The organism is Pseudomonas frederiksbergensis (genome assembly GCF_003732275.1).
Classification (GTDB): Bacteria; Pseudomonadota; Gammaproteobacteria; order Pseudomonadales; family Pseudomonadaceae; genus Aquipseudomonas; species Aquipseudomonas frederiksbergensis_H.
The window spans coordinates 1-57,671 of sequence record NZ_MOBM01000038.1 but is presented as its reverse complement, the minus strand read 5'-3'; the positions used below and the strand labels follow the sequence as shown (position 1 = coordinate 57,671).

General features: G+C 58.0%; 47 protein-coding genes and 8 pseudogenes (1 of these 55 running past the window's edge). 26 read left to right on the top strand and 29 right to left on the bottom strand.

The window, feature by feature from the left end:
• The 6 genes from phaR to BK662_RS19540 all read right to left on the bottom strand — a co-directional run.
• A protein-coding gene (gene phaR / locus BK662_RS19565) for a polyhydroxyalkanoate synthesis repressor PhaR (RefSeq protein WP_123359415.1) crosses the window boundary here: on the bottom strand, positions 1-81 show its beginning. It extends 468 nt beyond the left edge of the window; the window shows 81 of its 549 coding nt (coding positions 1-81); its start codon is at positions 79-81; its stop codon lies beyond the left edge, outside the window.
• Between the two features lie 204 nt (positions 82-285).
• Positions 286-1,554, bottom strand: coding sequence for an OprD family porin (locus BK662_RS19560; RefSeq protein ID WP_123359414.1), 1,269 nt, complete (start codon positions 1,552-1,554; stop codon positions 286-288).
• 127 nt (positions 1,555-1,681) lie between these two features.
• Positions 1,682-3,454, bottom strand: coding sequence for an acyl-CoA dehydrogenase C-terminal domain-containing protein (locus tag BK662_RS19555; protein ID WP_123359413.1), 1,773 nt, complete (start codon positions 3,452-3,454; stop codon positions 1,682-1,684).
• Between the two features lie 64 nt (positions 3,455-3,518).
• Entirely contained in the window at positions 3,519-5,189 is a 1,671-nt protein-coding gene (locus BK662_RS19550) for a cation acetate symporter (RefSeq protein ID WP_123359412.1), read from the bottom strand.
• Entirely contained in the window at positions 5,189-5,515 is a 327-nt protein-coding gene (locus tag BK662_RS19545) for a DUF485 domain-containing protein (RefSeq protein ID WP_123359411.1), read from the bottom strand. Before BK662_RS19545 ends, BK662_RS19550 begins: the two co-directional genes overlap by 1 nt.
• Before the next feature lie 122 nt (positions 5,516-5,637).
• Positions 5,638-7,260 (bottom strand): acyl-CoA synthetase, encoded by a 1,623-nt coding sequence (locus BK662_RS19540; RefSeq protein ID WP_123359410.1) that lies wholly within the window; start codon positions 7,258-7,260, stop codon positions 5,638-5,640.
• Positions 7,261-7,489: 229 nt separating this feature from the next.
• Between BK662_RS19540 and BK662_RS19535 the strand changes: the two genes are divergently transcribed.
• The 3 genes from BK662_RS19535 to BK662_RS19525 all read left to right on the top strand — a co-directional run bounded on the left by BK662_RS19535 (position 7,490) and on the right by BK662_RS19525 (position 11,790).
• Positions 7,490-9,766, top strand: a complete 2,277-nt coding sequence (locus tag BK662_RS19535; RefSeq protein WP_123359409.1) for a PAS domain-containing sensor histidine kinase — start codon at positions 7,490-7,492, stop codon at positions 9,764-9,766.
• A 4-nt stretch (positions 9,767-9,770) separates the two neighbouring features.
• On the top strand, positions 9,771-10,406 hold the full coding sequence (locus BK662_RS19530) for a response regulator transcription factor (protein ID WP_123359408.1): 636 nt from the start codon (positions 9,771-9,773) through the stop codon (positions 10,404-10,406).
• Positions 10,407-10,605: 199 nt separating this feature from the next.
• Positions 10,606-11,790, top strand: coding sequence for a patatin-like phospholipase family protein (locus tag BK662_RS19525; RefSeq protein ID WP_185047166.1), 1,185 nt, complete (start codon positions 10,606-10,608; stop codon positions 11,788-11,790).
• Positions 11,791-11,799: 9 nt separating this feature from the next.
• On the opposite strand, the gene BK662_RS19520 is transcribed toward BK662_RS19525, so the two are convergent.
• A complete protein-coding gene (locus tag BK662_RS19520; RefSeq protein WP_123359406.1) occupies positions 11,800-12,453 on the bottom strand; it encodes an MliC family protein in 654 nt (217 codons plus the stop codon).
• Between the two features lie 236 nt (positions 12,454-12,689).
• Here BK662_RS19520 and BK662_RS19515 point away from each other — a divergent pair, with 236 nt between their 5' ends.
• The 10 genes from BK662_RS19515 (at position 12,690) to BK662_RS19465 (ending at position 24,205) form a co-directional block, all read left to right on the top strand.
• A complete protein-coding gene (locus BK662_RS19515; RefSeq protein ID WP_123359405.1) occupies positions 12,690-13,145 on the top strand; it encodes a YMGG-like glycine zipper-containing protein in 456 nt (151 codons plus the stop codon).
• A gap of 116 nt (positions 13,146-13,261) precedes the next feature.
• Positions 13,262-14,746, top strand: coding sequence for a DUF3300 domain-containing protein (locus tag BK662_RS19505; RefSeq protein ID WP_123359404.1), 1,485 nt, complete (start codon positions 13,262-13,264; stop codon positions 14,744-14,746).
• Between the two features lie 80 nt (positions 14,747-14,826).
• Complete coding sequence (locus BK662_RS19500) at positions 14,827-15,660, top strand: DUF2950 domain-containing protein (RefSeq protein WP_123359403.1); 834 nt, start codon at positions 14,827-14,829, stop codon at positions 15,658-15,660.
• 264 nt (positions 15,661-15,924) lie between these two features.
• Complete coding sequence (locus tag BK662_RS19495) at positions 15,925-17,187, top strand: cystathionine gamma-synthase family protein (protein WP_123359402.1); 1,263 nt, start codon at positions 15,925-15,927, stop codon at positions 17,185-17,187.
• Positions 17,188-17,334: 147 nt separating this feature from the next.
• Positions 17,335-18,774, top strand: coding sequence for an amino acid permease (locus BK662_RS19490; RefSeq protein ID WP_123359401.1), 1,440 nt, complete (start codon positions 17,335-17,337; stop codon positions 18,772-18,774).
• 50 nt (positions 18,775-18,824) lie between these two features.
• Positions 18,825-19,715, top strand: a complete 891-nt coding sequence (locus BK662_RS19485) for a LysR substrate-binding domain-containing protein (protein WP_123359400.1) — start codon at positions 18,825-18,827, stop codon at positions 19,713-19,715.
• A 13-nt stretch (positions 19,716-19,728) separates the two neighbouring features.
• Complete coding sequence (thrC, locus tag BK662_RS19480; RefSeq protein WP_123359399.1) at positions 19,729-21,114, top strand: threonine synthase; 1,386 nt, start codon at positions 19,729-19,731, stop codon at positions 21,112-21,114.
• A complete protein-coding gene (locus BK662_RS19475; RefSeq protein ID WP_123359398.1) occupies positions 21,111-21,548 on the top strand; it encodes an Lrp/AsnC family transcriptional regulator in 438 nt (145 codons plus the stop codon). The genes thrC and BK662_RS19475 overlap by 4 nt, the downstream gene beginning before the upstream one ends.
• Positions 21,549-21,732: 184 nt before the next feature.
• Complete coding sequence (locus tag BK662_RS19470; RefSeq protein ID WP_123359397.1) at positions 21,733-22,773, top strand: homoserine dehydrogenase; 1,041 nt, start codon at positions 21,733-21,735, stop codon at positions 22,771-22,773.
• A 13-nt stretch (positions 22,774-22,786) separates the two neighbouring features.
• Positions 22,787-24,205: an aldehyde dehydrogenase family protein gene (locus BK662_RS19465; RefSeq protein ID WP_123359396.1), complete on the top strand. Its 1,419-nt coding sequence runs from the start codon at positions 22,787-22,789 to the stop codon at positions 24,203-24,205.
• A 104-nt stretch (positions 24,206-24,309) separates the two neighbouring features.
• Here the strand turns inward: BK662_RS19465 and BK662_RS35715 are convergent, their stop codons facing one another.
• Positions 24,310-29,142 (bottom strand): M10 family metallopeptidase C-terminal domain-containing protein, encoded by a 4,833-nt coding sequence (locus BK662_RS35715; protein WP_123359395.1) that lies wholly within the window; start codon positions 29,140-29,142, stop codon positions 24,310-24,312.
• A 283-nt stretch (positions 29,143-29,425) separates the two neighbouring features.
• On the opposite strand from BK662_RS35715, the gene BK662_RS19455 reads away from it, so the two are divergent.
• The gene (locus BK662_RS19455; protein WP_123359394.1) at positions 29,426-29,590 is read left to right on the top strand and encodes a general stress protein; all 165 of its coding nucleotides are present in this window, start codon (positions 29,426-29,428) and stop codon (positions 29,588-29,590) included.
• Positions 29,591-29,704: 114 nt separating this feature from the next.
• Here the strand turns inward: BK662_RS19455 and BK662_RS19450 are convergent, their stop codons facing one another.
• The gene (locus tag BK662_RS19450) at positions 29,705-29,965 is read right to left on the bottom strand and encodes a hypothetical protein (protein ID WP_123359393.1); all 261 of its coding nucleotides are present in this window, start codon (positions 29,963-29,965) and stop codon (positions 29,705-29,707) included.
• 352 nt (positions 29,966-30,317) lie between these two features.
• Here BK662_RS19450 and BK662_RS19445 point away from each other — a divergent pair, with 352 nt between their 5' ends.
• On the top strand, positions 30,318-30,995 hold the full coding sequence (locus tag BK662_RS19445; RefSeq protein ID WP_123359392.1) for a dTMP kinase: 678 nt from the start codon (positions 30,318-30,320) through the stop codon (positions 30,993-30,995).
• 142 nt (positions 30,996-31,137) lie between these two features.
• Positions 31,138-31,446, top strand: a pseudogene (locus BK662_RS19440) (hypothetical protein); the annotation flags it as partial.
• A 115-nt stretch (positions 31,447-31,561) separates the two neighbouring features.
• On the opposite strand, the pseudogene BK662_RS19435 reads toward BK662_RS19440, so the two are convergent.
• Positions 31,562-32,807: pseudogene (locus BK662_RS19435) on the bottom strand (TIGR02270 family protein).
• A gap of 464 nt (positions 32,808-33,271) precedes the next feature.
• On the opposite strand from BK662_RS19435, the gene BK662_RS19425 reads away from it, so the two are divergent.
• The 3 genes and pseudogenes from BK662_RS19425 to BK662_RS19420 all read left to right on the top strand — a co-directional run bounded on the left by BK662_RS19425 (position 33,272) and on the right by BK662_RS19420 (position 35,451).
• Positions 33,272-33,484 (top strand): hypothetical protein, encoded by a 213-nt coding sequence (locus tag BK662_RS19425; protein ID WP_123359391.1) that lies wholly within the window; start codon positions 33,272-33,274, stop codon positions 33,482-33,484.
• Positions 33,485-33,576: 92 nt separating this feature from the next.
• A pseudogene (locus tag BK662_RS35920) lies at positions 33,577-33,711 on the top strand (hypothetical protein); the annotation flags it as partial.
• 141 nt (positions 33,712-33,852) lie between these two features.
• A complete protein-coding gene (locus tag BK662_RS19420; RefSeq protein ID WP_123359390.1) occupies positions 33,853-35,451 on the top strand; it encodes a serine/threonine-protein kinase in 1,599 nt (532 codons plus the stop codon).
• A gap of 295 nt (positions 35,452-35,746) precedes the next feature.
• Here BK662_RS19420 and BK662_RS19415 read toward each other — a convergent pair.
• The 12 genes and pseudogenes from BK662_RS19415 to BK662_RS19360 form a co-directional block, all read right to left on the bottom strand.
• A pseudogene (locus tag BK662_RS19415) lies at positions 35,747-36,221 on the bottom strand (transposase); the annotation flags it as partial.
• A 340-nt stretch (positions 36,222-36,561) separates the two neighbouring features.
• Positions 36,562-36,741 (bottom strand): hypothetical protein, encoded by a 180-nt coding sequence (locus BK662_RS34935; protein ID WP_185047164.1) that lies wholly within the window; start codon positions 36,739-36,741, stop codon positions 36,562-36,564.
• 323 nt (positions 36,742-37,064) lie between these two features.
• Entirely contained in the window at positions 37,065-37,766 is a 702-nt protein-coding gene (locus tag BK662_RS19410) for a hypothetical protein (RefSeq protein ID WP_123359389.1), read from the bottom strand.
• 41 nt (positions 37,767-37,807) lie between these two features.
• Positions 37,808-38,524 carry a hypothetical protein gene (locus BK662_RS19405; protein WP_123359388.1) on the bottom strand — a complete coding sequence of 239 codons (717 nt, stop codon included), beginning with the start codon at positions 38,522-38,524 and terminating at the stop codon, positions 37,808-37,810.
• Positions 38,525-38,553: 29 nt separating this feature from the next.
• The gene (locus tag BK662_RS19400; RefSeq protein ID WP_148057940.1) at positions 38,554-39,333 is read right to left on the bottom strand and encodes a hypothetical protein; all 780 of its coding nucleotides are present in this window, start codon (positions 39,331-39,333) and stop codon (positions 38,554-38,556) included.
• A 9-nt stretch (positions 39,334-39,342) separates the two neighbouring features.
• A complete protein-coding gene (locus tag BK662_RS19395; RefSeq protein ID WP_123359386.1) occupies positions 39,343-39,732 on the bottom strand; it encodes a PAAR-like domain-containing protein in 390 nt (129 codons plus the stop codon).
• The gene (locus tag BK662_RS19390) at positions 39,729-40,778 is read right to left on the bottom strand and encodes a hypothetical protein (RefSeq protein WP_123359922.1); all 1,050 of its coding nucleotides are present in this window, start codon (positions 40,776-40,778) and stop codon (positions 39,729-39,731) included. The genes BK662_RS19395 and BK662_RS19390 overlap by 4 nt, the downstream gene beginning before the upstream one ends.
• 8 nt (positions 40,779-40,786) lie before the next feature.
• Complete coding sequence (locus BK662_RS19385; RefSeq protein ID WP_123359385.1) at positions 40,787-41,899, bottom strand: DUF2169 family type VI secretion system accessory protein; 1,113 nt, start codon at positions 41,897-41,899, stop codon at positions 40,787-40,789.
• Positions 41,896-43,131 (bottom strand): TIGR02270 family protein, encoded by a 1,236-nt coding sequence (locus tag BK662_RS19380; protein ID WP_123359384.1) that lies wholly within the window; start codon positions 43,129-43,131, stop codon positions 41,896-41,898. Before BK662_RS19380 ends, BK662_RS19385 begins: the two co-directional genes overlap by 4 nt.
• An 8-nt stretch (positions 43,132-43,139) precedes the next feature.
• Positions 43,140-43,679 carry a DUF6484 domain-containing protein gene (locus BK662_RS19375; RefSeq protein ID WP_123359383.1) on the bottom strand — a complete coding sequence of 180 codons (540 nt, stop codon included), beginning with the start codon at positions 43,677-43,679 and terminating at the stop codon, positions 43,140-43,142.
• Between the two features lie 489 nt (positions 43,680-44,168).
• Positions 44,169-44,327 (bottom strand): annotated as a pseudogene (locus BK662_RS19365) (DUF6484 domain-containing protein); the annotation flags it as partial.
• A gap of 11 nt (positions 44,328-44,338) precedes the next feature.
• Positions 44,339-46,588 carry a type VI secretion system Vgr family protein gene (locus BK662_RS19360; RefSeq protein ID WP_123359380.1) on the bottom strand — a complete coding sequence of 750 codons (2,250 nt, stop codon included), beginning with the start codon at positions 46,586-46,588 and terminating at the stop codon, positions 44,339-44,341.
• Positions 46,589-47,052: 464 nt separating this feature from the next.
• Between BK662_RS19360 and tagH the strand changes: the two genes are divergently transcribed.
• Both tagH and BK662_RS19345 read left to right on the top strand, forming a co-directional pair.
• A complete protein-coding gene (tagH, locus tag BK662_RS19355) occupies positions 47,053-48,462 on the top strand; it encodes a type VI secretion system-associated FHA domain protein TagH (RefSeq protein WP_123359379.1) in 1,410 nt (469 codons plus the stop codon).
• 205 nt (positions 48,463-48,667) lie between these two features.
• Positions 48,668-48,844, top strand: a pseudogene (locus BK662_RS19345) (FAD-dependent monooxygenase); the annotation flags it as partial.
• A gap of 11 nt (positions 48,845-48,855) precedes the next feature.
• On the opposite strand, the gene BK662_RS19340 reads toward BK662_RS19345, so the two are convergent.
• Complete coding sequence (locus BK662_RS19340; protein ID WP_123359377.1) at positions 48,856-49,269, bottom strand: DoxX family protein; 414 nt, start codon at positions 49,267-49,269, stop codon at positions 48,856-48,858.
• Positions 49,270-49,492: 223 nt separating this feature from the next.
• Between BK662_RS19340 and wrbA the strand changes: the two genes are divergently transcribed.
• Positions 49,493-50,095: an NAD(P)H:quinone oxidoreductase gene (gene wrbA / locus BK662_RS19335; RefSeq protein ID WP_123359376.1), complete on the top strand. Its 603-nt coding sequence runs from the start codon at positions 49,493-49,495 to the stop codon at positions 50,093-50,095.
• 225 nt (positions 50,096-50,320) lie between these two features.
• Positions 50,321-50,995 carry a dTMP kinase gene (locus tag BK662_RS19330; protein ID WP_123359375.1) on the top strand — a complete coding sequence of 225 codons (675 nt, stop codon included), beginning with the start codon at positions 50,321-50,323 and terminating at the stop codon, positions 50,993-50,995.
• 311 nt (positions 50,996-51,306) lie between these two features.
• On the opposite strand, the gene BK662_RS19325 is transcribed toward BK662_RS19330, so the two are convergent.
• Both BK662_RS19325 and BK662_RS19320 read right to left on the bottom strand, forming a co-directional pair.
• Complete coding sequence (locus BK662_RS19325; protein ID WP_123359374.1) at positions 51,307-51,831, bottom strand: cupin domain-containing protein; 525 nt, start codon at positions 51,829-51,831, stop codon at positions 51,307-51,309.
• A 141-nt stretch (positions 51,832-51,972) separates the two neighbouring features.
• Positions 51,973-52,890, bottom strand: coding sequence for an AraC family transcriptional regulator (locus BK662_RS19320; protein WP_123359373.1), 918 nt, complete (start codon positions 52,888-52,890; stop codon positions 51,973-51,975).
• Between the two features lie 332 nt (positions 52,891-53,222).
• On the opposite strand from BK662_RS19320, the gene BK662_RS19315 reads away from it, so the two are divergent.
• The gene (locus BK662_RS19315) at positions 53,223-54,182 is read left to right on the top strand and encodes an alpha/beta hydrolase (protein ID WP_375539010.1); all 960 of its coding nucleotides are present in this window, start codon (positions 53,223-53,225) and stop codon (positions 54,180-54,182) included.
• Between the two features lie 86 nt (positions 54,183-54,268).
• On the top strand, positions 54,269-55,468 hold the full coding sequence (locus BK662_RS19310) for an MFS transporter (protein ID WP_123359371.1): 1,200 nt from the start codon (positions 54,269-54,271) through the stop codon (positions 55,466-55,468).
• 278 nt (positions 55,469-55,746) lie between these two features.
• On the opposite strand, the pseudogene BK662_RS35550 reads toward BK662_RS19310, so the two are convergent.
• Positions 55,747-55,917: pseudogene (locus tag BK662_RS35550) on the bottom strand (LysR family transcriptional regulator); the annotation flags it as partial.
• Between the two features lie 2 nt (positions 55,918-55,919).
• Here BK662_RS35550 and BK662_RS35555 point away from each other — a divergent pair.
• Positions 55,920-56,104 (top strand): annotated as a pseudogene (locus BK662_RS35555) (cysteate racemase); the annotation flags it as partial.
• 55 nt (positions 56,105-56,159) lie between these two features.
• On the opposite strand, the gene BK662_RS19290 reads toward BK662_RS35555, so the two are convergent.
• The 3 genes from BK662_RS19290 to BK662_RS19280 form a co-directional block, all read right to left on the bottom strand.
• A complete protein-coding gene (locus BK662_RS19290) occupies positions 56,160-56,525 on the bottom strand; it encodes a histone-like nucleoid-structuring protein, MvaT/MvaU family (RefSeq protein ID WP_123359370.1) in 366 nt (121 codons plus the stop codon).
• 249 nt (positions 56,526-56,774) lie between these two features.
• Positions 56,775-56,972: a YbdD/YjiX family protein gene (locus BK662_RS19285; RefSeq protein ID WP_007900300.1), complete on the bottom strand. Its 198-nt coding sequence runs from the start codon at positions 56,970-56,972 to the stop codon at positions 56,775-56,777.
• Between the two features lie 15 nt (positions 56,973-56,987).
• Positions 56,988-57,671, bottom strand: a 684-nt coding sequence (locus tag BK662_RS19280) for a carbon starvation CstA family protein (RefSeq protein ID WP_311196292.1), incomplete at its 5' end; no start/stop codon positions are given.

Below are 57,671 nucleotides of genomic sequence, written 5' to 3'. Positions count from 1 at the left end.
GCGATTGGGGTACTTCTTGATCAGGCGTGGGGTGGTATCAGTCATGCGGGGCGTCTCGCGGCGAGCCTGGTTTGCAGGCATCTTAACCTACAATCATCATTGGTGTTTTTGAGGCCGCCTTCGCGAGCAAGCCCGCTCCCACACTTGACCGAGTCTCCCATGAGAATGCGGTTAAATGTGGGAGCGGGCTTGCTCGCGAAGAGGCCCGCCATCACAGCACAAATCCAGCAGAAAAAAGGAGACTGCGCCGTCAAGTGAGTCCCCCCTTGTGCAACCAGAACTGAGTTACCAGATCGGCAAGGTGTAGCTGACGATCAGGCGGTTTTCATCCAGGTCGCTGCCAAAATTGGTCGAGCGAACTGTCGCGTTACGCCATTTCACCCCGACATTCTTTAATGGCCCGCTCTGCACGACATAGCCGATGTCGGTATCACGTTCCCATTCCTTGCCTTGCGGGCGGTTGCCGCCCAGGTCGATATTGTCGCCGGTGAGGTAGCGGGTCATGAAGGTCAGCCCGGGAACGCCAATGGCTGCAAAGTTGTAGTCGTAGCGCGCCTGCCAGGACTTTTCGTCTTTGCTGGCGAAGTCGCCGATCTGCACGAAGTTCACCAGGAACGCATCGGTGCCGTTGACGTAGGCGTAGCCGGTGTCGCCGCTCATGCCTTGATAACCCAGGCCCAACGCATGCCCGCCGAGGCTGTAGGTGAACATCGCGCCGATGGCATTGTTATCGACATTACTGCCACCGTCGTCCGTGGAGCGGGCGAAGCGCAGATCCGTCTTCAGCGACTGGCCGGTTGTGACCGGCAGCACGTAGGTCAGGTTGATCAGGTGCTGGCTGTAGAAGTTGTCGAGGTGACCATAGCTGTAACCGGTGGCGAGGTTGCTGGTCCATTTGTAGTTCAGGCTGGCGAAATCGAAGCTGTCGCTATCGAGATGACGTGTGGTGATGCCCTTGGCGCCGGTGCGGGTGATGCCCATGTCCTCGTAGTCCGAGGAGTCACGCTGATTGACTTGCGTCAGTCGTCCGGCATCCACGGTCAGGCCTTCGAGTTCCAGCGACGTCAGCTGACCGCCCTCGAAGGTTTGTGGCAACAACCGTGAATCGTTGGCCAGTACCGTCGGCAGTTTCGGCAGCAGCGTGCCGAGTTTCAGTGTGCTTTTCGAGGCCCGCACTTTGGCGGTCAGGCCCAGTTCTCCGTACTCGTCCTGCGCACCTTTGCTCGTGTCGCGATGGCGTTTTAGCAGGCCGGAGCCTGCGCGATCAGGGCTGGAGTCGAGCTTGACGCCGAGCAGGCCAATGGCATCGAAACCCACGCCGATCAAACCGTCGGTGAATCCCGATTCATAGCGCAGCAGGAAACCTTGCGCCCATTCCTCTTGCTTGGATTGGGGAGCGTTGGTCTGACGATAATCTCGGTTGAAATAAAAGTTGCGCAGCTCCAGGCTGGCCTTGCTGTCTTTGACAAAGTCAGCAGCGGCGGGGGCCGAGAGGCTGATGACGCCGCCGGCCAGCAATAATCGGGTAGCGAGGATGCGGGTATTGCGGTCCATGGTGAAGCCCCTTTGTTTTTATTATGGAAAGACAGGTCCCGCGGCCCTCGCCAGGTGGGCGAGGGCTTATCAATAAAAAACGCGAACGCCAAAAAGAGAGGAGCGTGGCGCCGCGTGGGTTCAATCGTTAGAACTGTTCGGCGCTCAGGCCAAACAAGGAGGCACTGCCCGCGCGGATGGATTGCTCCAGGCTCAAAATGCGCGGCAGCAAGCGGTGGATGTAGAAGTCGGCGGTGGCGATCTTCGCACCATAAAACCCTGCATCTTCGTGCAGCTTTTGCTTGGCAACCTGTGCCATGCGCGCCCAAAGCCAGGCATAGGCGACGTAACCGAACAGGTGCAAATACTCCACCGAAGCAGCGCCGACTTCGTTGCGATTGGTGGTCGCCTGGTCCTGCAGCCAGTCGCTCAGGTCTTCCAGACGCTGCACGGCATCGAACAGTTGAGCGGAGTAGGGCGCGTCGGGCTGACGGGCGAAATGGCGGATCTCGCCGGTGAACTGGCGCAGCGCGGAGCCCTTATCGGCGAGCACTTTGCGTCCAAGCAAGTCCAGGGCCTGAATGCCGTTGGTGCCTTCGTAGATCTGCGCGATGCGCACGTCACGGACCAATTGTTCCTGGCCCCACTCGCGGATGTAGCCATGGCCGCCGAACACTTGCTGGCCGTTGATGCAGCTTTCCAGGCCGGTGTCGGTGAAGAACGCCTTGGCCACCGGTGTGAGCAGCGCCACCAGGGTTTGCGCGCTGTCCCGTTCCTTGGCGTCATCGGAAAACTTCGCCAGGTCCAGTTGCTGCCCGACATAACTGGCGAACGCACGGCCGCCCTCGGTCATGGCTTTCATGCTCAGCAGCATGCGGCGCACATCAGGGTGGACGATGATCGGGTCAGCCACTTTGTCCGGAGCAATAGCACCGGTCGGCGCGCGACTCTGAACACGTTCACGTGCATAGGCGACGGCGCTCTGATAGGACGCTTCGGCGCAGCCAATGCCCTGAATGCCGATGGACAAGCGCTCGTAGTTCATCATGGTGAACATCGCCGCCAGGCCTTTGTTGGCTTCGCCGACCAGCCAGCCGCTGGCGCCGTCGAAGTTCATCACGCAGGTGGCCGAGGCCTTGATGCCCATCTTGTGTTCGATCGAACCGCAACTCACTGCGTTGGCATCGCCGAGGGAACCGTCAGCATTGACCAGTACTTTGGGGACGACAAACAGCGAGATGCCTTTGGGCCCCGCAGGTGCGTCCGGCAGTTTGGCCAGCACCAGATGCACAATGTTTTCGGTCAGATCCTGGTCACCACCGGTGATGAAGATCTTGCTGCCGGTGATGCTGAAGCTGCCGTCGGCCCGGGGTTCGGCGCGGGTGCGGATAATCCCCAGATCGGTACCGGCGTGGGCTTCAGTCAGGCACATGGAACCGGCCCAGCGGCCTTCGTACATCGGCGGCAGGTAGAGGTTTTTCAGGGTGTCACTGGCGTGGGCATCCAGCGCCAGGCAGGCACCGGAACTCAACGCCGAATACAGCGCGAAGCTTGCGTTGGCGCCGTAAAGCATTTCTTCGAACTGCACGGCGAGCATCTTCGGCATGCCCATGCCGCCAAAATCGGCGTTGCCGGACAGGCCCACCCAGCCGCCTTCGATGTAGGTGGCATAAGCCTGTTTGAAACCGATCGGCGTGCTGACTTGGCCGTCGGTCCACCGGGCGCCTTCCTCGTCGCCACTGCGATTCAATGGCGCAATCAGGTGCGAGGTGACTTTGGCCGCCTCCTCAAGAATGGCGTCGGCGGTGGCGGCGTCGACACTGTCGGCTAAGGCCGGCAGGCGTGCCCACAAGGCCGGGGCATCGAACACTTCATGCAATACAAAGCGCATGTCGCGCAGCGGGGCGTTGAATTCGGGCATAACGTGAACCTCAAAAGGGTGTGCGATGGACACGGCGCCGCTTGAGCAGGCCGTGCCCTTTCAATCAATGAGCGCAAGCGCTGGCGGCACCGAGGCCGGTCTGGGCACGAACGAACTGGTCGGCGTAAGCGTCACGTTCCTTGTCGGCCCGTACGCTGCGGTCGAGTTTGGATACGACGACGATCACCAAGAATGCCAGTGGCATGGAGAACAGCGCCGGGTGGTCGTACGGGAAGATCGCCTGTGCATGGCCGAGCACGGTGACCCAGACCGCAGGCGAGAGGATCACCAGGACCAGCGCGCAGATCAGCCCGGCGAAACCGCCGATGATTGCGCCTTTGGTGGTCAAGCCTTTCCAGTACATGGCCATGATCAGCACCGGGAAGTTGGTCGACGCAGCGATGCCGAAGGTCAGACCCACGAGGAACGCGACGTTCATCTTCTCGAACAGAATGCCCAGCAGAATCGCGATGATGCCAAGGCCTACGGTGGCCATGCGGGTCACGCGCATTTCCTGTTTTTCGCTGGCTTTGCCCTTCTTGAACACCGTGGCGTAGAGGTCGTGGGAAATCGCCGAAGCACCGGCCAGGGCCAGCCCGGAGACCACCGCAAGGATGGTGGCGAAGGCCACGGCCGAGAGGAAGCCGAAGAACAGATTGCCACCAACCGCTTTGGCCAGGTGCATGGCGACCATGTTGCCGCCACCAATCAAGGTACCGCCGACTTCGCCATTGACGTAGTACTGCGGGTCGGTGCCGATGATCACCATCGCGGCGAAGCCCAGGGTGCATACCACCAGGAAGAAGAAACCGATGAAACCGGTGGCGTAGAACACCGATTTGCGCGCTTCCTTGGCGTTAGGCACGGTGAAGAAACGCATCAGAATGTGCGGCAGGCCGGCAATCCCGAACACCAGGCCCAGTGACATCGAAGCGGTGTTGATCGGGTCGGAGAGCATTGAGCCGGGGCCCATGATGTTCCAGCCACTGGCGTGCGCCTGGACGGCTTTGTCCGCGAGGGTTTCGTAGCTGAAGCCGAACTGCGACATGGCCATGAATGCCAGGGTCGTGCCGCCGGCAAGCAGCAGCACGGCCTTGATGATCTGCACCCAGGTGGTGGCGATCATGCCGCCGAAAATCACATACACCAGCATCAGCGCGCCGACGATCACCACGGCTACCGGGTAGTCGAGGCCAAACAGCAACTTGATCAACTGACCCGCACCGACCATCTGCACTATCAGGTAGCAACACACCACCGTCAGCGAACCGAAGGCGGCGAAGATCCGCACTTTGTTCTGGTCCAGGCGATAGGACACGATGTCGGCAAAGGTGTAGCGCCCCAGGTTGCGCAGGCGCTCGGCCATCAGGAAAGTGATGATCGGCCAACCGACGAAGAAGCCGATGGTATAGATGAAGCCGTCGTAGCCCTTGGCAAACACCAGGCTGGAAAGCCCCAGCAGCGTAGCGGCGGACATGTAGTCGCCGGCAATGGCCAGGCCATTCTGAAACCCGGTGATTCCACCGCCCGCGGTGTAGAAGTCCGAAGTGGATCTGGTTTGCCGCGCGGCCCACCAAGTGATGGCCAATGTGCCCAGTACGAAGACGAAGAACATGCCGATCGCATGCAGGTTGAGCGGCTGTTTTTCCACTGCACCCAGCGCGGGTGCAGCCAGCACAACGGAAGCCGGCAAGAGCCCGGCAGCGGCGAGGAGAATTTTACGCAGCAGAGTCATCACTTGCTCTCCTCGAGAATGGCGGCGCCCAATGCATCGAAACGCGTGTTGGCGCTGTAGACGTACCAACCGGTCAGTAGCCAGGAAAAAATGATGATCGCCGCGCCAACCGGCATGCCCAGGGTCAACATCCGACGCTCGGCGATCGGCGCGTGCAGCCACTGCGGGGCAAACGCCACTACCAGCATGAACGCGTAGTAAGTACCCAGCACGGCAGCACTCAGCGACCAGGCCAGGCGCGAACGGCTGCTCACCAATTGAAGGAATTTGGGGTTGGACCGAATGCGTTCACAGCGTTGGGTATCGGTTGAATGGATGTCGATCATGGGTGGCTCCACATTGTTTTTGTTATCAGTGTGTAGGTCAGGGACAGGGCCAAATTCAGGCTGCACGAGCCCGAAGCGGCAGGTAAAACACCTGCCGCCTGGTGGGTACAACGTCGATTCGGTTAGAGCGCTTTGGCCCTGTCGCGCAGAACGTACTTCTGGATCTTGCCGGTTGAAGTCTTCGGCAGCAGGGTGAAAATCACGGTGCGCGGGACTTTGAAACCGGCCAGGTGTTCGCGGCAGAAACTGATAATGTCGGCCTCGCGAACGTCCTGGTGATCAGCCTTCAATGTGATAAAGGCGCAGGGCGTTTCACCCCACTTCTCATCGGGACGGGCGACGACGGCCGCTTCCATGACGGCGGGATGGCGATAGAGCACACCTTCAAGTTCGATGGTGGAAATGTTCTCACCGCCGGAAATGATGATGTCCTTGAGTCGGTCCTTGATCTCGACATAACCGTTCGGATGACACACCGCCAGGTCGCCGGTGTGGAACCAGCCGCCGTCGAACGCTTCGGCTGTGGCGGTCGGGTTCTTCAGGTAGCCCTTCATCACGGTGTTACCGCGCATGAAGATCTCACCGATGGTCTGACCGTCTCGCGGGGTCGGCTCCAGCGTCTTCGAATCGCCAACCATCACACCTTCGAGCGTCGGGTAGCGCACGCCCTGACGGGATTTGATTTGCGCTCTTTCGTCGAGCGGCAACTCATCCCATTCGGCATGCCAGGCGCAGAGCGTCACCGGGCCATAGGTTTCGGTCAGGCCATAGACGTGAGTGACCTTGATGCCCATTTGTTCCACGGCACCGATCACTTTGGCCGGCGGTGCGGCGCCGGCGACCATCGCGTTGACCGGATGATCGATCGCCGCTTTCGCCGATTCCGGCATGTTGACCAAGGCATTGAGCACGATCGGCGCAGCGCACAGATGGGTGACCTGATGCTCGCGGATCAGCGTGAGGATTTTCTGTGGATCGACGCGGCGAAGAAACACATGCACACCGGCCATGGCGGTGATGATCCACGGGTAGCACCAACCGTTGCAATGGAACATCGGCAAGGTCCAGAGGTACACCGGATGGTTACCCATGGCCCAGGTCATCTGGTTGCCCAAGGAGTTCAGGTAAGCACCGCGATGGTGGTAAACCACGCCTTTGGGGTTGCCGGTGGTGCCGGAGGTGTAATTCAGCGAGATGGCTTGCCATTCATCATCGGGCCACTGCCAGGCGAAGGCCGGGTCGCCTTCGGCCAATAGCGCTTCATAGTCCAGATCGCTGACCGCCTGGCCTTCGCCGTATTCCGGATCATTAACGTCGATGACCAATGGCGGGTGATCCAGCATGCCGATCGCCGCGTGAATCACATCATGGAACTCACGGTCGGTAATCAGCACCTTGGCTTCGCCATGCTGCAGCATGAAGGCAATGGCTTCGGCATCCAGACGCACGTTGAGCGGGTTGAGCACCGCGCCAATCATCGGCACGCCGAAATGCACTTCGAGCATTTCGGGAATGTTGGGCAACATCACCGCCACGGTGTCGTTCTTGCCGATGCCGCGACCGGCCAGCGCCGAGGCCAGGCGACGGCAGCGGGTGTAGGTCTGCGCCCAGGTGCGGCGGATCGAGCCATGGATGACGGCGGGATAGTGTGGGTAAACGCTGGCGGTGCGCTCGATGAAGCTGAGCGGAGACAAGGCAATATGGTTGACAGCCGCAGGGCCTAGCCCTTGTTCATAGATCGACATGTACGGGTACTCGGTGGCTGATTGTTAGCTCTATAGGTGACCTTGCAGCGTAGCCGCTGAGGTCGCCTTTTATGTCCGGCCTGATTTATATAACATTCAGCTACCGATATGGAAGTACAACCTACGTCATATAGGATATGTACTATATTTGATTCTTGCTGGACTAAATGAATACAGTGACACCGCAAAGCCGGTATATCCTTGGCCTCCCCAACGAAGCGGACCTGTGATGACCCTGACTCCCGTTCGATTGCACAGCTGGTTGCGCCTGCAGCGCGAGGGTGTGTCTCTGGCCACCCGGGCCGATGCGTTGTGCCGTGCGCTGCAGGATTGCCCCGAGGTGCGCCGGGCGGTTTATCTGAGTTGGCAACCCACTGCGCGGATTTACAGCCACGAGGGCGCCGCCCAGCATTTTCCACCGGGGCTGGGCGACCCTTCGCTGGCTAGCGATCAGCGGTTGTTTGATCGGCTGGCCGAAGCGGGGCGGCTGGATCTGGCTCAAGTACGTCAAATCGATTGTTGGCTGGCCGGCCGACTGCGCCGGGCCGCTATCAGCCACGGCCAGGTGTTTGATCTGGCGTTGCAACCGGGGCAGGCGGGTTTGTTGCTGGTGGAAGTGTGCGAGGGCGTGAGTCTTGATTGGCTGGGTTGGGTGCAGGACTTGCTGACGACGTTGCTGAGCAGCGTCAACGGCATGCTGCGCGGCTCACCGCTGTTGGGGCACGACCCGCAACCGAGTCTGTTGCTCGATGCGCAGGGCCGGCCGCTGGAGTTCAACGCGGCGCTGCTGGCGTTGCTGGCCGAAAAGCCGCTGACCGATGTGCTGGTTTTTTTACCGGTCAATCACCGGGTGCTGGTACGCGCCTGCCTGGACCAGCAACGCGCCATCGAAGGGGTCGAAGCCCAATTCGAAGCGCAGATCCTGATCTGGACGTTTATCCCCGATCCCCAGGACAACCGTGTACTCGCCCGGTGTCGCGATGCCACGGCACAAGTGCTGGCCGAGCGTGAAGCGGCCACGGCACGTCGGCTGTACCGGCTGATCATTGAAAACACCACCGACCTGATTTCCCGACACACACCGGACGGGCGCTTTCTCGATGCCTCGCCGGCGTCCTGGACATTGCTCGGCTACTGGCCGGAGGAGTTGCGCGGGCAAATGGCCCAAGGCTTGTTTCATGGTCAGGACCTGGCCAGCCTGGTGCAGCGCGCGCGGGATGCCCTGGAGCAGGATGGTTATCACACGATGACGTATCGGATTCGCCATCGGGATGGGCATTACCTGTGGTTTGAAACCGCCAGCCGGGCGATTCGTGAAACCTATACCGGGGCGGTGGTGGAAGTGGTCAACGTGTCCCGGGACATTACCGCCCGGGTGCATGCCGAGGAGAACAAGCGACGCCTGGCGGAAGTCGTCGAGGTCAACACCGATCCTGTGTTGTTCATCGACCCCGAGGGGCAAGTCACTTACCTCAACCCAGCGGCGCGGCGCATCCTGGGGATCGACGAGCAACAACCGATGCCAGCCCTGGCAACGTTGTTCGCCAGCGGCGACCTGGCACGTCTGCAGCGTGATGGCTGGAGCAGCGCCGAGCGCGACGGTGTCTGGAGCACCGATGCGCGATTGCAACCACCGGCAGGCGGCACTTCGGTGCCGGTATCGCTGGTGCTGCTGGCGCACCGTTCGGCCGGCGGCGAGCGCTATTACTCATTGGTGGCGCGGGACATGACCGAGCGTGAACTGCGTGAAGTGCAACAGCGCCGCCATCAGGACGAACTGGCGCACACCGCGCGGTTGGTCACCCTGGGTGAATTGGCCTCGGGCATCGCTCACGAAATCAACCAGCCATTGGCTGCGGTAGTCAATTACGCCAATGCCAGCCAGCGCTATTTACAGACGCTGGATTCCAATTCCCAGGCCGCCGCCAAAGTGGCGCAAGGGCTGGAGCGCATTACCCATCATGCCACTCATGCTTCAGAAGTGATCAGACGTTTGCGGGCGTTTCTGCGCAAGGGGCAACGCCGCATGCAGGCCTTGAATTTCACCGAGGTCGCCCGCGAGGCCGTGCGTTTATGTGCCTGGGAGGCGAGCAATTGCCAAGTGACAATCGAGGATCGCCTACCGGATAATCTGCCGCCGATTTATGCCGACCGAGTGCTGCTGGAGCAGGTCCTGCTTAATCTCCTGCGAAATGCCATCGATGCCAACCGCGAACAACATCCGGGGCAACCCTCGCTGATCGTGATGGCTGCGGGGCAGGGCGGTGGTGCAACCGTGGAAATCAGTGTGCAAGACCAGGGGCCAGGCGTCAGCGAGCCCGAACTGGAGCAGATATTTACCCCGTTCTATACCAGCAAGGCCGATGGACTGGGGCTTGGCTTGTCCATGAGCCGCAGCATCATCGAAGGTTTCGGTGGCGAATTACAGGCCCGACGCCAACCTGTCGGGCTGCTGATGTGCTGCCGTTTGCCGCTGGCCGGCCCAACAAAACAACAACAGGAATAACGTAATGGCAGGTGTGACGGAGCACGTGGTGTATGTGGTCGACGATGACCAAGGCATGCTCGATTCAACCGTCTGGTTGTTGGAGTCGGTAGGGCTCAAAGCCTTGCCGTTTACCAGTGGCGTGGAGTTTCTCAATGCCTGTGATGCCAGTCTGGATGCCTGCGTGCTGCTCGATGTTCGCATGCCCGGCATGGGCGGTTTGAACGTGCAGGAAGAAATGCGCGCACGTGAGCTGAACCTGCCGATCATTTTCGTCAGCGGGCACGCGGATGTGCCGATCGTGGTTCGCGCTTTCAAGGCGGGCGCCCATGACTTCATCGAGAAGCCCTACAACGAGCAATTGCTGCTGGACAGCGTGCAACAGGCGCTCAGCAACTGTGCGGCAAACCGCTCGGGCAATCAGGGGCACGAAGCCTTGCAGGCGCGCTTGCTGACACTGACCCCACGGGAGCGCGATGTCTTGCTGCCGCTGGTCCGGGGTTACACCACCCGTGAGATCGCCGAGCAACTGGGCGTCAGTGCGAAAACCGTCGACCTGTATCGTTCGCGGGTGATGAAGCGCATGCAGGCCAATACCTTGCCGGACCTGGTGGGCATGGCCATCGCCGCTGAACTGGTCGACCCGCTGAAGCTGCGGTGATTGCTGGCATTTTCTATTGATCGTCTATGGGGGGGGGGAGGATCAGCCGCAAGACAGACCGGACGTCCCGCCAACGTTATGACAGCCTGAGCTTGCGCTAGCATGAAAGATGTTCAGGCCACCCGCCATTGAGACTGGTCATCGGTGTGTCGAGTGTGCGTGACGGACTCTGTCAATTGCAGGGGCCGGAGGAGGCGTGTTGAAACCATTCCAGCTCAGACCTAGCGCCTCAACCCTGAACATGTTGCGTCAAGCGTGCCTGCAACGCCGTGACGCGGTGCCGCCCACGTTAACGGAAAGAGCGCTGATCCCGGACATTCCAGATGCTCGCTACTGGCTGGAACAGGACCTGACGCCGTTCATTCGGGATGTGAGCCTGGCCAATCTTCGAGAGGCTGAGGCGCTCGCCAGCGCAGGGTTACCGAACGACATCCTGCCGCGGGCAAATCTGCTGGCCGTTTCGGGCGGCGGCGACGCCGGCACATTTGCCGGGGGCATCATTGCGGGATGGACCCAGCATGGGACTCGACCGGTGTTCAAAGTGGTCACCGGCATTAGCGCTGGCGCCCTGGTCGCCCCGTTTGCCTACCTGGGGCCCCAGTACGACGATGTCATTGTGCGTATCTGCAATGCGGTCGGTCCAAAAGACATTTTCCATGCGCGCAATATGCTGACCCGTCTTACCAGCGATGGTATGGCGCACAGCAAGCCACTGGCGCGGCTCATTGCACAGCACGTCACTGCCGAGACTCTTGCGGCGATCGCGGCGGAATACGCCAAAGGACGGCTCCTGATGATCGGCACAACCGACCTTGATTCAGGGCGCCCGGTCACCTGGAACATGGGGGCTATTGCTTCCAGCCAGGCACCGGGAGCGCTCGAGCTGTTTCGCAATATCATGGTCGCGTCGATGAGTATTCCCGGTGCCGTCTCACCCGTCATGATTGATGTGGACGTTAACGGCCACCCGTTTCAGGAAATGCACGTGGACGGGGGTGTCCTTACGCAGGTGTTCCTTTACCCACCCGGCACCGTGATGGCGCTGAACCAAGTGCCCGGGGCGCGTTTGCGGCGTGAACGGCATTTCTATGTGATTCGCAACGGCAAACTGGAACTGCAATGGTCCGGAACGAAGCGCCGAACCTTGAACATCGGCGGTCGAGCCATCAGCGCATTGATCCAGAATCAGGGGATCAGCGATCTGGATCGGATTTACCGAATTGCCCAGCAGGATGGGGCGGACTTCAATCTGGCGTACATCGGCTCCGACTTCCGCATTTCTCGCCTCCATAAATTCGATGGCGAGTACATGAAGCGCTTGTTCAAATACGCCTTTGACCTCAGTGCCAAAGGCTATCCGTGGCATAAATCGCCGAGTACGTGAGAGACGGTCTCAGCTGACAGGCTCGGCCGTACAACTCATTTCCCCTGAGCCTGGCTTCTGGAAAAGCACCACGTTGCCGTCTTGCCAGAAGCGGTAATTCCCCTGGTAATCCTTGCCAATGTATTGGGTTCCCGAATCACTCTGCACTTGGTTCAGGGTAATCGAGCTGTTCGCCCATTTCAGGTACACGACACCAGGCTGGGTGTTAAAGAAGGTGGCGGCCATCAACGCGTTTAACCCTGCGCAACGAAAAGCCAGGGGGCCTTCGGTGAGTCTGTCTGGATCCTTGGTTCTCACAATTGCCGAGCCTTGACGTAGCTGGTGCGCGCGCTCGGCATAGCTTCGGATCGCGCACGCCTTGGGCGCAGGCTCGGAGGCACACTGATTGCGAGCGTCGATCCAGAACTGCTGGTCGATCATGACTTTGTCTGGACGCGGCACTGAATGATCATCCGTGAGCGCCAGGCGATAAAGGCGCGTCAGTTCGATATCCATCTGCATCAGTGGTGGGTCGCGACAAATAAGCTTTTCGACGGGTGCCTTTGCCGTGGCGCAGTCGAAGCTGGTCTGGAAGACTGGCGAAGCATTGGCACAGGTGCCCGTCGCCGCGCAAACGCTGGCAGCGAGCAGACGGGTGAGCGTTTTCATGTTGGGTTGATTCATTACCTGATACCCGGATTGCTGTGGGATCTATTGATCCGTTGAACAGTCATTTGTTCGCATTGGGTGTATCGCAGTGTAAGTCAGTGCTTAAAACTTGCCGCACCCGTTCGAGTTCGAGGAAGTAGAAGTACAAACGGAATGAGAGCTTGCACCCTAAGAACATTGTTCCAGGGTTAGTCGCCAGACGCTGAGCTAGACTCAAAGATCCAAAGCACACTGATAGCAGTGGAGGCTTTATGAAGAGGTCCATTTCCCCCTGTCTGGCTACGATTGTCTCGGCATTTTGCCTTTGCGCTTCAGCCGAGACCGTAACCCCGCTCAAAGGGCAGTCCCCCGAAATCATTCAGCAGGACATCAGCTCATGCCAGGCTCAAGCCGGGAACACAGCAAGCGCCAGCACAACGCCTGAATCAGGTGGACGTGTCCGTGGTGCCGCTTCTGGCGCAGTAGCAGGTGCGGCGGTTGCCGGAGCGCGTGGTCGTCAGCATGACGAGGTTTATGACAAGGTAGACGACGATGTTAAACAGGAATATCGACAGAACAAGGCCAAGGATGCTGCTGTGGCAGGTGCAGTTGTAGGTGGATCTCGGCAACGTCAGGATCGTCGTCAGGATCGCCGGGCAGAACCGGCGGCAACTGCTTCGGCCTACAACAGTTGCATGCAGCAACGGGGCTACCAGATAACCCCTTGAACCTGAACAACAAAGGTAATTGCATGAAGATCTGTATCGTCTTTGACGGGCGCGACGGTGCAGGGAAGGGCGGAACGATCAAGGCGCTCAAGCCTGCCTGACCACATAGGGGTGCAATGCGCATTCCATTGTTTTACGCGGTGTCAGCTGTATTGTTTTTGAGCGGACCTTACTGCCTGGCGCAGCCACTGGATGCGAGCGCGACCGCAAACGCTGCCGATACAGCGCCCGTCACGGCGGCGGCCAAAGATGCCGTGTTTACCCGGGAACAGCTGGATCAAATGCTGGCTCCCATTGCGCTTTACCCGGACCCACTGCTGGCACAGGTGCTGATGGCCACCACGTATCCCGGGGAAATCGCCGAGGCGGTAACCTGGTCTAAAGCACACCCGGACGCAAAGGGTGATGATGCGGTCAAACAAGTGGCGAGTCAGCCCTGGGATCCGAGCGTGCAGGCGCTGGTCGCTTTCCCGCAGGTGCTGGTAACGCTGGGACAGGATCCCGTCTGGGTACAACGCCTGGGCGATGCCTTCCTGGCACAGCCCGAAGATGTCATGGGGGGCGTGCAACGCTTGTGTCATCAGGCGCAAGCAGCAGGCAACCTGCAGAGCAACCAATATCAGAACGTGACGGTTCAGGCTGTTGCGGCACCAGTACCAGCACCAGCACCGGCAGCTCCGGCTCCAGCCGGCAGCACCTCCACCATCATCATTCAGCCCTCCGATCCGCAGGTGGTGTACGTACCCAGTTATAACCCGACAACAACCTACGGCACCTGGCCCTATCCTGCGTCGCCTCCCGTTTACTATCCACCGCCGCCAGCCTATTACCCCGGTTCGGCATTGATGGCTGGGTTGGCGTTTGGTACCGGTGTGGCTATTGTCGGTGCGTTGTGGGGTGAATGTGACTGGGGCAATAACGACATCGACATCGACGTCGACCGCTACAACAACATCAATACCAACAACCGGATCACCAATAATCAGAACAAGTGGCAGCACAACGCCGCTCATCGCGATGGCGTTCCCTATCGAGACAGCAAGAGCCGCGAACAGTACGGCCGACAACTGGGCGGCGCCAATCAGCGTGAGGCTTATCGAGGGGAGGATGCTCAGCGAGCCCAGGCTCGTGAAAAAGCCCGCGGTTCAATGGACAAGCACGGCATCGAACGACCTGCCACCAGCAACCGCGAAGCCCGTGATCGAGCGCGCGCAGCCCAGTCCGGAACCTCGGTCAGCAATCGGATGCAAGCAGGTACAGACAGACCGAAGTCGTCTGACAGAAGCCAGGGCACTGCCAGAAACACTCGGGAGAGTCAGCAACCCAGGAAACAGACCGCTCAGGTCAATCAGCGCGGGCAGGGCGATTCGCAAGGGCGCCAGGCTGCACAAAAACGGCCGTCCGCCAGTACGAGTAGTGCGGGCAGTGCCCGCAATAATGCATTCGCCGGCGTGCGCTCACCGTCCCAGGCCACCGCACAAGCCAGTCGTGGCCAGGCCAGCCTGGCATCCGCCCAGCGCCCCAGTGCCTCGCGATCAGCCGGCCATCAGGTCAGTCGGCCGTCCAATCCACCAGCGCGTCAAAGGGGAGGCCGTCGTTGAAAAACAATGCTCGATTGAAGGCACCCACCGGCTTGCTCCTTCATGTCTTGGCGCTAGCTGCCGGCTTGGCGTGGTCGTGCATGGTTGCGGCACAGCAGGTGTTTCCAACGCCAGAAATGGCCGCCCAGGCGTTCGTCGAAGCACTGGGTACGGAACACGCCGATCAGGCCCGCCTGACAGAATTGCTGGGTAATGAATGGCGCAGTTTCATCCCGCGCGAAGGCGTGCAGCGCAGTGATGTGGATGCGTTTTTGAAGCAATACGGCGAGCAACACTCCATCGAAAAAAACAGCGATCGCAAGGCGGTCCTGTCGGTTGGCAGTGACCACTGGACACTGCCTATCCCCATGATAAAAGCCGCGAACGGTTGGCGCTTCGACATCGACGCCGGTAGCTCCGAAGTCCGTGCACGTCGAATTGGCCGCAACGAACTCGCCGCGTTGCAATCAGTGCTGACTTATCATGACGTCCAGATGGACTATGCGTCGGTGGATCGTGACGGTGACGGCGCACTCGGCTATGCGCAGAAAATCTTCAGCACTGCCGGCAAGCACGATGGGCTTTATTGGGACGACGACGATAGCGGTCAGATCAGCCCGTTGGGTCCCTTGTTCGGTAAAACCATTGCCGGCGAAGACTGGCATGGTTACTACTTCCGCATCCTTGATGGCCAAGGTCCTTCGGCACCTGGCGGCGCCTACAGCTACCTTATCGGCGACAAGATGAGCCGTGGCTTCGCATTGATCGCCTGGCCGGCGAAATACGATGACACCGGGGTGATGAGTTTCATGATCAGTCATGAAGGACAGGTGTTCGAAAAAGACTTGGGCCCCGGTGGTGACAAGTTGGCGCAGTCGATGAAGCGCTTTGATCCAGATGACAGTTGGAAGGTGGTTACGGAGGGTCAAGAGTAGATCTACCTGCGCCTCCTCAACCTTTTCTACGTGGACGATGCACTGATGATTCGTTTGCTGTTTCGCAGCACTTGATCACCCATGGGGGAGGTGCGTACAGAGGTTAGTTATCTGTGCTGTCGCGGCCCTTTCATATCGATCATCCATTAAAAAAAGAGCCCCTTAGCCCCAGATAACATGATTTTTCACGCGGTCAAGCCTTCCATATAGTCATCGCAAGCCCAATCGGAACACCTTTGTGTTTCATCGATGCGAGATAAATTTATGGATGACAAGATGAAGCCCGACCAAAGCCAGGGTGCTGGTATGGGGACACGAGTGGTTTGGGGCGGGGAGCAAGTTCAGCATCCCTACAACGCTACCCAGACTCCCATCGTCGTCAGCGCCGCCTACGGTTACCATGATATCGATGAATGGTATGACGTGGCGTTGGGTAAAGAACCTGGCTTCATTTACAGCCGCATGAGCAACCCGACTGTCTCTGTCCTGGAACACAAACTCTGCGAGCTTGAAAGCGCAGAATCGGCTGTCGCTTTCAGTACCGGGATGGCTGCAATCAGTGGTGTGTTGCATACCTTCCTGTCCTGTGGTCAACGTGTGGTTTCTACCCGCGACAGCTACGGTGGCACAAACAAGATCTTTGAAGAGTTTCTCCCTCGCATGGGCGTCGAGGTCACGCTTTGCGATACCCTCGACACCGAAGCTATTGAGCATGAGATCGCTAAAGGCTGCAATGTTCTCTATCTGGAAACCCCGACGAACCCAACGCTGAAAGTCCTGGATATTCGACGTCTCGTGGCGGCGGCGAAGCGTGTTGGGGCTTTGGTCATAGCAGACAATACGTTCGCGACGCCTTTGAATCAGAACCCCCTTGCACTCGGGGTTGATGTAGTCGTGCACAGTGCTACCAAGTTTCTATCCGGTCATGGCGATGTGCTTGGCGGTGTGGTCTGCGGCACCGAGCAGTTGATGTCTCAAGTTCGCCATTACCGCGAAATCAATGGGGCCTCGCTGGATCCTTTCTCGGCTTATCTCATCATCCGGGGTATCAAGACTCTGGCTTTGCGTATGCGTCAGCAACAGGCGAGCGCGCAAGTGCTGGCCGAGTATCTATGCACCGAGCCACTGGTGGAGTCTGTGAACTATCCGGGACTCCCTCAACATCGAAGTCATGTCATTGCTCGCTCGCAGATGCGCGGATTCGGCGCAATCATCAGCTTCGTGCTGGTGGGAGGCATGGACACGGTGACTCGTTTGTTACCACTGCTTAAGTATGCACATCGGGCGGGTAACTTAGGCGCGGTGGAAACTATCTACGGGCCGGCACGGACAACCAGCCACGTGGAAAACACCTTGGAGGAACGCGAAGCACTTGGAATTTCCGAGGGCTTGGTCAGGGTCTCCGTGGGTATTGAAGAGACGGCCGATTTGCTGGCTGATCTTAAACAAGCATTCACGTTAGTTCGCAGCAAACAAAATCATGCACATCACCACGCTGATAACACCGAGCGTTTCACTGAGGTGTGAACCTGAACTCGGATAAGACTGCCGGCTTTTAGGGTCGGACAGTTCTTCATGAATAGTAAAAACAATAACAACTAGCGACAATTTAATTGTGCTGCCTAATAGCCAGTGACAAGGAATTTTGTCCGAACATTTCATGAGAATATAGCGATGACCACTCAAGTAAAAAATGATCAGCCCGATCCAGAATCAAACTTCAAGAAAGAAATGCAAACCCGCCATATTGTGATGTTGGCGTTGGGCGGTGTTATCGGCACGGGATTATTCCTTACTTCCGGTTACACCGTTAATCAGGCAGGGCCGCTCGGCGCAGTGATTGCCTACATCATCGGTGCGGTGATGGTGTATCTGGTAATGGTCTGTCTCGGTGAGTTAGCGGTCCAGATGCCGGAAACCGGATCTTTCAGTAGCTACGCAACTCGATACCTGGGCCCAGGCACGGGCTATACCGTGGCGTGGTTGTACTGGCTCACTTGGGCGGTCGCTATTGGCTCTGAGTTTACGGCTGCGGGTATCCTGATGGTTCGGTGGTTCCCTGATACACCGGTCTGGATCTGGAGCGCGCTTTTTGCCATGGCGGTCTTTTTAAGCAACGTTGCATCTGTTCGTTTGTTTGCAGAAACCGAGTTCTGGCTCTCACTCATCAAAGTTTTGACCGTTATTACTTTTATTGTCATTGGTGGTGCGGCTATTTTCGGTCTCTTCCAAGTACAGCACTTGCAGGGTGTCGGGCTCTCAAATTTTACCCGTGAAGGGCTTTTCCCGACGGGTTTCTTACCCATTGCGATGACACTTCTAGCTGTCTCCTTCGCATTTTCCGGGACTGAGCTTATCGGAATTGCCGCCGGTGAAGCGCAGGACCCTCAGACAAGCGTTCCCAAGGCGATCCGCACGACAGTAGTCCGTTTGGCGCTGTTCTTCGTGGGTACGATTTTCGTACTGGCGACGTTGCTGCCCCGCGAGGAGGCGGGAATCATTGAAAGTCCGTTCGTGATGGTGTTTGAGCTGATTGGCATCCCATACTCAGCTGACATTATGAACTTCGTCATTCTCACCGCCTTGATTTCCGCCGCTAACTCGGGGTTGTATGCAGCTTCGCGCATGCTTTGGACGTTGAGTGATCAAGGGCACATGCCCAAGCGCTACGCCAGGCTTTCGCGCCGGGGCACACCGGTTAACGCGATTGTTTTAAGTATGGCGGGTGCTGTGGCATCTCTGCTAAGCAGTGTGCTTGCCCCTGACACGGTTTACTTGGCCCTGGTGTCGATTTCGGGTCTTGCAGTCGTGGTCGTATGGATGAGCATCGCCGCGAGCCAAATCGCCTTCCGACGCCATTTCGTGGCCAATGGCGGACGAGTTGAAGATCTGCATTTCCGGGTGCGCGGCTACCCTTGGGTTCCCATTGGTGCGCTGTTGTGTTGCTTGCTGGCCTGTGTCGGTATTGCTTTTGATCCTGAGCAGAGAGTGGCGCTTTACTTCGGTCTTCCGTTTATCGCGTGGTGCTACTTTGTTTATTGGATCACTCGCAAGAAGCGGGAAGAGCGGTTGGCATTGACAGCGGCTGTCAATCATTCCGCTGGCGCAGCGTGAATAGCTCAGGCAATGATTGAGCAGAGATAATTCCCGATGAGGTTGCGCCGATGAGTCAAAAATCACTACCGCCCCTGAATTGGCTGAGGGCATTCGAAGCATCGGCGCGGTATTTGAACTTCACCCATGCAGCCGAGGAGCTGCACCTGACTCAAGGTGCAGTCAGTCAGCAGATCCGTCAGTTGGAGTGTCATCTCGGTGTGGCGCTATTCAAGCGCCTGCCCCGAGGGCTTGGATTGACGGAAGAAGGGCAGTCGTACCTGCCGGTAGTTCAAGACGCGATCAGTCGTCTTGCAGTGGGTACAAACGAGATTTTTGGCCAGCGCAATCGAAGGCATGTGAAGGTGCGTGGCAGCCTTTCCTTCCTTCACTATTGGTTGGCCCCTCGGCTCGCAGATTTTTGTCGAGAGTATCCGCAAATCGATATCCGATATATCAGCAACATTTGGGTGAAGGAACCGGATGGAGAGGATGACCTGGAGATTCGCTGGGGATGCGGAGAGTGGTCGGGATTGCACGCTCAACGATTAACGTGGGACATCCTCCTGCCCGTTTGCTCGCCACAGCTCATGGCCAGCTCACCGATACGTGAGCCTCGCGATTTGATGAACCATTCTTTGCTACATGTATTGGGATACGAGGAAGGTTGGGGTTACTGGTTGAAGCGGGTGGGTGCAGACGATGTCGATTATTCCCGTGGTCTTCAATTCGACACACTGATTTCCACAATCCGTATGGCGGAACTGGGGCAGGGCGTTGCCTTGGCGCGGTCTTCCGTCGTGGAAGACTTGCTCAAGAGTGGGCACCTGATTGCTCCCTTCAGTCACCGAATTGAAGCCAGCGAGTCCTTTTATCTAGTGCGCGAGCAGGCCGAGGTGCTCTCGCCTGATGCCGCGACTTTTTCTACATGGCTGGTGGCTCAAGCCCACCGCCCTTTGTAATTCGGAGTCATCCATGTATTACGTAAGCACACGCGGCGGTGAAGTGCGGGCGGACTTTCGCAGTGTGGTTCTGTCGGGGCTTGCCGAAGATGGCGGTCTCTATGTCCCGGCAAGTTTGCCTGTCTTCACTGAGGCGCAGATTACCAGTTGGTCGTGGCTGCCATTCGATGAGCTGGTCTGGCGAGTAGTCTCACCCTACGTTGGCTCTTGCATGGACGAAAGCACTTTGCGTGCCTTGCTCAGCGACAGCTATCGGAACTTTAATCATCGCGCTATTACGCCGCTTGAGCAGATTGGCCATAACGAGTGGATACTCCAGCTGTTTCATGGCCCGACCCATTCTTCCAAAGATTTCGCTGCACAACTGCAATCGCGCCTGGTGGAGCATTTCCTGGAGGTCGGTGGCGAGGCGCTGATTGTCGGTGCGACCAATGGTGATACCGGGCTGGCTGCGCTTGAGGCATTCGCTAACTGCCGGGGCACTCGCATGGCGATTATGTATCCGCGCCATGGGGTACCGGCTGAACAACTCTCTGCCCTGCAAGCAGCAGACCCTGAGCGGGTTCAGCTTTTCCCGGTAGACGGTAATTTCGACGACTGCCAAACGTTGGTCTCCCGGCTCCTGCGTGACTGGCCGTTAGAGGGGGTAATACCGGTCTGTTTCAACTCCACCAACTGGGTCGGTGTCCTCGCACAGATCGTTTTTTATTTCCACGCGGCCTTGCAGCTGGGCGGAGGGACACGTCCTGTAGGCTTCAGCGTTCCAGCGGCCAGCTCTGCTGAGATCTACGCCGGCTACCTTGCCCAGAAAATGGGATTACCCATCAATCAGGTGATCATTTCTACGAACAGTAATGATGCACTTCACCAGTTCATACATCGCAATCGCTATTCGACCCGAGTGAGTAACCGTACGTTATCTCCCGCGATGGATTTCTCTCTTTTCTCCAACCTGGAACGGTTCATCTGGGAGCTGTATGGGCACGATGGGGGCTCAGTGAAGGCGCTGATGGAGCATTTTGAGGACTGCGGCGAGTTAAGCATTGGCAACCAGCAGTGGCTCCGGGCCCGAGTGCTGTTCGATTCCTATGCGGTAGACGAATCGCAGGTTCGCGACGAAGTCGTCAAGTTGTTCCGTGAAACCGGGTCTGCAATCGATCCACATACCGCTGTAGGTGTGCTGGCTGGCCGAATTCATCGACGCAGCCTGGGAGCTCCGATGGTGACCTTTGGGCAAATTGCTCCGGCCAAGTCTGCGGCCCTATTGTCCGAATTAGGTGTCTGGCGGGGAGAGGTGCCAACGACTCCCGACATTTCTGCTCAGCCACCATACTTCGCTAAAGGCGATCTGGAGGGTCTGTGCCAAGCCCTCTTGTTGGCGCAGCAGAGGCACGTATGAAGCGCATTCTGGATCCGCTGGATGAGCGCATCCTCGCCGAACTCACAGCGAATGCTCGAATCGCCCATGTTGAGTTGGGCGCCAAGGTCAACTTGTCTCGCAATGCTGTGCGACAGCGCATTGAGCGTCTTGAGCGAGACGGCGCCATTCAGGGTTATACGGTGCGTCTCGGTGATTCCCGACGGCCTTCATCGCTGATCAGTGCCGTGATCTTTGTCTACCGCTACGACCGCATGCGTGGGGAAGAGGTACTTGCCGCGCTGCACTCGCTCCCCGAGGTGGTTCAGTGTGAAGTCTTGAGTGGTGAGTTTGATCTGATGCTTCGAGTCAATGCAGCCTCACCCGAACGCGTCCACCTCGTCTGGAAGGAAATCTCGGCGATGCCTGGGGTGGAAAACACCGTCACCTCATTCGTCCTTTCTGCAGTGTTTTGAGTACCAAAAAACCAGGGGCATTTTTGTCCCTGGTCACATCTCCTTTCTTCATTTGATTTCTGTCCATTGAGCCGTTTTCTGTTCGGGCAGAATGACCAACAAATACAGCACTCTGCCATATTCAACTGCCAAAGCCCGACTCTTACGATGTTCCTGTCGAACAACATTCAAGAGGACTGCTTTCATGACTGAATACAAAATTGCCCTGGTGGGCTTTGGTGGCGTCAACCGCGGCCTGGCTCAACTGATTGCAGATCGCAACGCCGAGTGGAAAGCATCGCTGGGTTTTGGGATCAAAATCGTCGGTGTGACTGATATTTTTCTTGGTTCCATCGTTGCTAAAGAGGGGCTGGATGCAAAGCAGTTGGTCGCTCTGCCTATCGAGAAGGGGGCGTTCGCTCACCTGCCTGGAGGCACCGCTGAGGCGTTAAACGAAGCGGTCATCAAGCATTCCGGTGCTGACATGATTGCTGAAGCCACCTTCACCAACCCTGTCGATGGTGAGCCCGCTACTACCTTCTGCCGCTGGGCTCTGGAAAGCGGCATCCATGTTGTGACCACCAACAAGGGGCCCATTGCATTGCACGGCGCTGAGCTTAAGGATTTGGCCCGTCGTCATGCTGTTGCCTTCGAATACGAAGGTTCGGTCATGAGCGGTACGCCGGTGATTCGTCTGGCAAGACAGGCGCTGGCAGGTGCAGAGGTTCAAGGCTTTGAAGGCATCCTGAACGGGACTTCCAATTACGTGCTGACCCGCATGAAGGACGGCCTGACGTTTAACGACGCAGTTGCTCAGGCTCAACAGCTCGGCTATGCCGAGGCCGACCCGACTGCCGATGTGGAGGGGTTTGACGTCCGCCTCAAGGTGGTGATCCTCGCCAACGAACTGCTCAATGCTCGATTGAACGTCAGCGATGTGGCTTGCTCGGGGATTAGCAGCATCAGTCCAGAAGACATCGCTCAGGCAAGCGCCAACGGTGCCAGTTGGAAGCTGATCGGCTCTGCAAGTCGCGAAGTTGACGGCTCGGTTCGAGCGAGTGTGGAGGCTCGACTGCTGCCGAATTCGCATCCTCTCGCAGGTATTTCCGGTGCCACCAACGCGGTGTCGTTCAACACCGCACTGCTGGGTGCTGTTACGGTATCCGGCCCTGGAGCAGGACGTATCGAGACTGCCTTCGCGCTGCTGTCAGACATCATCGCCATCCATACCACCCACGGCAAGTAACAGGAGAGTCGTCATGAATGTATCCAGCATGGCCAGTATCCAGCTTGTTGATGCCAAACAGATTGATGTGTTCAGTCCATTCGATGGACGCCTGGTGGGAAGCGTGCCTTGCCTCGATGCAACCGCTGTTCCTGGCTTGCTGGAGCGTGCGCGAATTGGCGTGCGTGAGAGTGCGGCAATGCCTCGTCACCTTCGTGCCCGCGTCCTTGAGGAAGCGGCTCGGCGGGTGGAACTTGAGGCTGAAGCGTTTGCCAGACTCATTGTTGCTGAGGCCGGAAAGACGCTGCGACAAGCAGAGAAGGAAGTGAAGCGTTGTGTGAACACGCTGAAGCTATCGGCGCAAGAGGCTCGTCGTAACGCCGGGGAAGTGATCCCGTTTGAGGCGTATGAAGGCTCAGAATCGCGCCAAGGCTGGTTCACTCGCGAACCGTTGGGGCTTATCGTCGCGATCACCCCCTACAACGATCCGCTGAACCTGGTCGCCCATAAACTGGGCCCGGCCATCGCCGGTGGCAATGCTGTGATTCTAAAACCCTCAGAGCTCGCACCGTTGTCGGCTCTCAAGCTGGTTGAGTGTCTGGTGGCGGCGGGGCTGCCTCCGTCCGTGGTGACCCCGGCGACCGGAGGCGTCGATCTGGGTAAAGCACTGGTGGAGCTGCGCGAAGTGCGGATGATCTCTTTCACAGGTGGTTTTGCCACTGGAGAGTCCATTGCTCGTAGTGCAGGCTTGAAGAAGCTGGCCATGGATCTGGGGGGAAATGCACCGGTTCTCGTGCTCGAAGATTGTGATCTTGAACCAACCGTAGAGTCTTGTGTTTCAGGTGCTTTCTGGGCAGCAGGACAGAATTGCATCGGCACGCAGCGCATCCTCGTACACCGTTCAATCTACGAAGATTTCCGCGAACGTTTTGTCAGGCAAACGCGTGCGTTGGTACTTGGCGATCCTGATCAGCGAGCAACGGATGTTGGCCCAATGATTACGGAGCAGGCGGCTCGTCGCACCGAACAGTTGGTGAATGAGGCGCTGGCCGAGGGGGCTCTTCTTCTGTGCGGACACCATCGTCAAGTGGGAAGCTATGCGCCAACTGTACTGGAGCGTGTAAGCCATAACAGTCGGATCTGGCAGCAGGAGGTCTTCGCACCGGTGGTCATCCTGGAGCCTTTTGACCATCTGGATGATGCCGTTGCTCTGGCCAACGCGCCAGAATACAGCTTGCATGCGGGACTCTTCACCCGTGATCTTTCCAAGGCCTTGAAATTGGCACGGCAAATTGAAGCCGGTGGAGTGATGATCAATGATTCTTCCGATTATCGTTTTGATGCCATGCCTTTTGGTGGTTTCAAGTACGGAAGTCTGGGGCGAGAAGGTGTTCGATTTGCCTACGAGGACATGACGCAACCCAAAGTGGTCTGCATCAACGAGATAAGTTGAGCTATCAATGGGAGCGGGCTTGCTCGCGAAAGCGGTGGATCAGGCAACATCAATGTTTGATGTGCCGCAGTCTTCGCGAGCAAACCCGTCCCCATTGCTGTGGCCTAACCCAAGACTGTGAAATCGCTGATGTGCAGCTCCTGGACGCCCACCAGTTGGATTTCGAACTCGGGGGTGGCGTCGACATCGACACTGCCGTAGAGAATGCCATCGGCAAAGCGCAGTTGGCCGGTGGCGTCGGCAGGGTCGAAGGCGTTGCTGCCGATGAAGGTGAAGGCGTCGACAGCGGTGGTCAGCGGGTTGGCGTCCAGGCCGGTGAAATCCAGAAGATCGCCCTCGGTGCTCTTGAAGCCGTTGATCACATCGCGCAAAGCCCCGACGCCCATGTCCGACAGTGCACCAAACGCGTAGGTATCCGCGCCAGTGCCAGCAGTGAGGTTGTCGGTGCCTGCACCGCCGATCAACCGGTCATCGCCCGAACCACCCACCAGCGTATCGTTGCCCGCACCACCGTTCAGAACGTTCGCGGCGCTGTTGCCTGACAGACTGTCGGCGTAGGCGCTTCCCGTCACGTTTTCGAGGAATTTCAAGGTGTCGAGCCCGGAACTCACGGTGTTCTGTTGCGCTGACGTCGAGAGGTTTACGGTAACGCCAGACAGGGCGCGTTCAAAAGACACCGTGTCATTGCCATCGCGCCCGTCCAGCACATTGTTGCCGGCTCCGGCGAACAGCGTGTTGTCCAGCGCGTTGCCCGTGCCATTGGCGGCGCCAGTGCTATCGATATACAGACGCTCGACGTTGTTGCCGAGGGTGTAGGCCGCCAGGCTGCTATGCACGCTGTCGATCCCTCCAGACACCGCATTGCTGTTGATCTCGATCACTGCGTCGTCGGCGTTGTCGACATAGTAGGTGTCGTTGCCATCGCCGCCGCTCATGCTGTCGTCCCCTGCGGCACCATTGAGCACGTTATTGGCGGCATTGCCGGTGATGAAGTTGTGCCGCTCATTGCCGGTGCCGTTGATGTCCGACACGCCGGTGAGCACCAGGTTCTCGAGGTTGGCGCCCAGGGTCCAGCTGACCGAAGCCTGCACCGTATCAATCTGCGAGGTCGAGGTGTTGGTTTCCACCACGCGGTCGAACGCGTTATCGACCACATAGACGTCGTTGCCATTGCCACCGGTCATGGTGTCGGCGCCCAGGTGGCCATCCAGTGTGTCGTTGCCCGAACTGCCCACCAGAGTATCCGCCTGGTCGGTACCGGAAATCATGTTCTGAGCGTTGTCGAAAATATCCTGCACGCTGTTGTTGTCGTTGGGGTTGCCCTGGAAGCCAAGGTCATTGGCAATGTAGTCGGCCAGGCGCTGGCCGACGATCTCCGCCGACTCCTCGTGCAGGTGCCAGACGTCGTCCGGATACGCCAGCGGATCGACTTCGTAGCGCAAGGGGAGGTCGCTGTAGTCCACCGCCAGCTTGACGTCGGCGCGCTCGGCGGCGATGGCTTCCTGGGCGGCGCGGACATAGCCAACCCCCTCGACGATGGAGGCAATCTTTTCTTCCGAATAACCACGGGCACGCGCCGCGTCCTGTTCGTAGTGACCGGTTTCCATCATGTACACGTTGAAGTTGCCGAACTGGGCATGAAGGTAATCAAACACCTTCAGGGTCGCGGCCTTGTAGGCCGCTGCTGCCGCTGCTTTGTCCGTGGCGCGGCCGATCTCCTGGGCGGCTTCCTCGCCCTGGCCCCAAACGATGCCCATGGTGACGTTATCGATGGATTGCAGTTCGGTGAGCTGGTCCCGCAGCAGCGTCACGGCGCGCAACAGCGCAGCCCCGGGTTGGTTGGTGTCGGTGAGCCACCAGCACAACTTGAGTTCCTCGGCGCTGAGAGTCGACAGGCCGGTGACCGTGCTGCCGCCCACCGCGATGTCGATGCCGTTGCCATCGGCATCGGTGAATTGGCTGCGCACGTCATAGGGGGTGTAGCGGTCCAGGTCGTTAACCAGCATCGAGGTGCCGGACTGATTGTCGTCCTCCGTCATGCGCAGCAGGCGCGCATTGGATTGGCCGAGGGTGGGCAGGTAGAGGATGTCCTGCTGGGTGCTTTCGCCGAACACGAAGTCGCTGGCGGTAAGGGTATTGAGGTAGTTGCCGTTGAGGGCGATTTCAAAACGATTGCCATCGGCATCCGCTTCGGCGGACTTGATGTAGGTCTTGTCGCCAGCCGCGTTGAGGGTTATGTACAGCGTGCCATTGCTGCCATCGCCCAAGCCGAGAAAGCCCAGGCCCGAAACATCGATCTTGTCGACGCCCGCGGTGAAGTCATAAATCGTGTCGGTGGCCGTGATACCACCCGTGTCGTAGTCGCGGTAGCTGTCGAGTGCGTTGGTGTAGCGGAAGGTGTCGGCACCGTCGCCGCCGTACAGCGAGTCGCGTCCGGCGCCGCCGTCGACGGTGTCGGCGCCAGTGCCGGCCTTGATCGTGTCGTTGCCACCGAGGCCGAGGATCAGGTCTGCGCCCGCCGTGCCGTTGAGGGTTTCGGCGTTGTTGGTGCCGGTGATGGTGTTGGCGGGCGCATCGGCCACTGCCAGGGCGAAGCTGTCGCTGACCGATGCACCGGTCGGGTCCATGGCCTTGACCAGCACGTTGTAATTGCCGGACGCGGTGCTGGTCGGCGTGCCGGTGAAGGTCAGGTTGGTGGCATTGAAGCTCAGCCACGCGGGCAGGGCGCTGCCATCGGCGAGGGTCACGGTATAGCTGAGGCTGTCATTATCCGGATCGGTGAAGCTAGTGGCCGGCACCGCGTAGCTGAACGGGGTGTTTTCGGTCGCGTTCTGATCCAGCAACGCCGTTGCCACCACCGGCGCATGGTTGACCGTTGGCGATGTGGCGAAGACGAAGTTGGCGCTGGTCAGCTTGTCGAGGTAGTTGCCGTCCAGTGCCACCTCGAAGCGGTTGCCATTGGCGTCGGCGGTCAGGGATTTGATGTAAGTCTTGGTGCCGGCACTGTTGAGCACCACGTACACGGTGTTGTTCTTGCCATCCCCCAAGCCGGTGAAACCCATGGCCGAGAGGTCGATCTTGTCGGCGGTGATATCGAAATCGGTGATGAGGTCGCCAAGGTTGGCGCCGCCGGTGTTGTAGTTGCGGTAACTGTCCAGGCGATTGGAGAACACAAAGATGTCAGCACCAAAGCCACCGGTGAGGGTGTCCATACCGGCACCGCCATCGAGCTTGTCGTCGCCCGCGCCGCCACTGAGGTTGTCGTTACCCGCCAGGCCGAGGAGGGTGTCGGCCGAATCGCTGCCCAACAGCGAGTCGTTGCCGCTGGTGCCGGTGATCACCCGATTAAAGATGAAGTTATTGGCCGTCAGGGTGCTGGTCAGGTTACCCGAGAGGATCAGCTCGAAACGATTGCCACTGGCGTCGGCATCGTAGTCCTTGATGTAGGTGCGGTCGCTGCTGGCGCTGTAGCTGACCTGCAGGGTGCCGCCATGGCCATTGCCCAGGCCGGTGAAACCGAGGCCGGCGAGGTCGATCTTGTCCTGGGTGACGTCGAAGTCGGTGATGGTGTCATCGAAGCTTGCGGTGGCGTTGCGGTAACTGTCGGACTGAGCGGCGAAACGGAACGTATCGGCGCCAGTGCCGCCGGTGAGTTTGTCGATGCCTGCACCACCCACCAGAATGTCGCCACCGGCCCCGCCATTGATGGTGTCGTTGCCGGCACCGCCGTAGAAAATCTCGCTGGCGGCGCTGCCCAGCAGGGTGTCGTTGCCAGCCGTACCTTGCACGGTGATCATCGGCACCGTGTCGCTGACGTAGCTGCCGTCACCATAGACCAGCGTGGCACCCTTGCTGGTATGGCTGATGGTGTTGCCGATAATGGCGTTGCGATCAGTGCCGTCTTCGTTGCGTTCGGCGACGCCGTAGGTCGACAGGTCGCTGCCGATGATGATGTTGCCCTGGATCGTGTTATCGCTGCCGTTGAAGTACATGCCGGACACGCCCAGGGTGTCGTTGTAGGACTGGATGATGATCTCCGGTACGGCGCCACCCAGGGAATTGTTGTTGAGCGTGTTGTCGATGATCTCGACATGGTTACTGCCGTAGATGCGTATCCCGGCGCTGGTGTTGTCGTGGATATTGACGTCGCTGACGATCACCTCGCTGGACAGCTTGATCAGCACCCCTTCGGCGCCGTTGCCGTACACCTCGCCACCGATGATGGTGATGTTGCTGGGGGAGGGGATGTCCTCGCTGCCGCGCTGGATCACGATGCCATTGCCGCCGTTGTCGTAGGCGACGTTATTGGTCATGGTGAAATCGTGGGTGCTGGTGACGATGTTGAAACCGTGGCGGTCGTTGTCGTAGGCGATGTTGTTTTCGAAGGTGCTGTTGCTGAGGAAGTCAGCAACGAAGCCGTCCAGGCCGTTGCCGTGGGACACGCTGTTCTTGATGACCATGTTGACGGTCTGCTCGTGGGGGTCGAAACCGTACCCGGAGCAATTCTTGATCTCGACGCTGTCGAGGGTGACGTTGGAGTCGTAGCCTGCTTCGCCGGGAATGTAGCCGTTGAACCAACCGTCGATCTTGCCCGTGGTGCTGTCACGGTTGCCGTCGATGGTGAGGTTGCTGACGCCGAAGTCGTGGGTTTCCTCGCCATAGGCGGAGCGGATGACCCCCGTGATCTTGGTGTCGGAGCCGTCAGCCACCTTGACGGTGGTTGCGCCCATGCCGTCGCCGTACAGGTAGACGTTGCTCTTGAGCATCAGGCAACCGTCGGAGGGTTCCTCACCTCCCGAAACGATATAAGTTCCGGTCGGCATATACACCTGCCCACCGCCTGCGGCGGCCGCCGCATTGATTGCACTTTGTATCGCCGCCGTGTCGTCAGTGATGCCATCTCCTTTGGCGCCAAAATTTTGTACATTGAAAATCATGAGCTTATCTCCGTATCAGGCGAAAACCTCGGTAGATGCCAATATTCCATCGACAGCTACCGTGTTATGACCCAGCGGAGGGCAAAAGTTGTGACCGCGTATCGGGGAAGTGTCAAAAAACTGGACTAACTGATTAGCGGTTGCGAGGTGTTTTGAGGTGTTTTGAAAAAATAACGTTCTGTTGACGTTTGCTTAGGGGTGTCCGTTGGTCGTGCCAGGGGGGACGAAGGTGCAGGGCGCAGTTCGAATGAAGGCGACTGTTTTTTCTTAAAGGAGATTGGACATGACCAAGCGACAGGAACCGCATCACGGCTTTTCCGACGACCCTCAAAAAGTTAAAGAGGCAGGGCGTAAAAGCGAACAAAACGCCAATGTGGCAACCGACAAGGTGGAGAAAGCTCGAATCGGCGGGCAGCATAGTCATGGGGGAACACGCGGAGAACGATGATATACCTGCTCGACCTGCTGATGCCTATGTCAGCAGGTCGCAGGCCAGCCAGCCGCAAATGCAATGACCATTGCACACTCGAGGGCTGATTGCAGACTCCCTAGAGAGGGATTGTCATACATCGATCTGCAATTCCAGATCGCCGTTGTCCAAATTGCGCGTGTGAGCGACTGTGCCGGTCAGGTGTTCTTTTGATGAAAGAGAAATGGTCAAGGAATGCGCTTTGTATAGGTCATCTGGCACTGGGGATAGCACCTGCACCTGAAAAGCGCCCGGCGTGATGGGCGTAATGACGACATTGCATTCAACGCTTTTCACGATTGGGCCTAGTAGGGTGTCATGCATGTAATTCAAGCGTGCGGTGGTAGCAGTCATGGCGATGTCCTTGATGCGTACAGGGCCTGAGTGTTGGCCCCACCTATGCGCTAGACGGCACGTTCGACATTGAGTTCAACGCTAAAGGCTGACGGTCTATTTCATGGCAAAGGCTTGGCATGCGCGTCTTAGAGTATTCGATTGCGTTAGCCAAAAGTCTCGCCGGTGAGCGACCTCATTCCCGTGTCATGAACGCCCTTGGGAAGTTTGAGACCCGTTAGCCAGAAACCAGGTTAGAGTGTTCATCAATGTCTATTCATAAGGTCCCTCCACTCGATTCGCGTAGTCGCGCCAAGCGGTTCCAGCGAACGAACCGGGCAAAAAAAACCGTATATCAATCGTTATATGAAGAATGAATCGTCCGCTGTTTGTTTCTCTAGATGGGCCCAAGGGAGCCGGCAAAACCACACTGTTGGAGGCCGTTACGAAAGTACTGAGGGCAGACAACAAAAAGGTGATCCGACTTTGCGAGAAAAAAAGCGATCCCTATAGGGGTGAAACAATGACCCTCGTGAACAAACTCGTCAGAAGTCCCACCCGGGATTTGGAGTTGGAGGTTTGTGAGCGCTTTGCTGATAGCCGTACCTGGATTTCCCAGCACGTGCTGGCTAAACAGCCACCAGGCAGCATCATCTTGATCGATCGCTGGTACCCGTCTGATGCCGCGTTTCGCCGGATAATCCCGTTTGCAGAGATTCTACAGTTAAACATTGATCGAAACGTGCGAGTGCCAGACCTGCATGTCGGGGTTGTCACCGCCCCTGATATTTCATGGGCGAGGGCAGCGGCACGACGGCGTGGGCTGAGCAGTACTGTGATCCATAAGCTGGAAGAACATGTCGCTTGTACCAAGGCGTTCGAGCGAGCGATTGCAGATCACGGCTGGGTTTTATGCCGTAATGAAGGAACGATCGAAGACGCAACGATGCAGGTGATTTCTGAGATCTATAGAGTCCTTCGATGCCCCGTAGGCGAAGTTCGCTGCGCCGGCCTTGATGCGGTTGAGATAGCCGTAGATATAGATCGTTAGCAGGATCGAAGGGGTGATTTGTCGCCGCAGCGGTAGCCGGCTGATGCTTTGATCTGGGTGCCCGTCATCGAACCCTAGCCGAAGGTTCCCGGGGTGGGTCTTACCTGATCAGACGGTTCGAGTGTCGTTTGCTGGAGCTGGCGAAAGAACCAGCGAGCCGACCAGCATCAGTCTGTGGCAACAGGTTTTCGAACGCATGGGGTTAACGCTTCAGGTCCTGGCGAGTGGCTGTTGTGGAATGTCCGGCACCTGTGGCCATGAGACCCGAAAGGTTGAAACGGCCAACACGATATACCGCAAGTCTTGGCAGCCTTTAGTTGCGCGGCATGGTGGAGAAGGGCGCTTGGTGGCGGATGGTTATTCCTGCAGAAGCCAGGTCCAGCGACAAGATGGACGCTTGATACTGCATCCTCTGCAGGTTCTTCTTGCTCATTTGCGGGAGGGACAGTGAACAGGCTTGAGCCAAATGGGGTGCCCACCCGCCGCCCCTTATAGAGCCTTGCTGGAATCAAGCAAATTGCGGAAGCCAAAGCGCGACCACAGCGGATCGAAAGACAATCGCCTGCTCATCGCCCGAACAACAACTGCTTTTGCCGCCAGGCCGGTGCGCTGGTTGGGGAAAAGCACTTCGGTCGGCCGGAAGCGGGCGATGCCGTAGGCGGCGGCAATACGCTGGCGTTGCTGGCCCCGGACAAGCGCTTGCTGAAAACTGCTTTCGCGCTGCTGCAGCCCCAGCACATAGCCGACGCCCGCCTGGAAATCGCCTCCATGGGCCTGCCACCAGGCTGCGATCAACTGCGGGTCGGGCCAGGGCAGATTCTCATCGGGGTCCATGGCGACATTAGCGTCCTCAGGGTCGTCGTTCGGGCCGGCATCGAAATCCGGCAGGTCCTGCAATTCCAGATCGAGCAGCGCCAGGTCAGCGCCAGTGATCAGGCTGAAAGCTTCGCCAGCGACGCGGGCATGAGGCAGGTCGCTCATCTGCTGGATCAGCCAGGGCACGCTGACCGGATCGCCCAGCAGCCCAACGGCCTGGATGCCAATGCGCTGCTGCTCGGGGTTCTGTATCAATTGGCGTATCCAGGCGATGCTGTTTTCACGCTTTTGCCAAGCCAGCAATACACAGAGCGCGCGGTACTGGAACTCGCCCGGTTGCTCGGCGAACTGGCGCAGCGACTCCAGCGCTTCCTCATCGGCCATCTGTGCGGTAGCCCAGTTGGCCCAGAAGCGCGTGGCTGTGTCCGTGTGTTGACGGTGGGCGCGAATTGCCGGCATCAGGTCGCGACGGCGCAACTCGCCGGCAGTACGGGCCGCGCGTGCCAGGACGCTTGGGTCGGCGTGGGAAAGTCCGGTAAGCAGGGCAGGGGCAGGGTCGTGGCGGTGCATGCCACAGGCGGCGAGGCCGAGGCGGTGGAACAGGGGATCAGGGGAGGCGAGCATGCGGTCGATCCAGGGCGATACCCACTCCCAGTCGAGCCAACCCAAGGCCATCAGATAACCGCGCTCCGTTTCCACGGTACTGCGCAAGTGCTCGCTGAGCCGTGACAACACCTGCGCGTTACCCGCCTCGAAGGCCAGTACCGCACTGGCGAACATCTCGCCGATGGCGTGTGGGCTGAGTTGGGTCAGCAGAGTTTCCAGGCCGGTGGTGCCGGCGATTCGAAGGCCGTCGAGGTGGGCGTCGATGCGGTTGTCGAGGGTGCTGAGGTCGTCCAGATCGTAATGCGGCGCGCGCTGGGCATAGTCACGCAGGACGGCGAGGAAGCCGGCTTCTTCGGCGTGTTGGTCGATCATTGGTGAGATTGGGACCATGACGTCTCTGAGCTGGTGTCTGTTTTCAAAGGAATGTCCGTCAGGGAGCGCTTCCCTGTTTGTTACGGAACCAGGTTCCCGAAGAAATAACGTTTACCTACTTCAAATTGTATGGGTGTGGGGTTCTCCATGTACTGGTCTAAAATGGCTGCCGCATTGAGGGGTTGAAACTCGCCGTTTTTTTTCCGTAGAAACTGGAGCAGTCAACTCCAGAATACACCTCAAATTTGCGTCGCCAAATCAGGAAGTTGCTCCAATCAATCCAGTCGTCAGTGCCTTGGGGAGGCTAGAGCACAACTCCGTCGCTCATTTGAGGAAACTGTTCAAATGCGGGCTCTGATCTTCGCGTTGTCGGCTGATGCTCAATTCGATTTCCTGCATCCGCCGTTGCATCCTGGCGCTGGTGAAATTACGATCGAGAATGTCACTGCTATGCTTGGGGTATCTCGAAAGGAATCGACACCATGCCAAGCGATTATTCACTGTCGGATGTGCTGGAAAGGCTGTACGAAAACCAGCAGGCTGAGGCGGCCGTTATGGAGTTGACACTGCTGGTTGAGGAGCAAGGGACACAGGAAGTGGGCGGAAATGTACGTGGTGCACTGTGGACCATGGGTGAAAACGCTGGCCATATCAAACAAGGCCTGGCTCGTTTGAAGAAATTGGACATCGATTAACCGATTGCACACCCAAGTCCCATCGACAGTCATATCGGGATAAATTCGGGAGGCCAGTCCAGTTCGGCCGTTGCCCTCCGGCAGGCTGGTGTGCGGCGAGTAGGGTCAACCTGGTGGCCCTGGCGCTGCTCTGCACCAGCAAGCTGGCCCTCGACGAGCGCGCCCTGGCGCGGGTGCTCGACCTCTACCTGGCGCTGCTGCGCCGCGTGCAGGCGCAGCGCGAAACGCCAGGACGGCGGCAGACGGCGAGCCGGGAACTATCGGAAAAGTTCCCCGCTCTTATTAATTAGAGACCCGATCCGACGGGTGACATTCGGCCCGACAGTATCGGCGATACCCCCAATCAGCGGCTGCGCACGGATTCTTCCATGGACGAACGATTACCCGAGATACCCGGCTATAGCGTGCATAGCCGACTTGGCAAGGGTGGGATGGCCGAAGTCTACCTGGCAACCCAGGAGTCGCTGCACCGCAAGGTGGCGGTGAAGGTACTGCTCAGTGCCAATGACGAGGCGTTCAGCAAGCGCTTCATCCGCGAGGGACATATCGTCGCCTCGTTGCACCACCCCACCATCATCACCATCCACGACATCAACAGACTGGCCGATGGCCACTATTACCTGGCCATGGAGTTCGTCGCCGGCGGCGATCTGACCCGGCACAAGGGCGAGGTGTTCGAGCCGAGGCGCGCCCTGGATATCGTCCGGCAGATCGCCACCGGCCTCGCCGTGGTGCATGAGCAGGGCCTGATCCACCGCGATATCAAGCCGGCGAACATCCTCTTCCGCAGCGACGGCACGCCGGTGATCACCGATTTCGGCATCGCCAAGGCGCTGGAGATGGACAGCGAGCTCACCGGGCTCGGCATCGCGGTCGGCAGCCCGGCCTACAGCAGCCCGGAACAGGCGCAGTGCCAGCCGCTGGATATCCGCACCGACATCTACAGTCTGGGCGTCATCCTCCTGGAGATGCTCATCGGCACCAATCCGTTCCGCGGCGCCAGCTATACCCAGACCGTGATGAACCACGTGCAGATGCCGCCGCCGAGCTTGCCGGCGCACATCAGCCCGTACAAGGCGGTGCTCGAGCGGATGCTGGCGAAGGACCCCAACCAGCGCTTCGCCGACTGCCGGGCGCTGCTGCAGGCACTCGATGAGCTGGACCAGCCAGAGCAACCGGACGAACCGGACGAACCGGACGAGCCCAGCGAGGTGGAGCTGGAATCTACCCGCTTCGCGCCGGCCCTGATCGATCCTGCGCCGCCCCAGGCCGAGGCCGAGCCCGCCCGCCGGCGCAGCCCGAACAGGCGCCTGGCGCTGTGGGCACTCGGCAGCCTGCTGCTGCTCGGCGCTGCCAGCGGCACCGGCCTGTACCTGCAGCAGCGGATCGAGATCGCCGAGCTGCTGACACGTGGCGAACAGCGCCTGGCGGCGGGCCAGCTGGTCGAGCCGGCGCAGGACAATGCCGAGTATTTCTTCAACCAGGCCTTGCAGCTCGACGAAGCCAGCGCGGAGGCCCGGCAAGGACTGCAACGGGTAGCCGCGGCGCGGATCGCCGGCTACCGGCAACTGGCCGAGCAGCGCATTGCCGAAGAACACCTGCTGGAGCCCGAGGATGACAGTGCGGTGTTCTATTACCGGCAGATACTCGGCCTGGCGCCGAGGCACGCCCAGGCGCTGGCCGGGTTGAACCAGGTGGCGCTGCTCTACGCCGAGATGAGCGAAAGCGCGTATGCCAAGGGCAATCACGACCTGGCGCGGGCCTATATCAAGCATGGCCTGGAAGCCCGTCCGGACAGCCCCGAACTACTCGCACTCCGGGACCAGCATGAGCAGCGCACACGCAGTCGCCAAGCGCCGCGCCCGTCCGCTGCGCCGCGTTCCCCGCCGCCCTCGGCACCTCAATCGACCGACGAGCAGGCGGAACAGCCGAATGCGGTCAAGCGCCTGTGGAACAGGCTCTTTTGATGTGACCAGGGCACGCGGAGCCGATGCCGAGACATAAAATCTATGGTCACCCCCGTTTTTGCAATACTGATCAATGGGTGAAGTGGTCGGCTTGCTTAAATCTATCCGGCGTCTATCTGGGGCATGCCCCGCGCCACGATGAGAGTCGCGCCTGACGATCCTGAAAAATGCCTCGGCTTCTAAAGCCGATTTTTATGTCAGGTTCTTCGCCAGGCCGGTGGGCCGTTCACGTCATCTGTTGTTCAGCTATCGCAAAACCTGAAAGGTGCTTCGTGGTACTGCAACAACCGCAGGGTCAGGCGTTCAGAGCGTCTGGCCCGGCTTCATACTGCGTATGGTGAGCCGCTAGCTTGTTAGCCAGGGCACAGGCCACCACGTTCGAGTGTCGTCGCACCAACAGCGACCTCACCCAGTTAGCTAGAGCCCCTTTTTGGTGTTCTAGCCTCTGCATGTAGACCCGGGCGCACTGGACCAGCAGTCGCCTAAGGTTCTTGTCGCCGCGCTTGCTGATGCCCAACAAATTGGCTCGACCACCCGTGCTGTACTGTCTGGGCACCAGGCCGACAGAAGCGGCGAAATCGCGGCTGCATTTGTACTGTCGACCATCACCCATTTCGACCGCCAGCAGGCTGGCGGTGATCGGCCCGACGCACGGCAGACTCAGCAAACGACTGCCGAGATCATCGTCGGCCAGTTGGCTTGCCAGCTCTTTATCCAGCGCCTTGATCTGTTCGTCCCAGGTAGACGAAGTGGTCATGCAGTCGCTGCAACGCCAAGGCGCGCTGCATGTACTCAATGGCCTTCTCCAGATTCGCAACGGCATAATCGGGACACGGTGTTGAGCTTGGCTTTTCAGGATCGTTGAGCCACGACCGAACTGTTCGCACCGCGCAAGGCCGCGCAGTAACCGCTGCAATCAGTTCAGCGCTTTTTGCCTGGGTGATACCGTAGGTATGCCTGGATTATCTGGTGCAGCGACAGCTTGTCGCGAAAGTACATCCTCCGAATTTTCCCCAACATTTCCATGCTGATCACCCTGTGTTCTCCTGCTCGGAAAGTGAGCAGAAGTAGTTGAACACCTGGGTCAGTTTTCAGTCGGCAGAACAGCCTTTACTGGGTCAGTTTTCGGTCAGCGGCAACAATGGCATCGATCGAGGTCTTTTCGGCGGCACCGTCGATCGAGCCTCGAAGCTGGGTAATCTGGAAGTGCTGGTAGACCAGTCCTCCCGCCATCAGGACCAGGCACAAGCTGAGAAGCAGGGTTGAGCGGGTAGGGCGTGGTAGGTTCATGGATGTCCTCGCGCGAAGCTGGGGACACCCTCTCAAACCGCCTGGACTCGATGCAGCAGGAAATACGTTATCCGACCAATCCTGATTTTTTGGTGTGACCGATCAGGTAACCCCTCGTGCTGAGCTGTCTGCTATCCAGTTTCTCATCGGCGCTCATGTCGGTGAAGGTCGAGGCGAGAGGGTGGTTGTTGGAAGCTTCACCCCATCCCACCTGAAGTATTAGTTCACTTGGTTTATGGTCAGCTCAATGAAAAGGGGCACTTAGAAATTGGAATGGTTTCGCTGCACTCCCAAGACGGCAAGGTAGCGTTGGCGCATATACTTCAAAAGTGTGGTAACAGATAGGGTTCTCCTTCAAAGTCTAGGTCTTTCAAGTCTTCGGGGGTCGCGAGAAATGGATTCTTGGTGGCGACGGCATTAGCCAGAGTTTCACTTAAGAATTGGCGATCACGTGCCATATTTGGTGGTAGCGCTGGATCCAGGACATCGCGGCCTATCAGGGGGCCCAGTTGTTCGCCGATACGGTAGTCAAACAGATCGGCAAACGGGTCAATTGTCTGTACTGGGTAGTGCTGCCCCAATCGTATCAGGATAGGTTGCATCCAGCGGTCGAGCACGCTGCGTTCCGGCAATACATGGGCAGCCAACCGATACAGGAAGCCCAGGGCACTGTAGAGATCACCTTCATAGGCATATCCATTGTTCAATCCAAAGCTTAGGTGCGTCATCGCGCACCACAACGGACCGTCGATTGGACCAGTCCACTGGCGGCGCTCAAACTCGAAATATTTTAAGTAGCGTGGATCGACCGTGCTGCACCACGAGGCCTGAAGTACCTGTTCGGGCTCGGTGTGGTTATGCAGTCCGTCGAAGCGCCACACCACCCATTCATACAGACCGATAGCCAGCGCCATGCGGGCGCGAATCGATATATCTTCGGCAGCATCGAGCACTGCGGTGGAGTCAGCATGAAAGTCAGCGTCGACGCGCGCATCATCCCAGATGAAGCGCAGATTGCGCCGCATTGCGTCGTCCAGCGTGATCCAGCCCGGTCGCTGTAGGGGCATCAGGGCTTGCCGGGATAAGGGGTGGTCATACCCAGTGCCTTCAACTCGTCCACCGGTCGCAGGTAAGGATTGTGATCCGGATCCAACATCGCAAGAAAAGCATCTCGCAGCGCATCCTCGCTGCCTGCTACGTATCCGGCAGGGTCGAAGGTTTCGCGTAGCACAGGGGCTTGGTTGGGCAGGGGCTGGTGTCGGTTGGGCGATATCTGCTGGAGGCGCTGCAGTGTGTCGGGCAGCCAGGTTTTGAATAGCGGTGAGCGGCCGACGACATGTTGCCCGAGCAGGACTAGGGAGATGCTGCTATCGAAGAGGCCAGTGCCGTCGGAGGTCTGAATGCTTTCTTCGAAAGAGTCGCACATCATCGTAAGCGATGACCAGAGCGGGCCGGTCAGCACGAATCGTTCATCGACATCGGGTGCGTCGGGTGCGGAGAGTTGCGCATAGCGAGGATCGATCATCGCCGCCCAAGAGGCCTCCACGCGCAGCAGAGCGTCGGAGACGTCCAGGTGCCGGGACAAGCGCGCGACTACCCATTCGACGCATGCGATGACTAGGCCGTAGGACGCCTTCTCGTTGATTTGGCCGAGTGCCTTGCCCAGCTTAGGGTTATCGTCGTCGGTCATGCCGTGGAATTTGTTTCCAATACTGACGCTCCACTTGTAGTCGATCGGTAGCTCGTCGACCTTGGCGGTCAGCAGGTAGTTTGCAATTTTCATTCATCAACCTTTTAGATTCAGCCTGCCGCTCAGGTGCCGGGCGCCTTCAGGCGGCCTCCCTTTGCGTGGCCGTTGATCAGTTTGACCAGTTTTGGGTAGCCGTCAGGCTTCTTGCAGTCGCTCTTCGACATTGGCTGTGGTTTGTTTTGATGATCGCAGATCCAGATCTCAATATTGCACTCGTTGGCTGCCTCGCAGAGCATGTCATAGCAGGTGGAGCAAGGTGTGCCGTGGTACTCCGTCGCGCCGGTCTGGCGGTTCTCCGGACGCCAGTCAATGCTGAGCAGCACCGAGCCGTCGCGCAGCGCGCCCTTCACGTGGTTGGTGAGGTCGTTGAATATCTTGCATTCGGCATGGCCACCGTAGCCGCCGCCCAGGTGGACACGGCGGAAGTTGCAGAGGGTACCGGCCTTCCTTTTGGCATCGGTATGTTGGTCCGGTGGGCTGTTGCGGATTGTTTCGTTGAGGCCGACCCTCTGCGCGCCGGTACCGCCCAAGCCGGCTCCGTTGATGTATTTATCAGCCGTCTTGTTGCTGGAGTAGGTTTGGGTTATTCCGCTGGCGTCGGGTTCCGTACGGTAGTACCCCGTTGAATACGTCATGCCAGATCCATCGGCTAATTCCCAAGGTGTCTTGTTGGCTAGGTTGCCATTCTTTTTTTTGGGGCGATCTTCTCTTTTTACTTTTGGTTTGGGACCGTTGGCTATGAAAAAAGCACGTGCATCGATGTTCTTCTTTTCTAGGTCCTTGCAGTCCGGCTCTTTGCCGTCCGCGACGGTCCCTCCTTTTGGACCACCGGATATCGACATGGTGCTGCCTCAGCGGTTGTTGTTTGTGGTCAGGTCCAGTAGCCGGACGGCATTCTTGCCTTCGATCTTGACGTCGAAGGACCATGCCTGCGCGATCGTCTTGCTCTGTAGGCAATGCTCAGTTACGTTCATCCCATATGAACGTGTAGCCGCTTCGTCACCAGTACATCGGGCGTAGTTGGAAATGTTCTTCAGGCCAACTTGACCGCCTTTGACCTTGACCGTCCGCGCTCCCTGAGAAGTGTTACTGGCCTTTGCGAAGTCGGGGTAGGGAATAGGGGTAGGACCGGCTGGTGGCGCCGGGGGCGATAGGCAGACATCCGGCATCGCTCCCAAGACATGGGTATCGTCTTTCTCCGCCGAAAGCTCTCGCCCGTTGACGAATACATTGGCACTCATAACGTAACCTCCCTTCCGATGTCGTTATCCTTAATGCCGCTTTGGAGCACGAAGGCAGCTCTTTCTCCGGTATCGCTGCCCACATGGCATAGGACATGACGTCCAGGGGCATACTTCATGCGCATGGCATGCGCAGCCCAGCTCAGCAGACACGGCAGAATGGCTGCACCGATCTCGCCCAGGTATTCGATCGGATGCCACATATCCAGCGGTTTTCTCCGCTCGCTACGATCCAGCCGCATGGCAACGAACATCGCTTCCTTGAACTTGTAGTGCTCACCCGAAAGGTCGCTCAGTCGAAGCGCAATATCGGACATGGTGACTCCCGCCATTTCCAAGGCATTGCGCACCGCCTGGGTCATGGCCTCTCCCCGCAACGGTTTGGAACCATCTATGGGCGCAGTCTCAACCGCTTGGCCATACCCCATGACGTACAGCGCGCTTCCGGTCGCTACAGGGGCAGAAAGCAACACGGCAGAGCCCGCTTCCCCCGGAAGAAATCCATTGAAGTTACCGGTGCAAAGCACTCGTCGATGCACTTCGTAGGCATCCAATGTTTCATGGTCGATGTAGCTATCGACACCGGCTATCAATACATACCGGGCATGTTCTGCCGCTATCAGCGTCTGGGCATCGATCAGTGCTTGCGCGCAACCGACTTGCCCGGCGGGGTAAATACGTGAGGCTGGATGCAGAGGAGCATCCAGGCGCTCCGCCAGGGCATCGAGCAGTTGCGACTCGATCATTTCCGGCCGGCCTGGGCGCGATGGATGCGCGGTCCCTATCAACAACGGAACTTCCGATAATGTTTCCTCGCGGCAGACCTGCAAGCACTCGATAATTGCAGGCGCCACCAGATCGGCCAACAGTTCGACACCGGTCCAGCGCTGTGGCAGGACGATGCGGGCACATCGATAGGGTTCTCCTCCCTCTCGATCGGCCCAAGCCCTCGTCATCACGCCGCTGATACCGGCACGCAAGGCCGCCAACGTGGAGGGTGCGTTGTAGCCAAGCGCGGTAACGAGCCCCGACGCACGAACGGCCATCGGAATCCTCATCGCACCATCCTCTTTCGCTTGGCCGCTACCGCCTCAGACAGGCTGCGGTAGTAGGTCTTATACGGAAAGCGCTGGGTACGGTGCCAGGCTTCGCTCATTTCGCCGACGATGGTTTCCTTTATCTCGAACACACTGCCGTTTAGCGCAATCCCGGTGCGCCATGTCATCGTGAAGCGCTCGCTGTCCGGCTCCAGGACGATGGTGTCGAGGACCGCCTTCTGGTTGATGTCTCGGCCTCGGTAGGGGATGAAGGTGACCGGCATGGTCTGGCGCGGCAAATGGAAGGTGCGGAGTCCATCATGTGTCAGGTGTTTCAAGATCATATCCTCACCGCCCTGGGGGTAAGGGATGATTTGATCCTCTGGCGCAGCTTGGAAGTAACGCTCGTCGAAGTCGTCTGGCCAGAACGGCGCCTGCTCGTTCAACCAGTGCTCATCGTAGGTTCCGGCATAGCGTTGCCGCGGCCCCCAGGAGCGGCCGATTGGCGTCAATGCCATGGGGCGATATTTACCGTTGTGGCGGGTGACCGGGCGATCACTGTCCTCGGTGTTTGGCAGTGGCTGGCCGTCGATTTGCTCCGTGTGCCGCCAGTAACCCCGTCCCGCCGGATTGGCAAGGAAGGTTGCAACCTTGCCGGTACGCGACAGGCGTGTAGCGTCTATGCCTCCGAAGGCGCGTTCATATCCGACGGGCATTGTCGTAAACGGCAGGGCTTCACTCGCACTCACGGTGCCGAGCAAGCTTTTGCGCCAGTGGCGGTCCCCCACCACGTTGAAATGCTTGATCAGGGTGCCGACTCGCAGGCCGACGTGCAGGTGCGTGGCGATGCCGCCATCCGGGACGTGTGCCTGACCGATCACCAATACATCGCAGGCCGGTTTGAAATGCGCGAAATCGCTTTCCCGTAATGGGGCGCTGACTCCTGGCTCGCCAATGAACTCGTCGGCCTCTATCAACGGCTGTTGATCGACATGTAGTTGAGCCGGCTGCCCCGGTTTGCTTGGCATTCGATAGGTGGCCTTGACGATGACCACCAGCAGTTCGCAGCCGTCACGTTGAAAGCCCATCGTCCAAGCGGCCTCGAACGGGGTGACCTTGGTGAACCTCATGCTGCCAACCACCGTTGCTGGCGGTCGGCACGGGCGGTTACGGGGAAAACCGACGCCCCTTTCCGCAAACGAGCCAACTCGATGGCTGCGCCCCGTCGCTGGCGTTGCGTCCCGCCATGCAGGAGCCTGATGGCGGCAGCCTCACTGATCGGTCGCCCGGCTAGATAACGAGAACCCGGGGTGAACCGCCCCTGTTCGGCTTGCCACCAGTCGTGCAGTGCTTCAGTGCTGACCCAATATGCGAATGCGTCATCCGGGTGTTCATCCTCCAGGTCGAGTGGATCGCGACGTAAGGATGGATCCTCCAGATCGAGTCCCGTGATGAGAGCGAATGCCTCGGCCGCAACGCAGGAGAACGCATTATCCCCGCAAAGCTCCAACAACCAGGGCACGACGGCAGGATCGCCAAATGCACCGGCGGCAATAACGGCCTGGCGTAAGGTTGTGCTGTTGCCTGCCAAGCCTCGAATGAGGCTGCGCACCCAGTCCGGGTATCCTGCACGCGCGGCGATTTCCAATGCCGGACCGGTTTGCTGTGCGGCTTCGCTGACTTCGAAGGCCAGTTCGGCCGCGCGGAAATCCCCTTGCAACGCACGCGACCAGTAAGACCAGAATCGACACCCTGCATGCGAATCTGCAGTGGCGCTATCCAATGCTCCCTCGCACTCTGTCAGGCCACGCTCGCCAATCGCACGCAGGGCTCGGGCACGCAGTTGAGGATCAGGGTCATTCAATGCCGCGATGATTGTTTGCCGTGCCGGTATGCCTTGAGCCACCCGCACTGCCAGGTCGACGGCGCGATGAGCCGATAGTGGTGATTCCGCCAGTCGTTGCAGAAGGGGTTCGAGGTCGTCCCAATCGAGCCAGGATAACGCTGAGATCAACGCGTCACTCAGCTCCGGATCGCTGAGCGCGATCGAGAACGTATGGCTCATCGCCTCGCGATTCTGGAGAGCGAAGGCGAGCCAGCCCGCGACAAAAAGGGTGCCGCTATTAAGATCACCCAACGCTTGGGTGGCCAACTGTAAGCCCGTTTCCCCGGCGACACGTAGGCCTTCAAGATGGGCCAATACACGCTCATCCAACAGTGCGAGTTGGTCGAGGTGGTAATGCGGTGCTAAAGCCGCCTGCTCACGTGTGGACCACAAAAACGAAGCCTCGTCAGCATGCTCGGTTACGACAGGAATATTCAGCAAGGACGAGATCTCGGCCGGAGCGAATCCATTCTTCATGGCGAACCTCAATTCAACTGGACAGAGCCACCCTGTACTTTGTTGGCTCCAGCAGCACGGGTGACAATGGTTTCTCCGTATACCTCCACCCGTCCATCCTGACGTAGAGTCAAATGAGACTTTCCACAGCGAAGGACCAGTTCCGTATCGGCATCCAGTAGCACACGCCCGCCGTCATATCTGACTTCCAGCGGTACTAACGCCTGTGGTCGATTTTCTTTGGCCCGTAGCACCCCCATAACGATGGGCCGACGTTGGTCGGCCTGCTCGAACATCAACAAGACTTCCCGACCGACGTGATCGTTGCGCAGATCGACGAGGCTGCGTGCCGGTTGAGCGATGGAGGATTCCTGCTCGGACCACGACACCAGTGGTATTTGCCCGTCATCGATCATGCCGAGTAAACGGCCTGTCACTGCGCTGTGAAAATCGATAGGCGCTGGCTGCTTTGACGCTGTTGAAAGACATGAAGTGGAATATGCCCCTTGTGGGGATAGCGGGACTTCTTCCTGCGCCTGTTGGGGGATATCAATTTTTAGGTCACTCATGGAACACTTCTCCCTGTGTAATAAAGTGCTTTATGAGACCCTCACGCTCGATCAACTGCTCTCGTCACTAAAGAGGGCAAGCATTGGTGTGCAACTATATTGATAGCCAAGTCCGGCGGGCCCTTTGCTCATAGGTAAATGAAAGTTAGCTGAGGTGTCACGAGTGTCAATGAAATTTCTTCGGAAAAGTCTTGAGAGCAATTGCGTGATTCAAAGTCCCTCCCACGAGAGAAAGCACAATCTATCGTTACGCTATCACCTTCGCTTGTGGGGGCAAGGCCGGCATGTGTTGCGCATGCACGCCATTGGTGCCGGGCCGATACGCTACGGCAGTTACGCTCCACAATCCGTTTGAGAAGGAGGCGAAGATCGCCCTGCGGGTTTTTCCGACAACCCTTGCGGGGGCCGCGTCGGGTCGGCGGCCCAACTCCATCACGCACCGGACGGAAGAGAAGATCATACTTACTCCTCGGTCAGCGACAACACTGCAGGGGCGAGCAGGGTGGTGCTGCGGGCGGCGATGCTCTGTTCCTCGGGGCAGCCGGGGTAGGTCACCAAGGGCGCGCTGGCCTGTGGCAGTTCGAGCAGGACGCCGATGACCACGCCATCGATGCGGGCCTGGCTGGGTAGTGGGTATTGAACCGTCATACGCGTCACTCCTAGTTTTGCAGGATCTTGCGTCCCTTGATCACCACGTTCTTGCTGGCCTTGATGTTGATCGCGCCGGAGCCGTCTATGGTGATGTCCTTGCCGCGGATGCTGATGGTGCCGTCCTTCTTCATGACGATGCTGGCTTTGCCGGTCGTGATGGTCACTGAGTCACCGGCATTGATGACAAGATCCTTGCCCACCGTCAGCGCATCGTCCTTGTCGATATCGGTTGTGCGTCCTGCGCCGACCTTGCGCGATTCGTTTGCTTTTACCGTCGTTGAAAGATTGGCTCCGACGTCCACCGAGCGGTTGGCGCCCACATTGGTCGACTGGTAGAGGCCCACGTTGACGTTTTGGTAGGCCCCGACATTCACCGTTTGAAAGGCACCGATGACAACTTCCTGCGCGGCACCGATGGCGATCGTCTCGTTGATACCTACCGCATGGGTGCGCTGCAGGGCCACGGTCGCGGTTTCACTGGCGCCGACACTGATCGTGCGGTTGCTGCCTATGCTGATGGTCTCGTTGCTGCCGACGCTTTCCGTACGGTTGCTGCCTATGCTGATGGTCTCGTTGCTGCCGACGCTTTCGGTACGGTTGACGCCGATGGTGATGGTCTCGTTGTTGCCCACGCTTTCGGTGCGGTCGTGTTTGACGTGCACGGTTTCATCGTTGTCGATGGTCTTGCTGCGGTCGTGGCCGACCCAGTGGGTTTCGTCGTTCTCGACCTCGATGTCCTGGTTCTTCTCGGCGTGGATAAACAGTTGCTCCGCACCTGTCTTGTCCTCCATACGGATCTCATTGAAGTTGGCCGGTGAGCCGTCCTTGCTCGAGCGACTTTTCACTCCGCTCTGGGTGGCATTGGCTGGCAGTGTGTAGGGCACGGTCTGTTCGGCGTTGTAGACGCGGCCAGTGATGATCGGCCGATCCGGGTCGCCGTCGAGGAAGCTGACGATCACTTCCTGACCGATCCGCGGGATCTGCACCGCGCCCCAGTTCTTGCCGGCCCAGGCCTGGGACACGCGCATCCAGCAGGAGCTGTTCTCGTTGGATTGGTCATGGCGATCCCAGTAGAAATGCACTTTGACCCGGCCATATTGGTCGGTCCAGATCTCCTCGCCACCGGGGCCGACCACCACGGCGGTCTGCGGCCCGCGGACAATCGGCATCGGGGTCAGGGGGAGGGGGCGGAAGGCCTGGCTGGCATCTATGCAAGCGAGTTCGCCAACGAACTGCTCGGAGAGATCCTGGGTGCCACTTTCGTAGGGCTCCTGGTGGATGTGGTAGTGCGCGCTGACCACCAGGTACTCGCGGTTCTGGTCCTCGCGCTCGTAGCCGGTCAGCTTGAACAAATGGCCGGAGCCCAGGCCGCGGGCGCGGCCGCGCAGCTGCACGCGCTCGAACTGGCTGTGAATGGCTTCGATGCGGGTACGCGCGTAGTGCTCGCCATCGTTGCTCTGTACGTATTCACCGGGGTAGTCGTAGAGCGGGTGGTCGCCGTTGCTGTGACTGCGCGACACACTGGAGCGCACCTCAAGGTTGGTGCGGGGGCGCTGGAAGTCGTAGTCGTTCAGCTCCAGCGAACCGGGTTGGACTTCCCGCGCCAGTTGCCAATCGTAGAAGTGATCGCGCTCGCGCATTTGCTGGTCGGGCGGGTAGAAGGGCACCGAGTCGTAGTCTGCCACCGTGGAGTGGGCGCCATAGGCGTCGGCCAACACCAGTACATGACGCGCCTGCTCATGGCGGAAGTAGTAATAGATGCCTTCCTGCTCCATCAACCGGCTGACGAAATCGAAGCTGGTTTCGCGGTATTGCACGCAATATTCCCACTGGCGGTAGCTGCCGCTCAGGCTGTCTTCAACATCGGAGAAACCGAGGTCGCGGAACACCTGTTTGATGATGTCCGGCACCGTGTTGTTCTGGAAAATCCGGCAGTCCGAGGTGCGCGTGAGCAGCCAGAGCCAGGGCCGCAGGCTGACGCGGTAGCCGGCGAACTGGCCGTGGCCGGTCAGTTGTCGACAGCTGCAGGCAATGCCGTGGAAGTAGCGTTTGCCGCCGTCGTGCAGCTCCAGGGTCAGGCCCATCGGCTTGCCCAGCAACTGATCGAACTTGATCGCCCGGTCTTCGGAGGTGAGATCCAGCTCGTAGTGGAACAACCGCCCCAGCTCTTCGCTGCCTTCCATGTTCTGCAACAACAGGATATCGCCGCCGAGGGGACTGTCGACCTGCACCAAGCGGCTGTTTTGCGTGATTGCCATGAACGGCTTCCTCTGGCTCGTGTACGGGCGTCAGTCGGCCTTCTCGAGGGTGTCAGGGGAAATCGTGTCCAACCATCGCAGTACATCCACCACAGAGATGATCTCCATATCGGCCTCACAATCGGCACTCAGTCAGAGCGAACGTACGACTAAATCCGTTTCCTGCGGATTAACCTTCTGTCCAGAGCCACTTTGGCGTCATCTCTAACAATTCAGGTTCAAGTCTTAGCGCTGTTTAATGCTTGTCAAGAAACTCTCCGACCAATGGGGCGAACACCGAGACGTTTCAAGGTAGGTGACCGGTGGTCATTTATTTAGTTTCTTTGGTTATAGGATTTATTCAAAAAAAGCGGATGCAACCGCAAAAACCTTGACGACATTGAACCGTTTCAGAGGGACTATACTCAGGTGCACAGGTTGGCATACCCGAGCCGTTATGGAGCAATATCGTACAAGGAGTGCTAATGCCGTTGCGTTTGACAATCACCAACTATCACAAACTTACGCCCGGCCAACGCACGGAGTTCGAGCTTGATCGCGGTGAGCTGAAAATCGGCCGCAACCCCGAGAACGACTGGATACTTCCAGACCCGGAGCGCCTGGTATCCGGTCAGCATTGCGTCATTCAGTTGCGTGACGACACCTACTACCTGACCGACAACAGCACCAATGGTGTGCAGTTGGTGAATGCTGGCGTGCACATACACCGCGGCGACAGCGAACCCTTACGGGACGGCGAACGACTGCGCGTGGGCGAGTACGACATCCTGGTGCAGATCAACGACGCCCCACAGATCATCAACGAGGCGCCTGCAACGAGCGATCCCTTTGCCGGCCTCGTCGATACGCCGATGACGCCTCAGGCGCCTCAGGCGCCTCAGGCGATTCCCGGCGCGGCCCCGGCGCCCCCCAGCAGAGAGCCGATCCAGTCGAGCGGTTCGCCCCCGGATATCCCCTCCGATTTGTTTGATTTCCTCGCGCCCCCATCGGTGCCGCCGTCTGCCGTGGCCGACTACGTGCCGGCCGAGCGCCATGATTTCCGCCCGCCGGAGCCACAGCCTCCCAGCGTCCATCAGGCCAGCGGAACCGGCGAAACCCCAGAAATTCCGGGAGATTGGGACCCCTTCGCCGAGCTGGGCATAGGCCCGACACCCGTAGCGCCGCCCACCCCGCAAGCACAGCCGCAACCATTGCCCGCGGCGGCGGAGAATATGGACAGCAGCACACCAGCCCCAGTCGACCCGTTGGCTGCGGTTTCGACCCCAGCGCCCGCAAATGAGAGCAGCAATGAGGTGCTGGAAGCCTTTCTCAGGGGCGCCGGGCTCGACCAGTTGCGGATCGATAGAGACGAAACCTGCGCTCAGATGGAGGCCATTGGCCGTAGCTACCGCCATATGGTGGAGGGGCTGATCGAGGTGCTGCGCGCCCGTGCCAGTCTCAAGGGCGAGTTCCGCATGGCCCAGACCATGATCCGCCCGGTGGAGAACAATCCCCTCAAATTCGCCCCCAATGTCGATGAGGCGCTGCTGTTGTTACTGCGCGCCGGCAATCAAGCCTTCATGCCGGCCGACCAGGCCATCAAGGAAAGCTTCGACGACCTCAAAGCGCATCAATTGGCCGTTATGGCGGGCGTACAAGCCTCGATCAAACATCTGCTCAAGCGTTTTCAGCCGGAGGTATTGGAAGCGCGCTTGAGTAAGCCTTCGGGTATTGGCGCTTTGCTACCAGGTACACGTCAAGCGCAATGCTGGGAGTTGTTCACGGAACGTTATGCGAGCATTTCCAGAGAGGCCGAAGATGATTTCGAGGACTTGTTCGGGCGCGAATTCAGTCGTGCTTATGAAGAACAAAGTGCAAAGTTGCGCAAAGGCTAAGTGTCATCAATTAGTTATATCAAGGCTAATTGACATTAAATAGTTGATTGATCTTGTTTGGCTATCAGTAGTTCAAAATTTGAATAATAAATATCAAGAAGGCCGACGACATGCCAAAGCTATTGTCGAACGCTAGCGGCCCGTTAAGGACCGCGCCAGTGAACGCCACTCCTACCATGCCACTTGAACGTATCCGGCCCTTTGAGCTCTGCACGAACTCGAAGAGCTGCCGGGCTACGTGCACGGCCGCATAGGGCTGATCGGCGATGCGGCCCACGCCAAGTTGCCGCACCAGGGCGCTGGCGCGGGGCAGGGGTTGGAAGATGCCTGGCTTTTGGCCCGACTGCTGGCAGACCCACAGGTTCTGGCGAGTCGGCCGCAAGGCGCGCGCTGCTATCGGCCATCAACCGAATACTTGCCAGGACCTGTAATGCCCAGCAGCAGCAAGCCGCCCATGATGCTGAGGTTCTTGAAATATTGGGTCATGTTGGCCGCGCGCTCTGGGTCAACCATAGTCCAAAAGTGATGCCCGATCAGAGCTGTGCCGAGTACGAACAAGACGTAGAGAAATGCGAGTGGGCGGGTGTAGAAACCCACGACAATCGCTATGGCGACAAAGAACTCCATGACGACCGCAACCCCCGCAGCGACCATGGGCATGGGCGCGCCGAGTGAGCTCAGGTAAGCAACGGTACCGCCAAAGTGGGTCAGCTTGCCCCAGCCGGAAATGATGAAAAGGATCATTAGAAGGATGCGGGCTAGCAGGATGATCTCGTTTCTCTGATTCTCAAACAGGTTGTATCTCATGGTGTGCCGCCTGTGGACGCGAGAGAGGGTGCGCAAGTAAGTCTTGTATTGAAACCGCGCACTTTTAACACTAGCAGCTGATTGTCAGGCTGCGCTGGGACGGGGGAGGGGCGATAAAAGCATCTCTGTCTGCCAGCAGGCGGCATACGGAGCTGCTAGTGTTAATCCGCTAATCCAAGATCTTCCTAATTCATCGAATGGCGCTTAATCCAGGAGAAAAATCATGGCGAAGGTACTGGTTCTCTATTACTCAATGTACGGTCACCTCGAAACGATGGCTGGCGCAGTGGCCGAAGGCGCACGATCCGTACCCGGCACCGACGTGACGCTCAAGCGTGTCGCTGAAACCATCCCGGCCGAACAGGCAGCAGCCATCGGCGTCAAACTTGACCAGAAGGCACCGGTGGCGACACCTGACGAGCTGGCCAATTATGATGCCATTATCTTTGGTACACCGACGCGCTTTGGCAATATGGCAGGACAGATGCGCACGTTTCTCGACCAGACCGGCGGACTGTGGATGAGCGGCGCGCTGGTCGGGAAAATCGGCAGTGTCTTTGCGTCGACTGGCACCCAGCACGGTGGCCAGGAAACCACTATTACGTCGTTCCACAGCACACTCCTGCATCAAGGGATGGTCATCGTGGGTGTGCCTTACACCTGCGCAGGGCTGACCAACATGAGCGAGATCACCGGCGGCACACCCTATGGCGCGACCACCCTGGCAGGCGCCGACGGTAAACGGCAACCGTCACAAAATGAACTGGATATTGCGCGTTTCCAGGGTAAACACGTCGCTGAGCTTGCAATAAAGATCGCGGGTTAACGCAAACACGTAAATGGGCACATGTTGCAGGACAGGAGTCGAGCTTCGACGATGTTCATAAGCAGCTGTAACCCTGGATTTTGAGGCCCGTTAGCCAGAAACCGGGTTAGAGTGTTCATCAATGTCTGTTCATAAGGGCCCTCCACTCGATTCGCGTAGTCGCGCCAAGCGGTTCCAGCGAACGAATCGGGCAAAAAAAACCGTATATCAATCGTTATGTGAAGAATGAATCGTCCGCTGTTTGTTTCTCTAGATGGGCCCAAGGGATCCGGCAAAACCACACTGTTGGAGGCCGTTACGAAAGTACTAAGGGCAGACAATAAAAAGGTGATCCGACTTTGCGAGAAAAAAAGCGATCCCTATAGGGGTGAAACAATGACCCTCGTGAACAAACTCGTCAGAAATCCCACTCGGGATTTGGAGTTGCAGGTTTGTGAGCGCTTTGCTGATAGCCGTACCTGGATTTCCCGGCACGTGCTGGCTAAACAGCCACCAGGCAGCATCATCTTGATCGATCGCTGGTACCCGTCTGATGCCGCGTTTCGCCGGATAGTCCCGTTTGCAGAGATTCTACAGTTGAACATTGATCGAAACGTGCAAGTGCCAGACCTGCATGTCGGGGTTGTCACCGCCCCTGAAATTTCATGGGCGAGGGCAGCGGCACGACGGCGTGGGCTGAGCAGTACTGTGATCCATAAGCTGGAAGAACATGTCGCTTGTACCAAGGCGTTCGAGCGAGCGATTGCAGATCACGGCTGGGTTTTATGCCGTAACGAAGGAACGATCGAGGACGCAACGATGCAGGTGATTTCTGAGATCTATAGAGTCCTTCGATGCCCCGTAGGCGAAGTTCGCTGCGCCGGCCTTGATGCGGAGATAGCCGTAGATATAGATCGTTAGCAGAATCGAAGGGATGATTTATAGCCGCAGCGGTAGCCGGCTGATGCTTTGATCTGGGTGCCTGTCATCGAACTCTGAGCCGAAGCTTCCCGGGATGGGTCATACATGATCAGACGGTTCGAGTGTCGTTTGCTGGGGCTGGGGTATTGAGTTGGCTCGAACAGGGATCGGGGATTGGTAGCTTGAAAGAACCTTTGGTAGAGTTCCACCCAGACACATCATTTAACATAATATACATTACACGTAACATCATGTTTCAAGATTAGCCCGGTTGCACGCAGATTTTGAAGCCCTCAATTCACCCAAGCCCCTCATCCTTGCGTCAGCTTCCCAATCAGCTCCGAATGCTCGGGAAACTGCTCTCTGAGCTTCTGCCGACTGCCCATCTCCATATCTGCAAAATCAAACCCTGGTGAAACCGCTTCACTGATCAATCCGTATTCCGCTAAACCCGTCATAAGCTGCGAAGCTTTCCAGACGCCACCAGGTACATGCAGCTGCAAAGATTGTCCGGCGATAACGTCGCTGCCCATCACCACAGTTTTCAACGTGCCGTCTGGAAAAATCAGGCTGTACTGAATCGGGTTTCCCAAATGGTAGTAATGAACGATGTCCGATTGATTCAGGTGGAAATGCCCGATCGGTGAATCCTTGGTCAGCAAGTAATAAATTGAACTCATCAAGTGACGTTGACCGCCATTGATCTCCACCATAGCGTGGTGATCAGATTGAAAGGTTCTTCGGTAGAAACCGCCTTCCATGTGAGGCTCCAGAACCAATGCGGCGATCACTGCTTCAGCGTCGGGAATTTGAATGTCGAGCTCACTATTGGTCATGTGGATTGCCCTCATTAAAATACCGAAGCTATCACTAGGATATTGTCGATAGATTATAACTATGCTAAATGGTTGTTTAGTCGTTTTATTTCGATAGCGTTTAAAAGCGTGAGCAAACGCAACGTCGGCTTGACTCTATAGCTACCCCTGCCCTCGTAATACCGCAATATCCCGCTTGGGAGGTACGCCAAACAGACGGCTATATTCGCGGCTGAACTGGGACGGGCTTTCATATCCGACCTTATAAGCCGCACTGGATACGTCCTGATGTTCATTGAGCATCAATCGCCTCGCCTCGTTCAGTCGCAGCCATTTCTGGTACTGCAAGGGGCTCATTGTGGTGAGTTGGCGGAAGTGGTGGTGAAAGGTCGGAGTGCTCATTTGCACTCGGGCCGCAAGTTCATCGATGCGAAGCGCCGAGGTGTAATTCAACTTCAGCCAATCGATGGCTTTGGCGATCCGATAACCTTGGCCATCGACAGAAGTTATTTGTCGTAGCCGGCTCGCCTGATCACTCTGCAAGAGACGGTAGTGAATCTCGCGTTGAATCAAGGGGGCCAGAACAGGAATGGATTCCGGTTCATCGAGCAGTGCCAATAAGCGCTCGAATGACGCCAGCATTGCAGGGGTCACTGAACCAATTCCTACCCCCTTCGCAACTGATCGATCACGGGTTGGTGGCAGGTCACTTTGCGCTATCAGCTCAGCCAGCATGCGCAGATCGAGCTTCAAAGTCAGTCCCAGGCATGGCTGTTCCGGGCTTGCCGCCAGCACTTCTGAATTGGCAGGCAAGTCCAATGAGGTGATTAGAAATCGCGATGTGTCATACGGGTAGCCTTCGCCGCCTACCCAGAGCTGTTTCTCACCCCGGGCGACGAGGATGATGCTTGGCTCGACCATGCAGACGACAGGCGGCGATGGATGTTCGCGCCTGAAGAAGCCGAGGCCCGTAATGGGCGTTCCGTAATCACCTGGTTTCGGGATCTGCGCACCGATGATCTGCGCAAGCGTTTCTTGCGGCGATGTCTGTTGAGGCGCGGTGTCGTGTTTGATCGTCATGTTCGTCTTGTACCTCTTCGCTGAACTCTAACTCGCCAGTTCACGACCGTCCTGCAAAAAAAAAGAGACTCATAGAATCAGGCAAGTAATCCAGCGAAATGCACTACAGGGAGTATGGGCAGAGCCGGAGAATGTTCATCCGACACACCCATTGAGGAATCTCCCATGACGTCAAGTATCGCTTCGTGATCGACAACGCCATGTTGGCTGATTAAGCACTTGGGTCAAAACACTCCAGCAAACTACAACTCAATCGAAAGGACTATCCGGTGAAAGGAATTTTTCTTGCCCTGGGGCTTCTCGTTACCTCTTTTTCTTCAATGGGAGCCGATATGTCAAACGGCGCGGACAACTTCTATAAAAGCGAGATAGTGACCGTTGAAAAGGTCGCCTTCAAAAATCAATACGGCATGAAGGTGGCGGGCAACCTGTTCACCCCGAAAGACCTCGCCCCCAAATCCAGGAACGCCGCCATCATTGTCGGGCATCCGATGGGGGCGGTGAAAGAGCAGAGTGCGAACTTGTACGCTACCAAAATGGCCGAACAAGGATTTGTCACACTGTCCCTGGATTTGTCCTTCTGGGGCGAGAGCGAGGGCACGCCTCGCCAGGCCGTCTCGCCCGATATTTACACAGAAGACTTCAGTGCCGCCGTGGACTTTCTCGGCACTCACCCAATTGTCGATCCTGAGCGAATCGGCGTCCTCGGTATCTGCGGCAGTGGCAGCTTCGCTATCAGTGCGGCCAAGATTGATCCGCGCATGAAGGCCATCGCCACCGTCAGCATGTACGACATGGGTGCGGCCAACCGTAACGGTCTCAAACACGCAGTGACTGCGGAACAACGCCAGCAGATCATTCGCGACGCCACCGGGCAGCGCAATGCCGAATTCCAGGGTGGCGAAATCCGCTACACCGGCGGCACGCCGCTCAAACTGACCGGCAATGCCGTGGGTGACGAGTTCTACGATTTCTATCGCACCCACCGAGGCGAAGTCACTCCGGCCGGCGCATCGGCGCAGACAACCACCATGCCGACGCTGACCAGCAACGTGAAGTTCATGAACTTCTATCCGTTCAATGACATCGAGACTATCTCCCCTCGCCCGCTGCTGTTCATTGCCGGCGCCCAGGCGCACTCACGCGAGTTCAGTGAGGACGCCTACAAGCGGGCCGCCGAGCCTAAGGAGTTGCTCATTATTCCAGATGCCGGACACGTGGATCTTTACGACCGGGTCAACCTCATTCCATTCGCCAAGTTGACCACGTTCTTCAAAAGCAACCTCAAGTAGCCTGATCGGTGCCCTGGCCGGGCATCACTTCTCTCGTAGCCTCGTTCTCGGGGCTACGACGCTTCGCGCAATACAGGGTTCAACCAATGACTGATCACCTCCTCCCAGTGCCCCATAAATCATGGGGCGCCGTATTCGCCATGTCGCTCGCTGCCTTCGTGCTGGTGGCATCGGAGTTCATGCCCGTCAGCCTGCTGACACCGATTGCCGCAGATCTACACGTCACCGAGGGACAAGCCGGTCAGGGAATCTCCGTCTCGGGACTGTTCGCCTTGTTCACCAGTCTTCTGATCGCATCGGTGGCTGCGCGGGTCGACCGCAAACCGCTGCTCCTTTCACTGACGCTGTTGATGATCCTTTCCGGAACAGTGGTCGCGTTCGCGCCGAACTACTGGGTGTTCATGATCGGCCGCGCGCTGATCGGTGTTGCGATAGGTGGCTTCTGGTCATTGTCGGCAGCAACCGCCATGCGCCTGGTGCCTGATGACCAGATCACTCGCGCAATGGCCATCGTCAACGGCGGCAATGCTTTGGCGACGGTTATTGCAGCGCCATTGGGCAGTTTTCTCGGCGCCCTGATTGGCTGGCGCGGTGCATTCTTGTGCGTCATCCCAGTCGCGATAGTCGCTTGTGTATGGCTGCTGTTAAGCCTTCCTCCGATGAAATCGAAAAGCGGTTCAGGCACTGGCAACGTCTTCAAGTTAATGAAAAGCACGCCGGTCGCGTTAGGCATGGTCGCGGTCAGCGTGTTTTTCATGGGCCAGTTCATGCTGTTTACCTATTTGCGCCCGTTCCTTGAAACGGTCACGCACGTCAGTGTTTCCATACTGTCGTTGATGTTGCTCGTCCTGGGTATCGCGGGCCTCGCAGGAACCTTCCTGATTGAAGCGTTCTTGAAAAATGGCCTGCATCGAACCCTCATCGTCATCCCGATCTTGATGGCGGTGATTGCACTGGCGCTTGTTTCATTCGGTAGTTCGGCGGCCACCACGACTATCTTGCTTGGCCTCTGGGGACTGGTTGCGACTGCTGCGCCCGTGGGATGGTGGACATGGCTGGCAAGAACGTTGCCAGACGCTGCTGAAGCGGGAGGCGGCTTAATGGTGGCGATCATCCAGCTAGCCATTGCGTCTGGCGCAACCGTTGGCGGCCTGGTCTTTGACTTGAGCGGCTATCGAGCGACCTTCGAGTTGAGCGCCGCTGTGCTGGGCGTGGCGGCCGTTCTTGCCTTCCTGGCTGCACGCGCAGCATCGCGGGAGCCTCTTGCCGCGGCGAACATCGCTTGATAACCACAAGACACGCCAAGGCATATCTTGTGGTTTCGGGGGAGCATACGCACGCAGGTTGGACGTGACGATCAGCGTGCGCTGTCGATGATTTGGCCACCGTCGGGCGTCAGGCTGTAACCCGTCAGGAAGTGTGCATCCTTGCTGGCGAGGAATAGCACCGGCGCAATGTCCTCTTCGGGTGATCCATGACGGCCAGCGAGGCGAAGTTGATGACCCTCCCTCCCCGCTGGCTTTAAGTGTTCTTGAGGAATGCTTTTCGAGCCTTGGAGCTTCAATCAACTGGCTGTTTTGCCATGGAGATCGCGGGAAGCTCCTTCGAGGGTTTTCCATAGACTGCGCATCGTAGGGTTCTCATTGGTGATGGAGCAGTAGGAGCGTATCTCCAGTCGCGTACTCCATTCATCACCACCCGCTTTTACCAACTGACCTCGCTGAAGCTCGTCAATAGCATTTATGTGAACTGGGCGCTGATGTGCTCATCTTGGGATGCACAGAGCTGCCTCTGGTGCTCGAACATAGCGAAGCCTACAAGATAAAGAACATACAGTGGCGTTGATCGACCCGACAACTATTTTGGCATTGAAGTGCATCGAGCTTGCCCGTGAAAATACGGTCAAGCCTCACAGGTACTAGCCTGTATAAGCTACAAAAAGGCCCTCCGCGGGCCTTTTTTGTACTCAAACCCAACTCACTTGGTCAGCCAGGACTCGACAGTGGCGGAGCCGAATTTAGCTTTCCATTCCCTCAGTGTCTTCTGGTTGCCGCCCTTGGTCTCAACGACTTCGCCAGTGTTTGGGTTTTTGTAGATCTTCACCTGACGCGGCTTGCGTGTGCCGGATTTCGGCGCGGTTGCTGATGCGCGACGACCAGTTTGTGGCTCAAGAAGATTGATCACGTCTTTCAGGCTATAGCCGTATTTGGCTAGCAAATCACGCAGCTTCTTTTCGAAATCAATTTCCTTTTGGAGGCCTGCATCACCTTTCAGTGCTTCGAGAGCCTGGAGCTGTTTAGCCAGATGTTTTTCGAGTTGACGGAACTCTGCGAGCTTGGACATGTAAAACCTCATATGTGTTTTGAATGTATGTACATGTGACAGAGCCAGCTAAAGAAAAGTCCCCTTACATCCTTGTAGTGGATTAATTACCCTGCGCAACCGTCAGCTTAAAGTCCTATGCGATACCTAGAGGCAAGTCTAAAAAGTACAACAACAAAAAAAGCCCGGCTTGCCGACGGTAGCGTCTCGAAGATCGCTATCGCCGGCAGGCCGGGCTCCTAAAGCAGAATGCCGCTTAAATGTTTCGCATCAACAGCACTTCGGTCCCGCCTTGCTGCCGTAACGAGCCTCCTGACGTTCGCGAAAGAACACCTCGTAACTCATCACCGGTTTGTCCGGGTGTTTGGTTTGCATATGCTCAACGTAAGTGTCGTAGTCGGGCATGCCCACCATCAAGCGTGCGGCCTGACCGAGGTATTTACCAAGGCGACTCAGGTCATTGAACATGGGCACCCTCCTCCATCAAGCATCCGGCAGAGCCTGGAATGGTGCTTCTTTATCCGTACGTTCTTTGGTGCCCCAGGCGGCAATGCCAACCTTGAGTGCAAAGAACAGGATGCTGAACACCACGAGCAAAAACAGCACAGTCAGCGTCGCATTGGTGTAGGCGTTGTAGATCACATGCTGCATCTGTTCGATGCTCTTGGCCGGCGCCAAAACCTGCCCGTTGGCCAACGCATCGCTGTACTTCTTCGCCAGCGCCAGGAAGCCGATCGCCGGGTTGGCGTCGAACAGCTTGATGAAGCCTGCGGTGGTGGTGCAGATCAGCAGCCACACTGCTGGCAGCATGGTCACCCAGACGTAGCGTTGGCGTTTCATTTTGATCAGCACGACGGTTGCCAGCATCAGCGCGATACCAGCCAGCATCTGGTTGGAGATACCGAATAGCGGCCACAAAGTGTTGATGCCACCCAGCGGATCGATCACGCCTTGGTACAGCAGATAACCCCACATCGCCACGCAACCGGCGGTTGCGATCAGGTTGGCGGTCCAGGATTCGGTGCGCTTGAGCGCTGGCACGAACGAGCCGAGCAAGTCCTGCAGCATGAAGCGTCCTGCACGGGTACCGGCGTCGACGGCCGTCAGAATGAACAGCGCTTCGAACAGGATTGCGAAGTGGTACCAGAACGCCATGGTGTTTTCACC

Coding starts and splice junctions, on each gene's coding strand:
- BK662_RS19560 (WP_123359414.1), bottom strand. CDS start 1,554: ATGGACCGCAATACCCGCATCCTCGCTACCCGATTATTGCTGGCCGGC.
- BK662_RS19505 (WP_123359404.1), top strand. CDS start 13,262: ATGCGCATTCCATTGTTTTACGCGGTGTCAGCTGTATTGTTTTTGAGC.
- BK662_RS19470 (WP_123359397.1), top strand. CDS start 21,733: ATGACTGAATACAAAATTGCCCTGGTGGGCTTTGGTGGCGTCAACCGC.
- BK662_RS19490 (WP_123359401.1), top strand. CDS start 17,335: ATGACCACTCAAGTAAAAAATGATCAGCCCGATCCAGAATCAAACTTC.
- BK662_RS19400 (WP_148057940.1), bottom strand. CDS start 39,333: ATGTCGATATCCGGTGGTCCAAAAGGAGGGACCGTCGCGGACGGCAAA.
- BK662_RS19465 (WP_123359396.1), top strand. CDS start 22,787: ATGAATGTATCCAGCATGGCCAGTATCCAGCTTGTTGATGCCAAACAG.
- BK662_RS19475 (WP_123359398.1), top strand. CDS start 21,111: ATGAAGCGCATTCTGGATCCGCTGGATGAGCGCATCCTCGCCGAACTC.
- BK662_RS19515 (WP_123359405.1), top strand. CDS start 12,690: ATGAAGAGGTCCATTTCCCCCTGTCTGGCTACGATTGTCTCGGCATTT.
- BK662_RS19375 (WP_123359383.1), bottom strand. CDS start 43,679: ATGAGTGACCTAAAAATTGATATCCCCCAACAGGCGCAGGAAGAAGTC.
- BK662_RS19325 (WP_123359374.1), bottom strand. CDS start 51,831: ATGACCAATAGTGAGCTCGACATTCAAATTCCCGACGCTGAAGCAGTG.
- BK662_RS19320 (WP_123359373.1), bottom strand. CDS start 52,890: ATGACGATCAAACACGACACCGCGCCTCAACAGACATCGCCGCAAGAA.
- BK662_RS19380 (WP_123359384.1), bottom strand. CDS start 43,131: ATGAAGAATGGATTCGCTCCGGCCGAGATCTCGTCCTTGCTGAATATT.
- thrC (WP_123359399.1), top strand. CDS start 19,729: ATGTATTACGTAAGCACACGCGGCGGTGAAGTGCGGGCGGACTTTCGC.
- BK662_RS19425 (WP_123359391.1), top strand. CDS start 33,272: ATGCCAAGCGATTATTCACTGTCGGATGTGCTGGAAAGGCTGTACGAA.
- BK662_RS19340 (WP_123359377.1), bottom strand. CDS start 49,269: ATGAGATACAACCTGTTTGAGAATCAGAGAAACGAGATCATCCTGCTA.
- BK662_RS19495 (WP_123359402.1), top strand. CDS start 15,925: ATGGATGACAAGATGAAGCCCGACCAAAGCCAGGGTGCTGGTATGGGG.
- BK662_RS34935 (WP_185047164.1), bottom strand. CDS start 36,741: ATGAACCTACCACGCCCTACCCGCTCAACCCTGCTTCTCAGCTTGTGC.
- BK662_RS35715 (WP_123359395.1), bottom strand. CDS start 29,142: ATGATTTTCAATGTACAAAATTTTGGCGCCAAAGGAGATGGCATCACT.
- BK662_RS19535 (WP_123359409.1), top strand. CDS start 7,490: ATGACCCTGACTCCCGTTCGATTGCACAGCTGGTTGCGCCTGCAGCGC.
- BK662_RS19385 (WP_123359385.1), bottom strand. CDS start 41,899: ATGAGGTTCACCAAGGTCACCCCGTTCGAGGCCGCTTGGACGATGGGC.
- wrbA (WP_123359376.1), top strand. CDS start 49,493: ATGGCGAAGGTACTGGTTCTCTATTACTCAATGTACGGTCACCTCGAA.
- BK662_RS19550 (WP_123359412.1), bottom strand. CDS start 5,189: ATGACTCTGCTGCGTAAAATTCTCCTCGCCGCTGCCGGGCTCTTGCCG.
- BK662_RS19290 (WP_123359370.1), bottom strand. CDS start 56,525: ATGTCCAAGCTCGCAGAGTTCCGTCAACTCGAAAAACATCTGGCTAAA.
- BK662_RS19330 (WP_123359375.1), top strand. CDS start 50,321: ATGAATCGTCCGCTGTTTGTTTCTCTAGATGGGCCCAAGGGATCCGGC.
- BK662_RS19315 (WP_375539010.1), top strand. CDS start 53,223: ATGTCAAACGGCGCGGACAACTTCTATAAAAGCGAGATAGTGACCGTT.
- BK662_RS19455 (WP_123359394.1), top strand. CDS start 29,426: ATGACCAAGCGACAGGAACCGCATCACGGCTTTTCCGACGACCCTCAA.
- BK662_RS19310 (WP_123359371.1), top strand. CDS start 54,269: ATGACTGATCACCTCCTCCCAGTGCCCCATAAATCATGGGGCGCCGTA.
- BK662_RS19445 (WP_123359392.1), top strand. CDS start 30,318: ATGAATCGTCCGCTGTTTGTTTCTCTAGATGGGCCCAAGGGAGCCGGC.
- BK662_RS19450 (WP_123359393.1), bottom strand. CDS start 29,965: ATGACTGCTACCACCGCACGCTTGAATTACATGCATGACACCCTACTA.
- BK662_RS19390 (WP_123359922.1), bottom strand. CDS start 40,778: ATGGCCGTTCGTGCGTCGGGGCTCGTTACCGCGCTTGGCTACAACGCA.
- BK662_RS19530 (WP_123359408.1), top strand. CDS start 9,771: ATGGCAGGTGTGACGGAGCACGTGGTGTATGTGGTCGACGATGACCAA.
- BK662_RS19545 (WP_123359411.1), bottom strand. CDS start 5,515: ATGATCGACATCCATTCAACCGATACCCAACGCTGTGAACGCATTCGG.
- BK662_RS19420 (WP_123359390.1), top strand. CDS start 33,853: ATGGACGAACGATTACCCGAGATACCCGGCTATAGCGTGCATAGCCGA.
- BK662_RS19405 (WP_123359388.1), bottom strand. CDS start 38,524: ATGAAAATTGCAAACTACCTGCTGACCGCCAAGGTCGACGAGCTACCG.
- tagH (WP_123359379.1), top strand. CDS start 47,053: ATGCCGTTGCGTTTGACAATCACCAACTATCACAAACTTACGCCCGGC.
- BK662_RS19410 (WP_123359389.1), bottom strand. CDS start 37,766: ATGCGGCGCAATCTGCGCTTCATCTGGGATGATGCGCGCGTCGACGCT.
- BK662_RS19360 (WP_123359380.1), bottom strand. CDS start 46,588: ATGGCAATCACGCAAAACAGCCGCTTGGTGCAGGTCGACAGTCCCCTC.
- BK662_RS19285 (WP_007900300.1), bottom strand. CDS start 56,972: ATGTTCAATGACCTGAGTCGCCTTGGTAAATACCTCGGTCAGGCCGCA.
- BK662_RS19485 (WP_123359400.1), top strand. CDS start 18,825: ATGAGTCAAAAATCACTACCGCCCCTGAATTGGCTGAGGGCATTCGAA.
- BK662_RS19520 (WP_123359406.1), bottom strand. CDS start 12,453: ATGAATCAACCCAACATGAAAACGCTCACCCGTCTGCTCGCTGCCAGC.
- BK662_RS19540 (WP_123359410.1), bottom strand. CDS start 7,260: ATGTCGATCTATGAACAAGGGCTAGGCCCTGCGGCTGTCAACCATATT.
- BK662_RS19395 (WP_123359386.1), bottom strand. CDS start 39,732: ATGAGTGCCAATGTATTCGTCAACGGGCGAGAGCTTTCGGCGGAGAAA.
- BK662_RS19555 (WP_123359413.1), bottom strand. CDS start 3,454: ATGCCCGAATTCAACGCCCCGCTGCGCGACATGCGCTTTGTATTGCAT.
- BK662_RS19500 (WP_123359403.1), top strand. CDS start 14,827: ATGGTTGCGGCACAGCAGGTGTTTCCAACGCCAGAAATGGCCGCCCAG.